The following is a 48,381-nucleotide window of genomic DNA, read 5'->3' on the forward strand; positions in this document are numbered from 1 at the left end:
TATTGAAAAGAGCGATAAGCTCATTTTGAATCTGACGAGATTAAAAATCTCATTGTGCTTTCAAAATCATACAGTCCGAAGACGTGTACCAATTTTTCCAGCGTCGATCTTGCAAGCAAGATCGTTACTCACTCGTTGTTCAGTTTTCAAAGATCAAACTTTTCTCGCTACCGAAACCGGTTCGTTTCAGCAACTCTTATATCATATCATGTCCGAACCAACTTTGCAAGCTCTTTTTCTAAGTTTCTTTCGAAGCTTATTTTCAATTGCTTGCCGCACCGTGTAAACTGTGTTTTCTTGGCCGGAATAAGAATATACCATGTATAACTACCACTTGTAAAGCATTATTTATTAAATTGAATGATTCACTCTTACCCAATGAATTATTCCCACAAAGAGTAGTACAGTCTATCAGCGCCCTCACTCTACAACCTCTGTAATTGTTCCTATTTATCATTAGATAATAAAGACAATTATTAATAGAAAGAAGCCCTCTCAGACCAAACGTCTGAAAGGGCCCATTTACATTCCTTTTATAGAAACAACTAAGGGTTATTATAAGAGTAAACCATTAGATACCTTACCTATACTCAGCTTACTTGCGCTCTACCTTATATCCCTTATCCTCAAGCAACTTCACGATCCCGTGATCCCCTAGATAGTGTGCTGCTCCAACCACGATAAAGTACTCTTCGCCTTTGCCGTTTTTCAGATAACCGTCGATCTTGTCGGCCATACCAATATTGCGGTCCACCAACATCGCTTTGTTGTACTCTTCATCATCGGAGAAGGTGTTTGTCAACTCCAGTAGTTGCTCGTCATTACCTGTTTTCCACATCTCAGCCATCTGATTCACCGAGTTGTCCAGTACATCGAAGTTATCGATTGTGGAACGCAGTGTTTTTTCCTGTAATTCTTTTGAAAAGTTTTCGAACATCCCTAGCTGAGACCGATAGGATTCAAGTTCAATGACGGGGATTTTACGCTCAATCGCTTTTTGTATAAAATACAAATCTACACCGGAGGCCGCTTCCAGTCCAGCTGATGACATCTTCAGACTTCCCAGTGTACTTTCCACCACCCAAGGCTTAAACGCGTCCAGCGCGTTAGGCTCTAACCCCTTTTTCTTCAAAATATCCCCAAGCTTGCTGTACGTCTCGCTCGAAATATGATCCTTCAGGGTTGTGCCGTCTTGGTATGAACCCAAGCTCAACACGAGCTTTTGTTGTTCTTCGTCTGCCGCTTTGCTGAGATCTATTTCAACACCAAGATAGTCCGCTTCAGCAAACGCTTCTTCAAACTCTGGACGCAGCGGATAAAAACTTTTGTCTGCCACATGCATCGACCCTACCAGATACACGGTATTCCCGTTGTTCTGTACTTCCCACATAAAGCCGCGTCCACCGTTTTGAGCGGTTTCAACCGTGCCGTCGCCTTTGGATACCAGCAACACGGTTCTTGTAGCCTTATCCCAGCGAACCTCATATCCTGCAGCATCACCAACAATACGAATCGGCGCGTAAGTGACACCGTTGATGCGAACAAGTTTGCTTTTCAGCGTTATGGTCTTGCCATTGACGATGGCTGTGATACTGTCATCGGTTGCACTCGCCAGTTTAGCATCAAGTGCATCCAGCGTTGTACGGAGTGGAACAAAAGTCGTTCCTTTTTCAACAATCGGTGCACCCGCAGTGTATGTAACAGCTTTATTGTCAACCTTAACAGCTGTGCCTTGCGGAGCAGCCATTGCCGGCACTGCCGATGCAAGCAAACCTGCGGAGATGGTAAGAGATAAGAGGACGCGTTTCCATTGCTTCATATTAATATGTATTCTCCTTCGCCGTATAAATTTTAAACCATGAGCTTGCGGATTAGAAAATCCAGCAACTTCCTATAATACGTCCAAAGATAAGCCTAGTTCCGGAAAATTTTCCAGATACTCATAGAATACAAAGAAGTATAAAAAGAACCCTGGCTAAAGCCAGGGCTACTGTAGGATTTTTTATGTACCTTTTCATGACGGATTCGCTTTTTGATAAGCATGCATTGCCGTTTGAAATTGATCTAGCGCCTCCTGATATTTAAGACGATCTTTGTCATTCGCTGCAAGTTGTTTTCGCATGATTAAATCATCCTGCAATCGTTGTACCAGGTCTTTAATCTGATCATTTGGATTCGATTTGGCTGGTTTGGGCAAAGCCACCGTTCCGGTCTGCACGGTCAGTTCTCCTTTGCTATCCACCTGACCGATTGAAACTTGGCTTAATGTCAGGTCTAGTTTACGCAGTTCTTTTTTGACCCAATCCTCACTCACTCCAGCAGACTTTAAAGTATCAGGCAAAATGTGGCCATCCATAATGATCGTTCGCGGTTCCTTTTCGGATGAAAGACGATACCCAAGCATATCTGCGGTGAGCGGTTGATATTCCTTTTTTAATAACACACTAATATCTCCGCTCTGTTCCATTACCGCGAATTCCACATCAGCCACCCGAAATACGTCCTTTTTACGAAGCTGTTCCAGAAATTCATCAATCGTCAGCCGTTCCTTCTTCAGATTTTTCTGAATTACAGCTCCATTTTCAACAAGAATCGTTGATTTTCCGTCTACAATATCCCTGAATTTTTTACTTTTCATCGTTAAATACTCCGCTCCTGCGGAGACAGAAACCCACACCAACACCGCAAGAAAACCCAAGTACCAGCTTGTGTCTGTATCCAAAGAGATGTAACCTACCAGGTTCCCCAAAGTGATACCGGTTATATATTCAAACAAGGAAAGTTCAGAGATCTGCCGCTTACCTAAAATTTTGGTGATGAGAAACAGCATGGTTACCGCAGCAAGCGTTCTAATAATAACCTCTAACCAATCTGGCACGTTGCATGCTCCTTTCCGAATGAAGTCATATTCCTCAGATGACATAACTTCATTATTAAAGGTTATAATTAACATGCGCGTCAGATTGTATGCATTGGAATGTTCAGTTTCTTGGCAAGCTAATAGACCATCTGCTTTTTTATCTAACTTGTCCAAGATGATATGAAATTTCTTTGGATGTCTCTAAAATTTTTGTCACTCATAACGCTCTTTTCTTCCTCTTTATAGAGTGCATTGGCTGTTCAGTTAGCACATGATTTGATTCCTATTTCACAAGTAGGCTGTATGATTGCTCGCTTTACTACTTATCCTTCTACGTCGAAACCAGAAGATGTTATGAAAATGGTTCATGATGACCAATACCGAAATTTCTTTTTCAGGATGTTCAGGCACGTGGTTACTATCCAAGCTACATGGAGCGCTACTTTGCCGAACGTAACATTGAAGTGATTTTTGAAAAAGAGGCTAAGGCAACCCTAAAAAATGGTGCAGTCGATTTTATAATTTTCAGCTACTACATGTCACTCATCTCCAGCTCAGACCCTGAACATCTGGAACAGACTTCTAGGAATCTGGTTTGGGGTTTGAAAAATCCACACCTCAAAGCGTCAGACTGGGGCTGGAAAATTGATGAACAGATGAAGGAGTCCATTAAAGATGGTGTTGATCTACTCGGCTATACAACCTGGAGTGCCATTGATGAGGAACTGGCTATTGTAAAAAAAGCAGTGCACATCTTCAGCAAACCAAAGAACTAAGGTTTCAATTTGTGGAAAACCATCGCTCCCAGTTTTCTTTGGAGAAGATGTGCAGCATCTTGCAAGTGTCACGGAGCGGATATTACAAGTGGCGGATGGATCGAACCAGCAAGCAGCAGCATCGGAGAGCCGAGGTCATGAAGCGTATCCGGTATCATTTCTACGACCACCAGAAGCGGTGTGGGAGCCCTAAAATTACGTATGCGCTCATCTGGAAGTGTATAGAATCTCTTCACGTACGGTCAGTATATACATGCGTCAAATGAATCTTCGTTCCGTGCATAGCCCCCGGTATCGTGTCCAGACGACGGATTCTAAACATAATCATCCCCTTGCACCGAATACGTTGAACCAGCAATTTCAAACGTCCACACCGAACACTGTATGGGTCACTGACATCACCTACATTCCCTGCCGAGGAGGCCGGTTATATCTCGCTAGTGTTTTGGATTTGTGTACGCGTGAAATTGTAGGCTGGCGCTTGTACAACCATATGGAAACGAGCCTGGTGCTGGATGCATTGAAAGATGCGTACCAGGCCAAACGCCCTTCTCCGGGATTGCTCCATCACTCGGATCGTGGCTCGCAGTACACGTCAAAAGAATACGTGGAGCAACTAAAAGCATATGGCATGCAATCCAGCATGAGCCGCCGAGGAAATTGTTACGATAACGCTTGTATCGAGTCCTGGCACAGCATTTTAAAGAAAGAACTCATTTACTGTAACCCTCGATTTAAGAATCCAGAAGAGGCTTATACCGCCATCTACCAGTACATTGAGTTCTATTACAACCGCAAGCGAATGCATGGCGCGCTAGGTTACCTTTCCCCTGCTCGTTTTGCGATGAAATTTACGGACAAATCCGTAGCGTAAGTGTCTACTTTCTTGACATAGGTCCAAGAGGTAAATTTAAACTTGGACTCCAAGAGTTACTTTAGATGGTTTTTTCCAAAATATCGCTATTACGAATCCAAAAGCGATTGTAATAGCCGCTAAATAAAATGGATATGCAATCTCAATATCAAATAAAATCCCACAAATAATTGGAGCTATGACATTGGCTAAGGAGGTAAAGAATGAATTCATCCCTCCTACAAACCCTTGGTCTGGTCCAGCTATACTTGCTAAATACGTGGTAACGGCTGGTCGAACCAGATCAAAGAAGATGAACGCCAACATGGTTGATATAAGTACGACGACATAGCTATTTAAAAACGGGAAGGCTGCCGCGTTAATTGCCGACAATAATAGCACATATCGGATAAGTTTAATTTCACCCAACCAACGTGTTAATCGTTCAAACAAAGTAATCTGAATAATTGCACCAACAATGGCACCACCAGTAATCGCAATTGCAATATCTTTTGGTGTAAAATTCAATTTCACATCGACAAATAATCCGTAAAAGGATTCAAAACTCATTAATCCGAAATTTGAGATGAAAATAACAATAAAAGCCATTAAAAACATTGGCACTAAATTTTTTTGTAAATTCCCCTTACTTTTCACCATCTTGGGTTCATATGTTTCTTGTCTTTTAGGCTCACGTAAAATAATCCATGAAAAAATCCCTGCTAAAATCCCCAACAATCCTGCGACATAAAACGGAGTCCGAATACCAAAATCCGCTAAAAACCCTCCAGCACCTGGTCCAATGATTAAACCCGTACTGATTGCTGCCGACATATATCCGTATGCTTTGGGCCTTGTTTCGTCTGTAGTGATATCAGCAATAAATGCAGATACCGCTGGCATAATGAATGCCGCACTAATCCCACCTAAGGCTCTTGAAATGTATAGTACAGTGACATTATCTCCGATGGCGAATAGTAGCTCTGATCCACCGAATATAAATAGACCGATTACAATCATTATTTTTCTACCAAAGTAATCTGTCGCTTTCCCTGTAAGGGGCGAAGCAATTAATTGGGTTAAAGCAAACATGGCTGTTAATAAACCAACCGTCTTTCCACCAACGTTTAATTCGACCATTAATTTCGGGAAAACAGGAATAACTAATCCAATTCCCATAAAAGCAATAAATAAGCTCCCTAATAAAATGGATAATACTAATTTTGAATTCCTATCCAAAACAATTCCTCCTTTAAAGTACCTATCAAACACTTTAAAGGTTATAGTTAATGTAAGGTCAAGGAGATTATTTTAAAATTTTAACTTTTAATTCAATATCAAAACGTGATGCATTATTCATTTTGAAATTTAACGGATAAAAATACTCATAGATATGAGAAGCAACGTTTAATTTATGTTTTTCTACATAGTTTCTCAATTTATTGTACATCTCCATAAACTCATCTGAATGAATTGCGAATGCAATTACCGCATATTCACCGGCTTCTAATGTAATCCGCTCTATATTACTTGGTAAATACTTATCCTCAATCTCAGTTATAACAGGTATAAAAATGCTGTCATATTTAATTTCTTCATAGTACTGATAGGATTCAAATGGAAGAATGCCTCCAAATATAGTTTGCTTATTGAATTGCTCATGGGATTGAACAATATTATTCAGCACTTGACTCCATACGCCTATTTCAGATGATTCTCTAATGGTTATTTTCAGTAAATTTTGCTTCTCAAATGTTTTGATGTATACCTCTTTACTTGCAGACTCTATATATTGTTGTGTGAAATTTTGCTTCATTATTTGCAAGTTCTTTTGAACTTCGTTAATTTGTCTGATTTTATCCTCAAGTACATCTTCTTGTTTGTTTAGAAATCGAAGTAATTCCTCCGGTGTATAGGTTTGAACTTCTTCTATTTGATTAAGAGGTACGCCTAAAAATTTAAATGCCTTGATTAAATTAGCGTCTAATATTTGACTTACACTATAGTATCGGTAGTTCGTTTTCGGATCGACTTTCACCGGTTTTAACACACCATTCTGATCGTAAAAATGGAGTGTTCGACTAGGAAGATCCGTTAACTTTGAAAACTCTCCGATGGTTAAATATTTTCGTAACATATATTACAAAACCCCTTTATCTTTGAGTATTAGTTCATTTTTATCAAAATAAAAGCCGCTATATCATAGCGACTTTTATTAGTATGGTAGTATAATAGGTGCTTTTGTAACCTACCAGATTAATTAGATGGCTAACATGTTGAGTAAATTAATGCATGTTACAATCTGTAGGGGTTGATTTTATATATTAGAACGTACTTATTCCCATGTAATTTTGTATTCATTAATCTTCTTATCCATATTGAACTCCATGTGTTTGTTCAGGAACAAAGCATTTAATTCTTCTGTCCTTTTTCTTCTGTCCTTTTCATAATAGTAAAACGCATCCCGGTAATCATGGTCTCTTAAATTTTTTGCTAAGACCATGGCATCTTCAAGGCTGTATGAAGCTCCTTGACCTACAAAAGGATTAGCTGTATGCACAGCATCCCCAACCAGAACAACGCGCCCTTTTGACCACGTAGGTAAATTCTTCACTTCGTGAATACTTCTTGCGAAAATCTGCTCTGTGTTCTCAACAATTTCAAACAGATTGTTCGTGACTTTCCAATCTTTCATCATTTTATTTAATAACTCTCTGATCGTTTGTGTGGAGGCTTTTTCAAAGTCTTTTGTTGGTAGTTTCTCAGGAGCTATTGAGAATGCTTGCCATAAGATATTCATCTTGTTTGTAGGATGCGCTTGCCCAAAGATAAAGGACAGATTCTCGTCGTAGTACAAATAACCACTTGATTCATCCCATTCGAAATCATCAACATACGATATCCCCTGCAGTCCCCACATACCGCTATAATCCAATTTAGCGTCAGATGCTACGGCTTCTCTCGTTTTAGAAAAAGTTCCATCTGCCCCGACAACAATATCACCTTTGACAGAGGTTCCATCTTCAAAAAATGCTTCAACTGATTTTGAACTTTGATTTACTGAAATCAACTTTTTATCATACTTTATTTCGATTCCTTGATGCTGAGCTTCCTCCAAGAGGACTTTAACAATGTTGGATCTCATGACATTGATCATTGGGGATTTATAGTGCTTTTCATTGTAATTATTTGTTATTGATTCGACTTCATTTTCACTATTTATTTGATAAATACTTTTGATAATTGTTGAATTTGCAATAACTTTGTCTTTACATCCGATCTCAGCTAAGACATTTACACCGTTTGGAGTAAGTAAAAAACCAGCCCCCTTTTCTAATTCAGCTGTTCTACCTTCATAAATGGTGCTTGCAATTCCTGCCTTTCTCAAGAATAAAGCTGTGGCTATCCCAGCTACACCACTTCCGATAATAATGACATGATTGTGATTCATTATTTCGCCTCCTTTATTTTTACAGACAGACCGTTCGGTCTAATCATAATACAAAAAAAATTAAACATCAATTTTATTTTTAATTTTGAAATAATTTTGTTAATTTACGCCCTTCAAGAAAATATCTATGGCTTTTTTGTTATAATTATTCTCTTTTACTTTAACATCATCACTATAATGTTTATAGTCATTACTTATAAATAACAAGGACATAAGAAAATATCCTAACAATTTTGGATCTTCATCTGGATTAATTTGTTTTACTGCCTGACATTCTTTAATAATATTAACAAAAAAATCAAGATATAACTTGTCTATTTCCTTGATTTTTTCCGTGATCTCATCTGATTTAAATGCACTACTGTAGAACTCTGCGGTTGTTTTATGATAATAAAGGTTCCCTCTAGACTTGGCTAAATAATCTGCAAGAACATATAAAATATGATCGGAATCAGCCTGTGTATTTTCAACTTCCTGTTTCCAATCTTCTAGCCAATGATTAGCATCCTCTTCAAGGATGAAAACAAAGAGATTTTCTTTATTTTTAAAATGATGATATAAATTACCCTTACTAGATTCCGAAGCTTCAATAATTTGGTTCATTGAAGTTTCAGAAAACCCTTTGGTGTGAAATAAATTCCTGGCTGCTGTTATGATTTTTTTCTTCTGTTCGCTCATCGTAATACTCCTTATGTTTATTAACAATTATTATAGTAGTATAATGCGAAGTTATTATCAAAAGTCCATTTAGAGTTGTGGTGTATCTTTCATTGTAATCTAATTCTTTTGATATGAATACCATGCAGCTGCTTGTTTATATAAAAGGGCTGAATTCAGTGTTCATTCTTCAAGTAGGAAACTGACTAGAAAACAATATATGCCCATACAACTAGGAAAAAGCAAAACCAAGACAGGTTACAATGCTACCTGCCTAAGGTTTTGCCTATGAATTATAATTTCTTGGTAACTCCTATAAGATTTGCACCATTGGTTCTAATCACTTCTTTGTACCAATAGAAGGACTTTTTCTTATACCTCTCCAGTGTTCCGGAGCCATCATCGTTACGATCTACATAGATGAAGCCATAACGTTTCTTCATCTCTGCTGTAGACGCACTTACGAGATCAATACAGCCCCAAGATGTATATCCCATTACTTCTACACCATCCTCGAGAGCTTCTCCAACCTGTACCAAGTGGTCATTCATGTATTGAATACGGTAATCATCTTTGACAGTCTTATTACCGTCTTCATCCGTAATCAGCTGATCGATCGCACCTAGACCATTCTCGACAATAAACAATGGTTTTTGATAACGATCCCAATATTTGTTGAGAGTTAAGCGCAAGCCTTGAGGGTCGATCTGCCAACCCCATTCACTCGCTTTCAAATATGGGTTCTCGATACCTGCAAACAGATTCCCTTGAGTCTCCTTACCCTTCTCTGGATCGCCGCTCTTACAAATACTTGAATAATAACTGAATGAGATAAAATCTACGGTATGTTTGAGAATTTCCTCATCCCCATCCTCAAACTTAATATTGATGTTTTTGGCTTTGAAATAACGATTCATGTATTTCGGATAATAGCCACGTGCATGAATATCCGCAAAAAGATCATTTTGCTGCTCTGCTTGCATCGCTGCAACAACATCGTCTGGATTTGGCGTGAGCGGATATGTTGGCATGCTCAGCACCATGCAGCCAATCTTCGCATCTGGCATAATCTCATGGCCCAGTTTAACCGCAAGGGCACTTGCAACAAGTTCATGATGGACAGCTTGATATAAGTCTTGGTCGGAAAGTTCTTCTTTTGGTGTATATATACCACCACTCATGAATGGTTCTTCCACAATAGAGTTGATCTCATTAAACGTCAGCCAGTACTTGACTTTACCTTTATAACGATGAAATAGTACCGTAACATAACGTTCGTAGAACTCAATCATTTTACGATTTACCCATCCATCATACGTTTTGGACAGATGCAACGGCGTCTCGTAGTGAGAAATCGTCACGAGCGGTTCAATACCGTATTTATGGCATTCGTCAAACAGATTATCATAAAATTGCAGACCTTTCTGGTTTGGCTCCAGTTCGTCTCCTTTGGGAAAAATACGAGACCAGGCAATGGATGTGCGGAACACTTTAAAGCCCATTTCAGCAAAAAGTTTAACATCCTCTTTATATCGGTTATAAAAGTCAATACCAATCAATTTCAGATTATCCTCGGTGGGACCTTCTGTTCTTGGTGTTGTAACCCCATTTGGCGTTACATCCTGTACTGACAAACCTTTGCCATCGACATTATAAGCTCCCTCAAGCTGGTTAGCTGCTACTGCACCGCCCCACAGGAAGTCCTTCGGAAATGGTGACGCCATATTCATCTATCCTCTCATCATTAATTAGTGTTACATACTTAAATCTTGACCATTTGACTTAATCACTTTTTTGTACCATTCAAAAGATTTTTTCTTCGAACGCTTCAGTGTTCCTTTTCCTTGATTATCTCGATCTACATAGATGAATCCGTATCTTTTTTTCATTTCACCTGTACTTGCACTTACAATATCAATTGGTCCCCAAACGGTGTAGCCAAGCAAGTCTACGCCATCGTACTCTACAGCATCTCGCATTGCACGCATATGCTCACTTAGATATGAAATTCTGTAATCGTCTTCTACATAACCACTCTCATCAGGAACATCTACAGCCCCTAGGCCGTTTTCAACAATGAATAAAGGTTTCTGATAACGGTCATAGATATTATTCATTGTAATTCGTAATCCTAACGGATCAATTTGCCAACCCCAATCACTAGATTTTAAATACGGGTTCGGCAAACTTGGAAATAGGTTTCCTCCTATTGTATCCGTGAGTGTCGGATCAGCACTGACTACGCTGGAGGAATAATACGAGAATCCTATGAAATCAACGGTGTGTTGTTTCAATAACTCTCGATCACCTTCTTTGAATGGTAGAACAATATTTTTTCGTTCCAGTTCTTTAAGGGTGTATGCCGGGTATTCACCCCTAACCTGAACATCAATGAAAAAATAGCTCTGGTTTTCAACCTGTTTTGCTTTCCATACATCTTTTGGATCACATGTTCTGGGATATGGGGCAATGCTAGCTAGCATACATCCCACCATATTTTCAGAGTCTACTTCATGGGCAATTTTTGTAGCTAACGCGCTGGCCACCAACTCATGATGACTGGCTGTAAATTTCACTAATTCCGCATCTTCGTGTTCTTCTATGAACAATCCGGATGATAAAAATGGAGCTTCCAAAACCATGTTAATTTCATTAAACGTAATCCAGTATTTCACTAAGCCCTTATAACGTTTAAAGATCACCCTACATAATCTTTCATAGAAATCAATCATTTTTCGGTTACGCCAAGAACCATATTCCTTAACAAGGTGCATGGGAACGTCAAAATGGGAAATGGTCACCAGAGGATTAATATTATACTTTTGACACTCTTTAAATACGTCTTCGTAAAATTGGAGTCCAGCTTCATTTGGCTCCAGCTCATCCCCATTAGGGAATATACGGCTCCAAGCAATAGACAACCGATATACGTTAAATCCCATTTCTGCAAACAATGCGATGTCTTCTTTGTAATAGTGATACATGTCGATTGCTGCTTTGCCAGGGTAAAAATAGTTCTCGTCAAAATCAAACATCTTCGTTTTACCCATAAGAACACTGTCACGGATATCACCTGTTGGACATAAATCAACATTTGCTATGCCTCTTCCGTCCACATTGTAAGCTCCTTCAGATTGGTTAGCCGAGATTGCTCCACCCCACAAAAATCCGTCTTTAAAAGCCATTTCTCTCATCTCCTGCTAAGATAAAATTGTTAAATCAAACCTGTAAGCAAAACATCCCCTGCATTTACTTGTTTTCCTTTAGTCTCAATAATCTCAAGATAACTATCTGTATTTGTAACGATCATTGGCGTTTCAACCGAATATCCTTCTCTCTCAATTTCCGCAATATTAAATTCAGCCAATTTCTGTCCTTGTTTAACAACGTCTCCTTCTTGTACGAAGGTCTCGAAATATTTACCTTTCAGACGAACCGTATTAAATCCGATATGAATAAGGACTTCCATTCCTTCATCTGACACTAATCCAAAAGCATGTTTTGTAGGAAACAATGTAACAATCTTCCCATCAAAAGGTGCAAATAGTTCCCCGGTTACAGGCTTAATCGCGATTCCTCTGCCCAGAAGTTCTTGCGAAAACGCCTCGTCCTGAACCTCTTTAATAGGAATGACTTCTCCGTTCATAGGACTTTGCATCGTATGTTTTTTCTCAGATTTCAACTCTGGTTTGGATTCTGCTATAGATGACACTTCTATCGTTTTGTCAGAGCTTGGCTTAGATTTATCATCTTTGAACAAGAAAAGTGTTAGTACAAACGAAGCTACCATAGCAAAAACAACACCAATAATACCAATCATGAGGTTCGTGATTCCTGGGTTATCGGGATCAAACATGGTCATAAATTCAAATATGCCCAGTCCTCCAAATGTAAACTCTCTAAAGTTATAGAAGCCGTAAAAACCGCCAGCAATACCTGAAACAATACAGCTCATGATAAACAATTTTTTTCGCGGTAAGGTAATACCATAAACAATAGGCTCTGTTATACCAAATAAAGCGGATACAGCTGCCGGTATGCCGAGTGCCTTTAAATTTTTATCCTTTGTTTTAAGGATGATGGCAAGAGTAATAGCCATTTGAGAAAACGTGGTGGCAAAAGCCATAGTTAATATGTTGTCAAAACCCAAGCTTGTGATGTTGTTAATATAGACGGGGATAATTCCCCAATGCAGGCCAAATACCATAAGAATCTGCCATAGGGATGCCAGTAGAAATCCAGCTACTAATGGGCTCGCATCTCGAACAGCAAATATTCCCTGTGCTATAAGCTCTGATCCGTAGTTTGCCAAAGGACCTATCAGTAAAAAACCTAAGGTTAAAGAAATAAAGACCGTGAGCATCGGTACAATAAAGAATTTGATTACACTTGGAATAATCTTGTCCAACACACGCTGCACTTTTGATGCAAAATATACGACGATGATGACTGGAAGTACAGTTGATGTATAGTTCATACCAATCAACGGAATACCAAACACATCCAAATAGACAGGAGAGCTTATAATTGAACCGCTAAATAATGTATACAGTGGTTCTTTTGTTGCTGCTAAGGTATTCAACTGAATAGCAGGGTAACACATGGCAAGTCCAATGAGAATTCCAGTAAAAGGCTGTACTTTAAATTTATTAGCAGATGTGTATCCTAAAAACACAGGAAGAAACATAAACAATGCATCTCCCATAGCATTGATGATCATGTATGCTCCGCTATCAGCTGTATAAAGCCCCATCGCGTTAAACAAAATATTAAATCCTTTTAACATACCTGCAGCACACAGAATTCCCAAAATCGGCTGAAATAAGTTGGACACGACATCAATAAAGGCATCAAAGGGTTTCTTCTTTTTGATCTCCTTATCTATTATTGGAGCAGTTGGTTTTTCGCCCACTTTAGTCAGTTGGGTAACTTCCGAATACACCTCGGAAACATGATTGCCGATTACAACCTGATACTGCCCACCAGAACGCATGACGGATACGATGCCATCCATTTGCTTCAATACTTCATCGTTGGGTAAGGAATCGTCCCTTAGTTGAAATCTCAACCGGGTCATGCAATGAGTGAGATCAAGAACATTTTCAGCCCCCCCCACTGTCTTTACAATCTCCTCGGCCAACTGTTGATATTTTCTCATTTTATTTTCCTCCAAATTTAGCTAAAAAGCTTAGTGAAGGGTTTGGCCAACTTAATGTCACCATCCTGCGTTGCAAGAATCCTCACCTCCTTTAATGAAAACTGCTATGAATTTGTTTTGTGCACAACACGTTGGATGTGAACCGTTAGATACAATTTCTCTTCGTTTGTTAAGTTATACTGGTAGTTATTCTTAATATAAGTTTCGATTTTTCCCACACACTGGTAAGAATTCGGGTGTTTCTCTTTGATCACATCTAATAGATCTGTATCACTCTCACTCTCATGCAAGTTTCCACTGATTAATCGCTGAGCAAAAAACTTCAAATGAGTGACAAATCTAAAAAATGCTACGGATTGTTCATCAAACTCCATTTGAAAAAAATATCTAACTATATCACTGATCTCTTGAATGATTTTGGTCACTCTGTAGATGTCTTGAGTTTCTTGGGGAGTCTCAGCGTTGACAATATGCAATGCAAGAAAACCCGCTTCATCTTCAGGAAATTGAATATCGAAAGATTCCTTGATAAATTGAAGCGCCTTCAAACCAATCTGAAATTCGTCTGCATAAAATCGTTTAATATCCCAAAGCAAAGCATTTCTAAGCGATATTCCTTCTTTATATCGACTTATCGTCGAAAAAATATGGTCACTGAGCGATATATATATACTCTCATTGAGTTTTTTACCTAACGTTAACTTGGCATAGTTTATAATTTGGTCCGCCACTTCAAAATAATCGATAGGAATTTCGGACAGAAGTTCCTGGAATTTCACGAAGGCATCTTTATTAGAAAGTGAATAGATTTTATCTATACTTTGCTGATCCAGACTATCGCCAACCTTCTTCTGGTAAGCGATCCCTTTGCCCATTACAATAATTTCTTGACCCATTTTGTCGTGAGTAACTGCCACATTATTGTTCAAAATTTTGAGGATATTCATCTCATTCCCCCCTATTTTCCAAATAAAAAAGACCTGTCTGCACATCAAAAATAAACGCAACTATGGCGTAAATTAATTTTGATGTGCAAGCAGGTCTAGCTTGTAATTAAACAATCACTATCCTTAACTTACACTTCCATTGTAATCGTGACCTTTTGTTTTAGCAAGAGTGTTTTTTATACTATTTTTTTCATTTTATCTACGTTTTATACGTCACTACCTTGTTCAGAATAATACGTCATTTACATATTGCATATATCATAAATCTGTATTAGGATTAAAAATCTAACTAACGTTAGTTAGATTTTTAAAATTTTATAAATAGAAGGAGAGTTACTATGGCTTGGCTTTATCTTATTATTGGAGGACTTTTAGAGGTCGGTTGGGCGTTAGGTCTGTCGTATTCGGATGGATTCACTAAAATAGGCGTGGTTATACCAACCTTAATACTGATGGCACTTAGTTTTTTTTGCTTCTCCAAAGCCTTAAGTGTTTTGCCTGTATCCACAGCTTATACAGTTTTCACAGGGTTCGGAGCATTTGGAACCGCAGCAGTTGGAATGCTGTTCCTTGGAGATGAAGTGAGTGTACTCAAAATTTTCTTTGTCATTACATTGATCACTTGCATTATGGGTTTAAAATTTATATCTAATAAGCCTGAAAGAGAGGAAGTTAATTAATATGAGTTGGTTTTTTTTGGTGATTGCAGGCTTGATGGAAGTGGGAGGAGTAATAAGCTTAAAATTCACAGAGGGCTTCTCAAAACTGAAGCCAACCATCCTCTTTATTATTTTTATGCTTTCCAGTTTCATCTTTCTATCCGTGTCTTTAAAAGAAGTGCCTCTTAGTATCGGTTACGGCATATGGACTGGTATTGGTGCTTCAGGAAGTGTGCTCTTAGGAATGTTTGTTTTCAAAGAGCCTAGAAACATGAGCAAGCTAATCATGGTTGGTGGTATAATTGTAAGTATTGTGGGCTTAAAACTAGTCTGAGGTGGAGAATTTTTTGAATAAAGGTAAAGTAACGAGAAATAAAATAATAACAAGTGCTCTTCATTTATTCGCAACAAAGGGTTATGAACAAACCTCTATGAGGGAAATTGCCATTGAAGTGGACATCAAAGCTCCTTCACTATACGCCTATTGTTCCAGTAAAGAAGAATTGTTTGGAATTGTATGTGACTATGTTACTAATGATTATTTGAATTTTGTACGTGATCAATCAGATGAAATTTCGAGTTTTTCCGTAGACAAGAAGTTATACACGCTAATGAGATCATTGAATGAATATGTCTACGAGAATGATCTTGGACACTTTATCAATAGATATTTTCTTTTCCCTCCAGATCCATTTAGGGGCACATTTGTTCAACTCTACAAACAGACTGAAGAGGAAATAAAAAAAATTATCGGAAAAGCTATAGACAGTGAACCAGAGAGATTTATATCTGCTAACACAGTTATAGCTTCATTTATGTGTGTCATAGATGGAATGATCTTTCAGATGTTAAACTTTTCTCGTGATGAGTATGAAAACAAATTAGAAGAAACTTGGAAAGTATTTTGGAGAGGAATCCAGAAATAATCTTCAATTAATCCATATGAACTAAGTATAATTTTGTGTAAAACATAAAAAGCATAACTGATACCATCAGTTACGCTTTTTATACTTTTAATGCTAACTTTCCTTTTCTAACTAAGGCTATGCTCATCATTTTTAAGATCCACTGAACTCTTTAACAGGGTTTCTACTCTTTCTAGGAATATGATAACATCTCCTACAAAGATTGAACCTGATTTGATTCTACGCAAAAACATTAATGTAAGCTCTTTTACTTCTTTTAAGGCAAGATCCTTTTTATTTCTCTTGGAAAACTTAATTATATAATGCAAATCAATATTTAATTTACTTATCTTCACAAAACGATCATTGCCGTTTGCTGTTTTCAAATCCCTCATCATACTTAAGATAATACCTATTGAACAATAAATCTCTGTGAGTTTCTTTGATCTTCTCCTATTCCACTCCTCTCTATAATTCTGTCCTATAGTATCGAATATAATAAAAGTTAAAAATGCTTCTTTAATTTTGGGCAAAAATCCTATGTACATATTATATTGATTTAATGTGTAATCCTGACCCATCATCTTACTTGCTAATCCCATAGGTTTATAAAAAATACTTGAGAAGATACCCGATGTGAAAACATCTAAGATTGAAAAAACATACAATATGCCTGCTAACCAATATAATTCTATTCTAAATCTAAAAAAGATGTACAAAATCAAAAATATTATTACCGCTGAAAAATAAAAACTACCATTTAATATCTCATTGCTTAAATTAGATATCGACCCCATGTACGCTATTAACTCTTCTACGGTTAAGTTATTGTCAGCTAGATACTCCATATACGCTTTGTTTTCATTAAGCTGCGATAGAAATATAGTCTTTTCTTTTAGAAGCTCGTGGAATATTGCTTGAGTGATATCTGGCAGTTCATTTCCTATCATCTTAAACGTCTTTGTGATAGTATTACCTATACTTGTTTTAGCATCAATCTCAGGTGAAAAAAAGACGTCTTCACTAAATTTATTCTCAGTAGCATACCTATAAAAAGCACTAGAATCTACTTGATTAATGGCTTGGAACAATAGCCACGTTATTCCTATACACAGTGGAAAGTACAGTACCAGCATACATAACATAATCCCGCTCTTTTTTAAAAACTGATCCCCTAGTTTCGAATTATTCATTAAATTCCCTCACTTTAAAGTTTGAAATGTTTCTGAAAGAACACAGATGGTGAGCTAGATCTCACTCATAAATGTTTACTTCTCTCACAGTCCAGTCTTTACAACAAAAACTTCAACCCCAGATGGACGAATATTCCTATTCTCACAAACACAAAAAACCCTCCTATATCCAGTGCTTGATTCCATTGTAACATGGACTCTTTTTCCACTGTCTACCATAAGGAGGGAATATTGAGTTAAAACAAATTAAAGGTCGAGAATTTAATGAATTATGCTAATCAACAAAAACGACATAATACTATAAAGCTAATTTCGCTCTGCATTTACGGAGGTTCTGTTGAAAAACCTTGATCTATCAAGGGAAAACGACATTTTAAATTAAAGTTACCGACAAAACACCATCAAGTTACCGACATTTTATTTTAAAGTTAACAGTTGTCGTTTGAATTATTAAATCTTGTACGCCTTCATCGCTTTGAACAGCTCTTTAAAGGTTGGACGTTTGCCGTACATCAGTACACCTGTGCGATAGATTTTAGCTGCAAGCCAGCCGAAGACCAGAATGGATACAGCCAGAATAGCTAGAGACGTTAGAATCTCCCAGGTTGGCGCAACGCCTGCCCCAATCCGTACCAGAATCGCCGTTGGTGACGTGAACGGAATGAAGCTTGCAACTTTGAGCAATAAAATATTCGGTGCAGAGATGCTGAAGATTGCAATATAGAATGATACCAGGGACAGCATCGTGATCGGCAGAACTGCCTGCCCCAGCTCTTCCGTACGGCTGACCATAGATCCTACAGCTGCGAACAGCACTGCATATAAGAAGTAGCCCAGAATATAGAAGATTAATCCATATACAATCACTGCAATATTAATGTCGTTCACACTCAAATTGAAATCACTTAGTACCGCGCGGTTGTGTGGCAGTAGAATATTACCCGCAATAACTGCCCCGAAGATTCCGATCTGTAACATACCTACCATGAAGATACCGATAATTTTACCAAACATTTGACTGAGCGGGGATACACTCGTGATCAGAATCTCCATGATGCGCGAGCTTTTCTCTGCTGTGATCTCGGAAGCGATCATATTACCTGTCATCATCGTAGATGTGAACAGCAAGATGATTAACAAGTACACCACGATATAATTAATCGGGCTCATTGATTTTTCCGAAGCAGCTCCAGACTCTCCATCATCCGTGCTTAGATTTTCTGCAGTCAGTTTCACAGGTGTTGTAATTAATGCCTTTTGTTCAGGCGTCAATACGTCCTTGACTACAACATCCAGCTTCACACTTTGCAGAGCAGATTCAATAGCCGTAATAATCTGAGGCGAGATGTCATCTGTGGAGTATAAAACAGGCGTTGGAAACTCCTGTCCTGTTACGGATTCAAGTTTCAAATAACCATCGATCAGACCTGCCTTCGCATCTTCTTTCAGTGCATTTTCATTCTTATCTCCACTCATGATGAAACGATATGCCTGATTGCCCTGAGCCGAGGAGAAGTCTTCCAGTTTCTGTGCCACATCCTGCTGTTCTGTTGTCAGAAGTCCGATGTTTACAGGATTCTTGCCAGAAGCTCCGCCGCCAATTGGTCCGCCATTAAATAAAGTAATGAAATATGGAACATTGAGTCCAATCGTAATTAAAAGTGCAAGTACAATGGTCGTGACCATAAACGACTTCGTTTTCACTTTGTTTTTGAACGTGAAACCTGTAATTGTGCCCATTTTATTCATTCGACTCACCTACCTCACGAATAAAGATTTGGTTAAGCGTTGGTTCCTTAATCTCAAAATGCTCCACGGTGGTCTGTGCCATCGCCGTTTTCAAAATCTCCTGAGCCGCCGTAACCTCGCTGACCTGGATCTGATATCCACGCTCGTTTTGTTCCACTCGTTTCACACCCGGCAGTTGCTCAAGTCCTTCTACCTGTCCAAGAGTACTGAGGTAAACCTGTTCACGCGGATAACGGCTCTTGATCTCTTTGATCTCACCTTGCACTACCGTATTAGAACGATGAAGTATCGTGATCTGACGACACAACTCCTCGACATGTTCCATCCGGTGTGTAGAGAACAGAATGGCTGTACCTTCGTCACGCAATTCTTTAACCGTTGATTTGAGCAGCTCTACGTTAACTGGATCCAATCCACTAAACGCTTCATCCAGAATGAGAATTTGCGGTCTATGTACCACCGCGGCTATAAAGCCCATTTTCTGCTGGTTTCCTTTGGATAATTCCTCAATCTTTTTATCATAATACTCTGGCACTTCGAACCGCTTCAGCCAGTACTTCAGACTCTCATCCGCATCTTTGGCGTTCATTCCACGAAGGCGTGCCAGATAATTAATCTGTTCGCTCACTTTTACCTTCGGATACAATCCGCGTTCTTCGGGCAAATATCCCATAATCTGTTGCAGCTCTGTATTATAAGGCTTGCCGTTGTACAGAATGTTACCGCCATCCGGGTGGATCAGACCCAGCACCATGCGCATCGTTGTGGTTTTACCGGCGCCGTTGGCTCCGAGCAATCCGTAAATCTCGCCCTCTTTTACATTAAGCGTAACTCCGTTGACAGCTGTTTTGTCTGCGTACTGTTTGACGACTTGCTTTAGTTCCAATCGGTTCATTCAGAATCGTCTCCCTTCGGTTATCTCCACTGTACGGGTGCATACCCGGCAATCCAATATTCCAGCACTTCTCCCAGTTCCAAATTGCGAATTTTGAGCACCCGGTGATCGGACAGCTCCAACCTCTCCTGCGCTTCACTCACCCGGGTTGTAATCACACGGATCAGACCATTCTCTTCCTGAAAAGATTCAACTACACCAGGAATATTCTCGGGCCGCAAATCTCCTTCATACCAGATCTCCTTCCACTGCTCAAGCACAAGGTCTTTCTCTGCCATACCCAGGACCTGCCCGCGGTGCATGAGTACGATGTAATCCGCCAGCCGCTTCACTTCATCTGCAATATGCGTGGCAATCAGAATGGTCGTGTCTCCACCTTCCATATAATCGCGGAACTGTTCGACCATTACCTTCCAGGCAAAAGGATCAAGACCGGACGAGGGTTCATCCAGAAGAAGGAGTTTAGGACGAGCAGCAAGTGCTGCGGCAATCTCGAACTTTCTTCGTTCTCCCTTGGACATCTTGGTCAGCTTCACATCACTCGGCACATCCATGTCTGTTATAAGCTGTTTGAACAGCTTCATATCCCACCTTGGGTACCAATGTGATCGAAAATCCGCTGCCTCCTGCGGCGTCATCCGATTCTCTTCAATGCCGCTATTATCTGCCACAAAGCCAATCTGTTGTCTCAGCTCAATCGGAAGTGTCCCCGAATGCTTCTCCTGTCCAAACCATATGATCTCACCACTATCCGGTAGTACAATTTGTTGGAGCATGTTAAGCAATGTGCTTTTGCCAGAGCCGTTATGCCCCAGAATGGCAACAACATATCCTTCCGGAATCGTGAGATCAATCGGCCCAATAACCCTGCGTTTACGCATCTTGGATACGCCATTTAATTGAACGGCTATGGGTTCCACCATACCTCCCCCTCCTTACTTTGAATAATTTGCTCTCAGGGCTTCCCGGAACAAAACTTCCATTTCTTCTTCTGTACACCCCACAGCTTTACCCGACTGCACCGCAGCTTGCATTGCTTCCTCCGCAGCCTTCAGCCTATAGTTCTCTCGTTCTCCTGCCTCAACCTGGGCCACAAATGTTCCTGTCCCCTGCTTCGTGCGAAGCAGACCTTCATTCTCCAGATCCTGATAGACCCGCCTAACCGTAATCACACTGCAATTCAGTGCGCCGGCAAATTCACGAATGGACGGCAAATGTGTCCCCTCCCCCAGTTGACCCGTTATAATTAACGACCTTAATTGATTTTCAATCTGGTGATACAAAGGTTCAGCGCTATTCTCGTTTATTTGAATGGGTATCCTCACATCTTGCACCTCGCCCTCCGGTACACTTCACTCACTTACCTGAACGTGCCGGTTTCATCCTTTATTCTTTTATCATTTTACTTTAGTTGCCTTCTAACTCAGATCTCTCAAAGCAAGCTTCTTCAGCGTCAATCGACTGAACACCCATAACGTTGCCAAACCTGAAATCACCGCTATCCACATGATCGGGGATACCAACCCCCACAATTTACTGTATTGAATAACGTACCAGAATCCATAATTGCCCGAGAGACGGATCAGCACAGATATCACAACGGCGATCGGTAAGAACATAAAGCTGAGCAGCAAATATTTTTTACCACTGAAGAGAAACTCTCCGTAAATATATAATCCCGTAATCAGAAGTCCATATCCTGTGCAGCTCAGCGCAAAGGCTAAATACTGATCCCATGTGAAACCTGCAGTGTGCAGTCTGACAGCATATAATGCTCCGTAGAAAAAGAGTCCATTGTAAGCGAAAGCGATCAAGGATTGCTGCAATCTCGCCCACATCACCGACTCATTCGAAATTGGAAGCCTTCGATAATAGGCGAGCATCTGTGTATAGGAATCTTCCTGTATGTAGCGGAAGGAACGTCTGGAAAAAAGAAATCCCTGAAACGGCAGCATAATTAAAAAGAACGCATCCACTACCGGGTTAATAAAATTACTTTGTTGCTGTCCTATCAACAGCACACCGCTCATACTACCTGTGTAGATCATAAATATGGCAGACCATAACCACTGCAACTTATCCTTTCTATATTCGTTACGGGTTAGCCACCACGCTTGCTTCCATGCATCCATATCTATGCCTGCCTTTCAACTGTCTTGCTTCATCTGGTTTACTGTGCTCTTGTTTTATTCACTGTATCTACTGTGTATATCAATATACACAGTATACAGACCTATCGCTTGTCCCGTCAACCCCTTTTTTTCCTGTTTCAGGAAAGCAGGATAGGAAAAGAATCCATTCTGCGATAAAATAAACACAGCGATTTTAGTGGAGAGGAATGATCACCCTATGGGATGGCTTATAGAGCCCATACTTGTTTTTGGATTTATCCTTGCGATGATCTGGCTCATCATTCGAAGTGAGCCAGATCGGGTTAAGAGCAAAAGTGATAGCAAAAGGCATTCCAGAAAGTCCAAACAGCATCATCATTCATCTGGCTCGGCTACGTCTTCTTCTATGATGACCTCTGACATTTCGACGGACTCGCATACCAGGCACACTCACGACCACCGACTCCATCATGATCACAAACATCACGATTCAGATTCTTCTTCGGGGGCTCATCATCATTCGAGCAGCGATTACGGAAGCAGTGACAGCGGTGGGGATAGTGGCGGAGGTGGAGACTAATAGCCTCTGCCCTATCTCAAAAAGAGCTGTACCCCACACTGTGAATCAATCACAGAAGGGCACAGCTCTTTTTCTTTCTCTTTTTCTTTTCCGGTCACCTGATAGCAGAAGAGGCTCTTGTCTTACACGAGGTTGTAGCCTGTTGGCAAGCTGCGATTTCTACGGATGGCGCGAATCTCAGCCAAAGTGAGACGCTGATTGGTGGAGATCAACGACTCTACATCTTCGCCGCGGATCAAGTCATCCAAATCTCTCAGATTGGTGTTCCCGCGATAGACACGGAAGCCTCCCTGGAAGTTTGGCCGTGTAAACACCACAAGTGTTGCATTCGAACTCGTTGAAAAGAAGCGCAGGCTCTCAACCCCGTCCAAAATATTGTCCAGGTTGCGAAGTCCTGTGTTGCCACGATAAATGCGGCTTCTTCCTCTGTAGTTCTCGTCGGAATACACGGTAAGACGTGGATACGTTTGGCTGATGCTGACTGTTTTTTTCATTGTGTTTCCCCCCTCTCAAACTCATTCTATGAATGAATAAGAGAGATGGCATGGACTAATCATCTGCGAGATTCATCCATTTAAACGCCGAGGATAACTTCCCATACCGGACTTGTGTGCCCCCCCGGATAGAGCAGATATAACAACACATATACCACCGTACCTGTCAGTGCGGAGCCAAACCAGATGATAGAGGTGAATTTCCCCCAACGGCGATGTTTTCCAAAATTCTTTTTGAAGCCAAGCACTAGTGTCGAGATACCAAATACGGCGGCAACGGTAGCCAGAATAATATGAAAGATCAAAAAGATGCGGTAAAAGATCTCCATATCCGGGTCTCCGCCCCAAGCCGTATTACCTACAAATACAGTGCGGGACATGTAGATTACAAAAAAGATTAGAGCTGCGATCGCTCCCGCTACCATAGCAGACTGGTGTGCCTCACGTTTGCCACGAATAATTAAAGCCCAGCCAATCGCCACAAGTACCGCACTAAGCACAATGAAAGAAGTACTGATTGTAGGTAGCCAAAAATACATATCCATCGTGTGTTCCCCCTTTTGTCGTCACATTAAACTCACGATTTGGCGGCCGGATTGAGCGGCCCCTGCTCGTTACCACCGCCAGCAGGCGAGAGATCATCATCCTCTTCCTGTCTCTCTTTCCGATACCACTGAGCAAACACATAAGCCAGCATGGAGACAAATATACCCTCCTGGATAAACTTCATGAGAATCCCACCGACCTGCTGATCCTCCTTCGTAGAAGACAGGATATTAAAGAACGCCGGCCCTCCGAATGAACGAAGAATCGCCGAAGAGTCGCCAGATACGCAATACCTCATCGCTTCAGCCCATATAGCGGGGTTGCTATACGTCTGATACAGCGGTTCGGAAGCAAAAATAATTAATCCACATGCAGGCGTTAACAGCACCATGTTCAAAAAGATAAATCCAACCTTTGACAAGCCTGATGCTTGTCTACCCTCTGGCAGAGGGTTAAGTAACGTCCACCACATCAGCATGGATGTGATAAAAAGTACGATATAATACAACCGGTGAACGGTAAAATTCAACATGACATAATCATGCACAACGGGCAGATGATACAAGGAAAACAGTCCGTTGAACAGCACCGCCGCTACAATGGGATGCGCAAGGAAGGAAAGCTGGCGGGTAGGCAACCAGCGCACAACACCGCGCCATACCCAAGTCGGCAAACCTTTCATCATCAATGGCGGAGCAACAAGGTAGGATAATGCCATGCTCACCATATGGAAGCTGAACATCACATGACCCAGTAGATTGAAAGGACCCGCTTGTGCCAGATATAGAGCTAATAGACCTGCGAGAAACAAGACCTTCTGTCCGGCTGTTGCTGGCTCTGCGCCCTGTACTCTCTCGCTGAACGGACCCACTAATACAAGATAGGCTGCCGCAATAATCAAAAATAAAGCAAGAATAAGCGGACTCCATAAGTCGTCAAAACTGAAATATTGCAACCCGAGCATACGGGAAACCTCCCCGTGACCTGTTTTGGTGAACATTTATTTCACTTACCACGATGTTACACTTTCTTCATGACCGCATCCTGAAACGATCCAGAGATGTGAACCTCCATCATTCACTCGCATAAAAGGGGAAAAGACGGCAGCAATACGCTGCCGCCATCTCTCTTACCACCAGACCCAGAAAAGGGCCATAATAATACATGTAAAGGCTACGAAAAATCCAAAGGCCATAAATAGTATCGGCATCAAGTGGCCTTTGTCCTTCAAGTGCATCCAGTAACCAAGCTGCACAAATACCTGCAAAATGGCCATGACAACCATAATAATAATGGTGAAGGTTGTGTTAACCCCTCCGGCTGCGGCAGCCGCAAAGGCAATCAACGTGAGTATAATGGAGAAAATAAACACGACGACATGCTTCGAAGGCCCTTCCGCACGGTGACGGTGCTTCACCGGCTGTTGATCACTTTGATCCTGAGCGGACATGTGTTACCCCACCTTTCCGAGCAGGTACACGACCGTAAAGATGAACACCCACACAACGTCGATGAAGTGCCAGTACATGGCGGAAACATAGACTTTCGGTGCGGTTACGACCGTTAATCCTTTTTTGAACAGTTGCCCGATAATGATTCCGATCCATACAATACCGAACGCTACGTGGGCTCCGTGGAACCCGACCAGCGTGTAGAATGCCGAACTGAAGGCACTCGTGGTCATGCCAAATTCTTTATGTTTCACGTACTCGTAGAACTCGTAAATCTCCAGACCAAGGAATCCCAGACCTAGAACAACCGTGATCCCCAGCCACAGAGCCAGTGCATTTCGTTTCCCCTTGTGCATCGCCTGGATGGCGAATACACTCGTCAAGCTGCTGACCAAGAGGATGAACGTTGCTGCTGCCACAAGCGGCAGATGGAACAGTTCATTCGCTGTAGGTCCATCATTGGTCTGCCCGCGGAGTGCGAGGAAGGTCGCGAAGAGTGTACCGAACAGTACCGTCTCACCGCCAAGGAACAACCAGAAGCCAATAAGCTTGTTGCGTCCTTCCAGCGTTGCCTTCTCTGGTTCATGCGGCAGTTTGCCGTTTACCGGCTCGGCATGTGAGGTTGTCATGTTCTCGCCCCCTTCTCGTCCTGATCCTCGGGTTCAATGTGCCAGCCGTGATCGTCATATAATGAGCGCAATGCCATCGCGCCAAATGTAATAAGAAGACCGATAATAAGCACAATATAATTATTGAAAATGAGATTCATGAATTCCAATTCGAATTTGTCTTTGCTGAACATCAGTCCAAGTCCGGCGATAAAAATACCTACCGACATAACAAACGGCAACGGTGTAGCGGATGGCATATGAATGGAACCTACCGGCTCCGCAGGAGTCATCTCCTTGTTGCCTGCCATCTTCTCTTTCCAATATGCATCAATACCACGTACCAGCGGCGTTTGTTTGAAGTTGTACTCTGGCGGCGGCGATGGAATCGTCCACTCCAATGTACGACCGTCTTCCCACGGATCGTTTGGTGCATCAATTGGTTTCTTCGTGGTGATGACGATGTTCACCAGGAAGATAATGACCCCAACGCCCATCAGGAACGCGCCGATGGAGCTGACCAGGTTAAGCAGGTCAAAATCCTGATTCGGCAAGTATGTAACAATCCGGCGCTGCATCCCCATCAGACCGAGGAAATGCTGTACGAAGAAGGTTAGCTGGAATCCGATCATGAATGTCCAGAATGTCCATTTTCCAAGTGATTCACTCAGAATACGGCCAAACATCTTCGGCCACCAATAATGAAGTCCCGCAAATAATCCAAGTACCAGTCCGCCCACGATAACATAGTGGAAGTGAGCTACGACAAAGTAAGTGTCATGGAACTGGAAGTCCGCCGGGGCAGAAGCGAGCATGACACCGGTAACCCCACCCATAACGAAGGTTGGTACAAATCCGACAGCAAAGAGATTTGCCGCCGTAAAGCGAATCTGTCCGCCCCACATCGTAAAGAGCCAGTTGAAGATTTTGATTCCGGTTGGTACGGCAATCAGCATCGTTGAGATCGAGAATAACGCGTTTGCTACGTTACCAAGACCCGTCGTAAACATGTGATGCGCCCATACCATGAAGCCCAGGAAGGCAATCAGAATGGTTGCAAATACCATGGAGCTATATCCAAACAACCGCTTACGCGAGAAGGTCGGAATAACCTCCGAGATAATGCCGAATGCCGGCAAGATCAGGATGTAAACTTCCGGGTGTCCGAAAATCCAGAAGATATGCTGCCAGAGCACGGGGTTACCGCCGCCTGCAACATTGAAGAAATTCGCATCGAGAATGCGGTCAAACGTCAATAACACAAGGCCTACCGTGATGGCAGGAAAAGCAAACAAAATAATTGCTGATGTAATAAACGTGGTCCAGGTAAACATCGGCATCCGCATATAAGACATCCCTGGCGCACGCATGGTGATAATGGTAGCCAGGAAGTTAATGCCCCCGATGAGTGTACCCAGACCGGCGATCTGAAGACCGATCGTATAGAAGTCCACACCGTGTGTTTCGCTATACTGCGAACCGGAGAGAGGTGTATACGCTGTCCAGCCTGCATCCGGCGCGCCTCCCATAATCCAGCTCAGATTGAGCAATAAACCACCGAACAAAAATGTCCAGAATCCCAGGGCGTTAACAAACGGGAATGCTACGTCACGTGCCCCGATCTGCAAAGGGACCACCGCATTCATAATGGCAAAAATAATCGGCATGACGCCAAGGAAAATCATCGTAGTTCCATGCATCGTAATCAATTCATTAAACACTTGCGCCGATACAAAATCGTTCATCGGCTTCATCAGTTGAATCCGGATCAAAATGGCTTCGATACCGCCAATGCCGAAGAAAAGTCCGCCTGCAATCAAGTAAAGAACGGCGATTTTTTTGTGATCGACGGTGGTGATCCAGTCCATCAAGCCCTTGTACCGCTTGACGCTATGCGCATGAGCCAAGGTTGTGTACCCCCTTCTTCATCCTTGCTGTTCTATTCGTAGTCCAATTTGTAATTGGCCAAATATTCGGCAATTCCGTCGATTTCTTCATCCGTCAGTCCCAGACTCTTCGGACTCGGCATCGTATTGCCCGGCTTCACAGCTTGTGGATCATGAAGCCACTCTTTCATGTTATCCAGTACCGGTTTACCTTCTTCCTGACCTTCACGTTGATTCAGCAAAATGCCTGCAACGGATTCCTTGCCGCCAATACCTGTAAGGTTCGGTGCAACAGGTCCGCCCTGATCGCCAACAGCGTGACAAGACAGGCAGTTCGTTTTGAATTTCTCAGCAAGCTGTGTGTCTTCAGGAAGAACAGCTGGCGCTTTCATCGCGTTAACCCAGCGGTCAAAGGACTCCTGGCTAACAGCCTTAACTTTGAATTCCATAAAAGCATGAGATCTACCGCATAACTCGGCACATTTACCACGGTAAACGCCTTCATTTGGAGCAGAAAAGCTGAATTTGTTCAATGTTCCATCCGGGTTTGTGTCCATTTTGCCCGCAAGTGACGGCACCCAGAAGGAATGAAGCACGTCCGCGGTTTTCAATTCGAATGCAATTTTCTTTCCGGTCGGGATGATGAGGTCTTGAGCGGTGGTTATGTCATACTGAGGATAAGTGAATTCCCACCAATACTGATGTGAGGTTACCTGGACCTTAACTGCGTTTTTGTCGTTCGTCAGATCTTCACCATGGGCAAAAATCGTCTGCACTGTTGGTACAGCCAAAATAATGACCAGCAGAAGTGGAATGGCTGTCCATATTACTTCCAGTTTGAAGTTTCCTTCAACCTGCTCAGGCATTTCGGTCTGCCCTGCTCGTCTGCGAAACTTGATCAGGACATAGGCAGCAATCGCAAATACAATGATGAGCACCACGATCATAATCGCAATAGACAGCTTCATCAGATCTAATTGGTCTTGCGCCACAGGACCCTGAGGTTTCATTGCCGACAAGTCTTCCCGCCCGCATGCGGATAGCAGCAAAGAGAACACTGCCAGCAAGGGAAGGATTCGCTTTGCAACCTGCCACTGTTTCATCATTGATCTACCCCACTTTTTTACGTTTTCGTAGATTACGGTTGTCGTTCGGTACAAAGGCAGCACATGTACATTTCAGCACGATAAACATAATCCTCTTCATCATATAGAATGCTTACAAAAATAACGCTTCCAGTACTCCCGTCATTTCCTGCCCAGGGCATGTCTGCGCATTCTTCCAATTCATTCTATATGCTTCAATCACTTATTAAATATAAGTTGAGGGTATGATTTTGTCAATCTTTGGACACATGTTCACAAATTGTTCACTTTATGTATAAAACCGCATCACAACTTGATTTGCAAACGATTTCAATTATAAGTATTACGATTCGTCTCTGAAAAATTTTGCCAAATTTCGGTGATAAACTCAATTTTCTTAGCGATTTTTATCACAATCAAAACATGCGTTATTATGCAAAAGAACCCCCTCTAATATTAGGGAATCATTACCATATGTACTGGAAATGAACGAATCTGCCCTCTACATTGGATAACCTCATTGGCTTGGAGCAGATTCGCCATTTATTCATATCATTCCAGAAGTTAATTCCCGGATTAAAAATTCACGCTTCCTTCTTTTTAATTCTGATTACACTCGCTGTTTTCAAGTTCCATCCGTTAGAATCAACGGCCCATCCTTGGTAATGGCTACAGTATGTTCATACTGTACTCCCCAGCTTTCATCCAGCGTTCGAACTGTCCAGCCATCCTCATCCCACACCACAGCCCCAGAGCTACCCTTCGTGAATATGGGTTCAATGGTTATGACCATGCCTTCGGTAAGCATCATTCCTGTTTTTCGTTTTCCATAAGGCAGTACATTCGGTGGCTCGTGGATATATTGCCCTATGCCATGGCCGATAAGCGGTTTGACGATCCCGTATCGGTACAATCGTGCCGTTCGTTCAATGGCGCTCCCAATGTCTCCAAGGGTATTCCCAGGAACGGCCTGCGCGATCGCTTTATAAAGTGCTTTTTCCGTGCGTTTCATAAGCCGGCGAATGGATCTGCTTGGTTCATCTATAGCATATGTCCAGGCCGAGTCAGCAAGCCAGCCTTCTTTGTTCACTACCATATCAATCGTCACGACATCTCCACTTGCAAGTGCCTGGCTTCCAGGAAACCCGTGACACACCACTTCGTTGACGGAAGCACATATAGCGTAAGGATAGCCTTTATACCCTTTCTGCTCGGGTGTGGCTCCATGATCCGCAAGAAAGGCCTCCACGCGCTCGTTAATCTCCGCTGTTGTGGTGCCTGGAACCATGTACTGCTCAATATGTTGATGGCATTCTTTTAATATCCGTCCCGCTTCCCGCATGTAGCCAATCTCTTCTCTGGTTTTCAATATAGGGTCCACATGCCTTCATCCTTCCTGCTGTAGGTATATTTCCATATATATGCGAGAAATTCAGAACAAAGCCCCTAAAGTACACCAAAATCCAGGATAATATAGATACATGCTAATTGACTCCACAAACGCAAAAAAAACCGTCTGCCGGAGCCAAGGCCCGAGAGACGGTTCTATTCATATTGGAACAGTATAATCAGAAGTTGGTGTTGTTTCAGGATACGGAAGAATCCATCTTGACAAGCTCATGCTCAACGACAGAAGTCAATTCTTCCTCATATCCACCCGTAATCCGGTATTTTCTCACATACTCCTTCACGAATTTTTTTGGATCTTTAGGACGGAAAATCCGAGTCATTTCCCTCAAACTTTCTTTGACCTCATTGTGACCTTTCGTTGCCATTGTAATTCCCTCCCAAAACGTTGAAAGTGAATGCTCCGTTTAGAGAACGCCGAATAAGTCTTAAATGCCATTCATGAAGTTGTGTGCGCGGCTTAAAGCAAGCTTTAGGTCGGGAACCTCGCCGAATAGCAAGTACCTGACACTATAAATACCCGATATGATTCAGGTTGAATCATAATCTTATTGTATCATATTCGGAACCTCGTTACGACTTGACGATTTTTCCTAATATATATAACGGTTTTACTGCCCAAAAAGTTTAATTCCGAATCATATTTTATAAAATGTTTATTCTATACGGATTAATCTATCCAGCATAACCATCAACTATTCGGGGGATATTATCTTGGATCACCAAATTAGTTAACTATATGGAACTAAAAGGAGGACCTGTTATGGAACGCAAAGAACAGGACATGTTACCCCTTTCGCATGAAAAGGTTGAGGTCGACGGCGTTTATATCAATGAAGCCGGGCAGGAAGAGCATCTTCACCGGGGGCAAGAGTTCCCCGCCGATCTCGTACTCGGCAAGACCGAATGGAAGCTGACAGAGTATGCCTTTGATAATCACCACGATGGAAAAACAGATGAACGTCTGGTGCCCAAGGAAGATGATCAAAATAAAAAAGGGAAAATAAACAGTCCTCGAAGACAGATTCAAACTTAATCCATTCATCGGTTCAGTTCTGTCCACCTCCTACATAGCCTATATAAAAAGGACAAAGGAGGCTGGGCCGAATGTCTCCCATGAAATCGTCCAGCGGTCTGGATGAAAATATAGCCGGCATGCTGTGTTATTTATTCACGTTTGTAGGCGGCATCATCTTTCTAGCTGTGGAGAAGCGCAGTCGATTTGTGTTGTTCCACGCTCTTCAATCCGTGACGGTTTTCGGACTGATCATGGTTGGTCATGTGTTGTCGACCTTTCTTCCACTGTTTGGCCCACTTGTAGCTTCACTGTTATCTCTGCTTGGTGTAATCGTATGGCTCCTGACCGTCGTTACAAGTCTGCAAGGAAAATGGCTTAAGCTGCCTTGGGTTGGTGATTTTGCCGAGAAGCAGATGCGGCATCTTTAATATCGTATCGTGCAATACCAAGAAAACACCGAAACAATGGTTTGTGCTGAACCCATTGTTTCGGTGTTTCCTGTGCGTAAATTATGTTAACTGTCCAAAATAAAGGTTAACTTGCACTTCATCGCATTGATATTTTATAACATGAATAATACAAGAAATAAATCATTCATATCCTGAGTCAACATGCTTTATGCCGTAAATCATTCATGTAGTACAGTTTACATAATATAGCATTTGAACCCATATGCACGCACTCCCATAAACGACAAAAACGCTCCTCCGTGCTCACACTAAAGCAACCTGCCTTAGCTTTATTGATCTACTACTTTCGCAACTAGTCTTACATTACTCCTTACCTCATCTTACGCGGTCTTGCTGTTCTCCTGAGCCATCTCATCTGTATGCTGCGCAGCCAACTGGGCAGCAGTTTCTTTACTCCCGAGGCCATTAAACAACAAATTCATAAAGATTGCCGTAAAGCTGCCTGCAATAATGCCATTGCCCAGCATAATCTGAGCCCAGTCCGGCGCACCTGCGAACAACTGCGGTACCACCGTTACCCCCAGCCCCATACCAATAGAACACGCAATGATGAATAGGTTCTCATGACGGTTAAGGTCCACCTGAGTGCCAATGATGCGAATACCTGATGAAATTACCATACCGAACAGGGCCACCATGGCACCGCCAAGCACGGATCCAGGCACAAGCTGAGCCAGTGCGGCAATTTTCGGTACAAAGCCAATAACAATCAGCAAACCGCCTGCAACAACGATGACATCCCGCGTCTTCACACGTGTCATCTGTACAAGTCCTACATTTTGCGAATACGTTGTATATGGGAAGGAATTAAAAATCCCCCCAAGCACAATAGCCAGCCCCTCTGCACGATATCCACGCGCCAAATCTTTGGAAGTCAGATCCTTGTCCAACATTTTGCCCAGAGCCATAAACACGCCCGTAGATTCAGCCACACTGACAATCGCGACGAGAATCATCGTCAGAATAGGAACAATCTCAAAGGTAGGCCTTCCGAAATAAAATGGTTGAACCATATGGAACCAGCTTGCATCAAGAACAGGAGCAAACTTCACCTCTCCCATCAATCCAGCAACCACCGTACCAACGAATAGACCAATCAATACTGAAATGGAGCGTACAAAACCTGTAGTGAAACGTGTCATTAATATGATGAACATGAATACACCGAAACCTAGCAACAAATGTACACCGCTGCCAAAGTCCTCTGCATTCTGGCCGCCACCCAAATCGGTGAATGCCACCGGAATTAGTGTCAGACCAATAATAGTAACGACCGAACCTGTCACGACGGGTGGAAAGAGCCGAATCAGCTTGCCGAACAAGCCTGAGAAAATGAGCACGAACAAACCGGAAGCAATAATAGCACCATATATAGCAGATACTCCACTGCTCTGTCCGATCATGATCATAGGGGATACCGCTTGGAATGCACAGCCCAGCATAACCGGCAGTCCAACGCCAAAGTATTTATTACCCCAGACTTGAAGCAGTGTGGCTACACCGCAAGCAAGCAGGTCAATTGCAATCAAATAGGTAAGTTGTTCTTGGGTAAATCCAAGTGCGCTACTAACAATAAGCGGTACAATGACAGCTCCAGCGTACATCGCAAGTACGTGCTGCAAGCCGAGTGAGAAGGTTTTGGCCGGATGCCGGTGACGTTGAAAGATACGTTCGCGTGCCATACTAGTTCGTGCCCTCCTCATCTGCAAAGGTTACTTGTCCATTGGACAGTGCTCCAATACGAACTAAAGATTCCACGCGGTATCCTGCCTCTTTCAAAAGGCTTCCTCCCGGCTGGAATGCTTTTTCAATCACGATCCCGATTCCAACGACTTCCGCGCCAACCTGTTCTACAATGCGAGCCAGGCCAAATGCCGCTTCACCATTCGCCAGAAAATCATCAATGATTAACACACGGTCACCGGGGTTCATAAATTTTTTGGCAACAGTAATTTCATTCGTCTCCTGCTTGGTAAAGGAATACACTTTCTCCACCAAAATATCTTCGGTGAGGGTAAGAGACTTCTGCTTACGGGCGAAGATCAGCGGAACATTAAGTTCCAGTGCTGTCATAATGCCCGGCGCAATACCGGATGATTCGATCGTCAGCACACGTGTAATATTCTCCCCTTCAAACCGGCGGATGAACTCTTTGCCAACTTCCTTCATCAACACCGGGTCCATCTGGTGGTTCAGGAATGAGTCTACTTTCAGTACTTGTTCGGACAGGACAATGCCTTCCTGTATTACTTTGTCTTTTAACAATTGCATCGTTTTTCTTCCTCCCAAATGCCCTTTACCGCCTTGCTCAGTCTGCTCCACAATATCTCTATCCCCATGTAAAAAAACAAAAAGCCCGCCTGTTCACACCTGCGGCATTAACCGGAGACGGGAAAGACGGACTTGTTCCTGTATGGACAAGCCGCTTGAACACTACGTACGCCAAGGGGCGAGGCTCAGGAAGCATACCTATATATTTAGGCAGACCTGACCATAACCCCCAACAGGGCGCAAAAGCATCCTTCCCGTAGTCCAATCATTCCGGTGATCGGGTAGAGACATGCAGGCCTATTCCTGCACATATACGAGTAACGGCATATTCAATTTATTTTGGCTTCACGATTCGTATCCCTGTATAATTGCGAACCTGAATGTACAAAGTGTAATCTTACTGACAATGTTAGAAGTATACCGAATTGGCGGCTTGAAATAAAGAGGTATTTTCATGGAATTTGCGGAAACGATGTTTCTTTTGCATAATGGGGGATGATTGATTTTCATTTTTTATGTACAATATGAGAACAAAAGCGTGTCCTGACGGGACTCACCTTGGAGGAAACGCTGTAAATCTAGTCGTTAAAGGAGATTGTTACATGAAAGGCATACTGAAAGAATTTAAGGAGTTTGCTGTTCGCGGCAACGTCATTGATCTGGCGGTCGGTGTAATTATCGGGGCTGCTTTTGGGAAAATCGTTACGTCCCTTGTGAATGATATCATCATGCCCCCGGTTGGAAAACTGCTCGGCGGAATTGACTTCAGCCAAAAAATCATCAACCTTGACCCTGACGTAAAGACAGCTGGCGGACAAGACATCACGACACTGGCTCAGGCCAACGAAGCTGGCGCCACTGTCATTGCTTACGGTCAATTTATCAATGTGTTGATTGATTTTATTATCGTGGCATTCTGTATCTTTATGCTGGTTAAAGGCATTAACTATCTGAAACGCAAAGAGCACACCAAGCCTGAGCCGAAAAAAACAACCAAAGCTTGCAAGTACTGTCTGTCCGAAATTCCGGCTGCAGCTACCCGTTGTTCCCACTGCACATCCCAGCTCGAGGCAGAAGGTAGCAACGCTCCGGCATAAGGGTCTGATCTATTATTGTGTAGAGCAAATTAAATAAAGCAAAAACGCAGGTTTGATTCTTGATACAGCGATGTACATCTAAGCCAATGTACGCTTATGTAATCATTATTGTCTGCATGTAAAGCATACTCATCGTTGCCGGATGAAACTGATTATAACTTTGCATTGCATACGCATATAAAGTACATCAAACCTGCATATGTCCTGGTTCCACCTATTGGTGGGACCTTTTTTTATTCATCGTGAGTGCAGAATTGCTGGTCATGCGTTCCTTATTTAGAAACGTTTTGGCAGCAAGTGTTCCAGAATCGATTTGAGATCTTTGTCTTCTTTGTAGACCTCTTCTCCGGTATCCAGTTCAGTGACCCGAATGTATTCATAATTGGCGCTGGCATCCGTCGGTTTAAATAACAACTGCGCTTCGTCCTCCAGACGCACATGAAATCCCATTTCTTTAAACATCGTCGTAAGCTGACTCGTGGCCGGCTCCTGACCTTGCCCTACAAAGATAAGTCCCCTAAGGGCTTTACGCTCCTGAGGTTGCGGATAAATCACCTGAAAGTGTACAATGCATTCCATACAATCGTTCCCCTTTCGTTAAAAAGAACCTTTGTGAAATTTTGAACTTTAAATTTTGCTATATAAGGAGATACGTTTCATGACCCCAGAACGTTTCGATATTTATGACGACCAGCAACAATGGATCGGTACAGCACCTCGAAATGAGGTTCATGCCAAAGGATATTGGCATCGTTCCTTCCATTGCTGGATCGTGCGTGACGAAGACAACAAGCGCATGGTTCTGTTTCAGCGGCGGCGGGATATCAAAGATACTTTCCCCGGATATTACGACATCACAGCTGCTGGTCACCTTACAGCCGGTGAACAGCTACAGGATGCGCATCGTGAACTTGAAGAAGAGCTCGGTGTGCATACGTCATTCGATACGCTGACTTATTTGTTTACGGCTACGCAGCAGCTACAGGGTGAAGTGCGCGGTATTCCGTTTCTGGATCGGGAATTCAGCGCTGTCTATGGTCTGTGCCTGAACCAACCTCTGGAGTCCTATGTTCTCCAGGCTAGTGAAGTGGACAGTCTCTATGAGGCACCGCTGGATGACTTGCTTGCCCTGTTCCGCCAAGAGAAGGATTCCGTTCAGGCATCCGGTGTGCGTGCGCAACAACAGACATTTATGCAAGACGGTAAAGCGATATCTACACCGTCAGAGGATGACACGCCTTTATCCACATCCCCACGAACTGGTAAATCACTGTCTGAGTTCGTCCAAGAAATCACAACGACAGCAGCTGATCTTCCGTCCAATCACGGCGATTATAAGCATTCAGCAAATACCTCACGCCTTGTGAGGGAAATACATCTGGCGGATTTTGTGCCGCATGGCACCACCTATTATATCGACGCACTCGAAGCACTGAAACGAGTACACGGGGTCTAACTTCATTTTCTCAAAAATAGCATCACTTCATACCTTTAACGAATATCTGAACCAATACCATAGGTATTCCAGTCACACTACCCTTTAGGTATTCCAGTCACATTACCCTTTAGGTATTCCAGTAACATTCCTTTACTATTAACCGGATGGCAAACCAATGCTGTAACAAGCGTCACTGCATTTTGCTTCTGAATTGTATCGTGGTACCCATGAGCCACCTAAACGTTACGCGATACGTTGAAGATGTTGCTACGGCATATCAGGGAAATATCCAAATACGCATGCTCTAACAGGCAACAAAGCAGTAGACAACAAAAGTTAGCCTACTCTATGTAAATTTCATGATGGATACTGAGTAACCTAAAGTGAGTGTGCGCGAGCTTGGGCTCAGAAAATTCTAACGATCACAGGGAACGTTATTTGCCCCATTTCGGGGTCTCCTGAAATCTAACGATCACCAGAGACGTTATTTAGACGAAAATGGCTTCATTTGCGCTAAAAAGATGGTTTGGGGACGAAATAGCGTTCCTGAGGATCGTTAGAATCTGAAAGAGGTAGATATCGCCAAAATAAGGCTTGTGGTGATCGTTAGCACTCAAACTATCCCGTTTCACTGACTTCCAAAGCTTTCCTTTTCAAAAGATGGAGAATAACCATACTAAGATGGTCAATGCTTTTATTAACCACAAAAGGACGAGACGTGAATTCATCATTCACATCTCGCCCTTTATCATTTTGTTTTTGTGGTCACTACTTTAGTTTTCATGGTTACTTTTAATTTCATATTCCACCTGTTACTACTCCTGATCTGGTGTAGGAGTAGACCAGTACGTCGCTGCAATGTCCGCGTACCGACGTCCGTAGCGACCTTCCAACTCCTCACCCATATCCTGTTCCAGTTCATACAGCACCAGTTCTTGTGCAAAATGATTCAGTAGCAACCCGGTCATCACCGGATGCGCTGTGACCACGGCCTGCGTCGGGCATGACTCCCCACGCATGCCCAGCATACACCAGCGGCGATCTACAACGAGCGAGAACTTACGCCCGGTATCCATGCCATGTGACGCCAACCCTGGCAAAGGAAGCGGCTGATCTACCATGCCTTCCCCACCTTCACAGGACCACAATAAGCGCACACCCCGAGCCTCAGCCTGCTGCAAATCCTCTCGAAGCAGTTCGGCTTCCTCTCGCCACACATCCACCACAATCTCATGCTGTGCTGTGGCAAGTTCACGACTCAGATTCTCCAGAACATTTTTGTCGCCTTCCACATTGTAAAATACAGGCTTCTCCGGTTCGCTCTTCGGCATACTTCGCTCGACGTAATCCAGAGAGGTGTGCATCTGATCCGAGATCATGCGTGTCATCTCTTCCGGTTTCAGCATGCTATACTTCGCGGGTTCTCCCGGACTGCACCGGAGAAATCCTCTTGATTCCAGTCGTTGCAAGGTTGCATATACATTGGAACGGGACACGCCCAGCCGTTTGGCCACCTCATATCCAGAGGCTGATCCCTGACGGGCTAATTCCACCATAATTTTAGATTCCATCTCGGTGAACCCGAGATGACGTAAATGATGCAGCAGTTGGTCCATATTTCTGTCCCCCCATGCTGTCAGCAACCAGCACTGCCTGACGGCAGCACGTCTACTGCATCAAATCTGCTCGGCTCCGCAACGTGGGCACCACTTCGAGCCTTTTGGCAATTCGGATGCACAAATCTGACACTTCACCATTTCACGTGGCACTTCCGTCTGCACATCTACGGTGCTCACAATCGGATTGTTTTCTTTCCAATAACGAATGCGCTCATCCAGCTCCTGCTGACGCTCGCGTTCCCGCAGCATCTCCTCTTCTCTGCGGCGTTCCCACTCTGCATCGAACGCTTCCTTCTCTTCCAGCGTAAACTCGGTGCTGTTATATCCCGGTTCTGTATCCAGATCCGCAATCGATGGGATAACCGTATGATACGGCTCGGTCTCTTCATGTTCTTCCACAACCGGTGTATCAAAAATCGATTGCTCCGCAACCGGGTTTTGTGCAGCTGCCGTCTCATGTTTCGCTGTTTTGGCAAGTCCTGCGGTTCCGGCCGCTCCCGATGCAGCTGCACCCGGTTTGGATTCGCCCAATTTGCGTCCACACTTCGGACAGAAGTTGGCATCCAGTGATGCGACGTGTCCACACTCACACAGGCGTTCGTTTTTCAACTCGGCAATCTTGCTGCGCAGAGCATCGATCTCATCCTGCAGCTCGTCACACAGATTAGACAGATCCACCATTTCTTTTTCAGCAAGCGTCATATCCTGTGCACGATAACCTTCATAGAAGATGCGGCCCATATCGGTAAAATGGACTTCTTGTTCCTGTTGCAAGCCCACAATCTGATTGTTCAATTTGCCAATCTCAACGGCATGCTGGGCACGCTCTGTTGCTTTGTTTGCTCCGTTTTTAATGCGCTGAAGCAGTTTCATCACAATTCCTCCTCTGTCCCGTCAAAACAATATCATGATCATTCTTCATTAGTTAGCAGGTCAGCAATTCGCAACAAGCGAGATGCCCTAGATATATAACTTATACGATATGAAGCCAAAAAGTTGCGAAAAATCGCGCTGCCACCCCATTTTATGCGGATATTGGATCAAAACAGGGGCTTTCGTCAAGACCATACGTTCGGTATAATGGAACTTTGACTCCATATGAATGGAATTCTCACTTTATGCCAATGAAACCATAGTCCCATATCTCATAGAACCATAACATATGGAACACGCAGCATTCGCAACTCACTCTATCTTACCAATTTACAATGCGATTGTGAAAAGGGCAAATTCTTTACTCTTGAACGGGATTATACAATCCCTGAATGTATACAGAGGTGGATGAAATATGTTAAGTCCGAACTCAACGTTTTACCCCCGTCCGCTCGGGGTGACCCCCGCGTCCTCCTTGCCTCAATCCCCTTCGGCACCGCTGGAAACCAGCCGGCAGCTTGTGGGAGATGATCAGCAGGACGCCTATTATTTCCGTTCGCTTGAAGAAGCCGGCATCAAACTTAACGGCCCGCAAATCTCGGCTGTCCGTCATGGTAAAGGGCCTATTCTCACCCTCGCCGGTGCTGGCTGTGGCAAAACAACTGTACTGGCTGCAAGAGCAGGCTACCTGATGGAAGTCAGCGGTGTACATGCAGGCAGCATTCTGCTCGTGACGTTTACCAACAAGGCCGCTGCCGAGATGAAAGACCGGATTGCTGCCCTGCCCGGCATCAGACCCGCTGCAGCAAGAGCTGTACAGGCCCGCACCTTTCACTCGTTTGCACTGACTTTGCTGCGCCATTACGGGGTGCAGGAAGACATTTTTGGTGAATCCCGTGCCCAGCATACGGTGCTGAAAATGCTTCTTCGCCAGAATGGCATGAGCGAGGCGTTTCAGCCGGAAAGTCTGCTGGCGATGCTGTCCGCCTGGAAAATGCAAGGTTCAGACACGGCAGACTTGCCGGAGAAAACGCAGGATGAGCGCGATGCCAAGCGGGTACTGCTCGGATACGAAACCTGGAAACAGGATCGCGGCAAAATGGACTTTGATGATATCCTGCTGCGCGCGGCTACGCTGCTTCGTGATCCGGCGGTGTTAAAGCCGCTGCAGCGGCGTTTTCAATACATTATGGTCGACGAATTTCAGGATACGAACCGGCTGCAATACGAGATTGTACAGATGCTCGCTGCGGCTCACCGCAATCTGATGGTTGTTGGAGACGATGACCAGACGATCTATACGTTTAACGGCGCACGCCAGGAATCGATTTTGGAATTCGATAAAGTATACCCGGGTGCACGCATCGTGACGCTGGACATTAATTATCGCAGTGATGCACGTATTCTGGGACTCGGCAGTGAGCTGGTCGCCCGTAATAAACGCAGACGTGACAAACGGCTGCGTGCGGCAGGGCAACGCGGGGATGCCCCCCGGTTCGCTACCCCATCTAACGCCGAGGAGGAAGCTGCCTGGGTCGTGAATCAGATCTGCCAGCAGGTGGAGGAAGGGCAGTATCCTTATCGGGATATCGCTATTCTGCACCGGACAGCCAGTAGCAGCCGGGCGGTATTTGAGCAATTGGTACTGAAGGATGTGCCCTTTGTACAGCACGGGGCCGCTCCGGTGTTCTATGATCAATCCCTGATCAAACCGTTGATGGACCATATGCGGCTGTCTCTGAACCCGCGAACAATGGAGGCTCTCCCAAGTGCACTCGGTCCGCTGTATGTGTCCCGTGATGCAGGACTGGAGTATATCCAGCGCTGTGAGCAGGAACAGGCCAAGAAATATCCGCTGATTCATCTGAGCAAATGGGACAAGCTGAAGCCTTTTCAACAGGAGCAGGTCAAGGAACGCATCAAGCTGATCAAATCTCTGCACAAGCTGAAGCCGATCATCGCGATTCAGGAGATGCGCCGCCAGTTCTACGATAAGTATATGGAGAGCGGCGACCCGACTATTTTTACCCATTATAAGGAAACGATGCTGGAAACACTGGATGAATTCGAAGCGGCTGTCAAAAAGTTCGAGACCGTGGAGGAATTCGTGCAATTCGCAGACGAGTTGTCCCGCAGACACCGCGAGATGGAATCACTGCGCCGGGCGCAGGATAGTGATGCGGTACAGCTCATGACCATTCACCGGGCCAAAGGGCTGGAGTTCCCATGTGTGTACTGGATCGGAGCCAGTGAAGGCATTGTGCCGCATAGCACCGCTCTGCGTCAGGATATTCCGGAAGATCAAAAAGCAGCACTCACCGTGCAACAGACGGATGCTGAATTGGATATGGCTTTGGAGGAAGAACGCAGACTTGCTTATGTGGCCATTACACGTGCCAAACAGCATCTATATGTGACATCACCCGCGAGCCATCACGGCAAACCTGCGGACGTGTCACGCTTCCTGCTGGAAGCCTTCGGCATGGAGGTTCCGGACAAACGTAAAGCACGGGAAGAGAGCCGTACTGGTGGCACATCGTCTTATGGAAATGTTGGACACGCAAGCTACAACAGGAACAACAACGGAAATAGTCAGATCAATGCGAAAGGTAATGTTAACGGTAATGGGCAACATCGAAGCAACAACGGAAACCGGAAAATTTCCGGAAATTCTGGAGACAACCGTAAACATGAAGATGGTAAGAGTGGCACAGATCAACGGACTTCGTCTTATGTTAAGCATGATCGGCAACGAAGTGCGATAAACCACAAGGATCATCGGGAAATGGAGATGCTGGATGAACGGGATGAGGATCGCCTTAGCGAACGACGGGGCAGTGGAATTATTCGAGATCATACAGCTTTTAGTACACCAGGTCTTCATCCAAAAGTTGGCGCTACAACCGCCACTTCGAGTACTTCCCGACATGCTGATTCTGCTCGATCAGGTGCAAGTAAAGCCGAACGGACAGAAACGGTGGCCATCTGGAAATGTAGTTCGGTTACATGCAAAGCATGGTTAAGGCAGAAACCGGCTGTACCTTCCGGCAAAGCCTCGAAAAAGTCCTCCTCGGGAGCTCCCGCCTGTCCACTATGTTCAGGAATGATGGTTGCGGGCACCCGGCAGGTTCCATTGACGAATCGATTTGGAAAATAGAGAGGTCTCTTCTTCGTTTCAGGGCGCTTGCTGCTGTTTATTAACAGTAGAAGCGTCTTTTTTCCAATTCAACTGTAAAATGGTCTTTTTTTTCAATACTGAAATGGGGGTTGGATTATGCAGGACGGTAAACAACATCTGTATGTGTCGGTAACTCATAACCTTATTGAACGAACGAGAAACGAATCTACTCCGTTCGAAGTCCTTGTGGATGACGGGCAATTGGCAACATTGCAAGATCTGATGAAAGTGCTTGAGGATGGGGACGACTACTCGTTGTAGCGGGCCCCCGTACCTTACAAATCAGCAGACCACGACGATGGAAATGAACGATTTACGGACGGAGTGACGATGCTGTACACCTTCCTCTACGATCATGGTACAACGGAGACCAGACAGTCTATAGAGGACATGAATGTGCTTCCCAAGTTGCAGAATACGGACTACGATGACCCGGGATATGAAAACTCACCAATGAATAAATGATGATGGATTAGCTTAATTTGTGTACGGCCCTTGGCATGAGCCATCTAAGATGAAATTTAACCATTCTACAACCAAAGCAATAACCCTCCTTCTGCTCCATTTAGAAGGAGGGTTATTCTGTCAGCGGAATTTTCAGCGAGATTAGTCATGGTTTAACTTTCAGTAATTATTACTTAGTTCGTTATATTCTATTTCTCAACGTCAAAGTCTAGTCCAATCGGACTTCCTGCCCTTTTTCGGCAGACTCGTAGATGGCGCACAGCATACGCGTAGAGGTCACCCCATCCGCAATCGGGCTGATGGGCGGCATACCGTTCAGGCAGCATTCTACAAAGTGATCGATCTGATTCTGGAATGCACCGTGAATGTCCAGACCGGAATGATCTGTCTGGGGTTCGATGTTCATGATGGTGTCATGTTTCTCGGAGACAATCAGCGTTTTGGGCTCCAGTTCAAATCCGCCGCGCTCACCGTACAGTTTAACAAAGGATTCATCCTCACGGGCATGTAGGGTAAAGCTCACATCTACCGCCAAGGAAGCACCATTTTCAAAACGAATCAGGGCATTTGCCATATCTTCCACATTATTGATCGCAGCACTGTAATCTGCCGCTTTGTAAAAGGAGAGATGTTCCACATTCGCACGATTGCCGAGTTTGCGATACGTATTCCCGCTGACGGATACAGGCTTCGGTCTTCCCATCAGATACCAGCACTGATCGATGATATGTACACCCAGGTCAATCAACGGGCCACCTCCGGAACGAGCTTTGTCCGCAAACCAGCCACCCGGATTACCGAGACGCCGCAAAATCGACGCTTTCGCATAATACAGTTCACCAAATTCGCCTGCATCTATAAATCTGCGTAGCATCTGCATGTTGTTATCGTACCGCCGTACGAAACCCACAACAAAGGTACGTCCGCTTTTTTTCACCGCTTCCTCAATTCGCAGTGCATCTTCCACGTTGGTAGCCACCGGCTTTTCCAACAGTACATGTTTGCCTGCCTCCAGTGCAGCAATCGCAAATTCCGCATGCGTATTATTCCATGTACAGATACTGACCGCATCGACATGCGGGTCTTCCAGCATCTCACGATAGTTGGTATATACGGACTGAGCGTCATACTTCTGTGCCGCCGCTTTGGCCCGCTCCTCATTCAGATCACAGATGGCATAGATGACGGCATCCTCATTTTTGGCATAACACCTCATATGAAGATCCGAGATGGAACCTGTGCCGATCATACCGATATGCAGCATTTGCTTGGTGCTCATCTTCGTCCTCCCTCCCTTTTCCAAAAACTTCGTTAACGTCTAGTCTGCCCGCAGCATGCCTTCGTAAATACCCGGTGTTGAATTTTCAATCTCCACCGCGCCCAGCGTTCGTTTGTAGAAGTCCATCGGCCCCGCCGATCCGATAATCGCGTAACCGTACCCATCGGCTCTCATCGCATGCATACAAGCCAGCAACAACGCAGTCCCCACACCCTTTCCACGGGCATCCGTGCTTACTCCAGTGGGCCCAAAGAAATTACGGCACGTCGCTTCGTAACAGGCAAAGCCAATCATTTTTCCATACTCCAGCGCAATGTAACAGGTCACAGGCTGACGCGCAAAAGCGACATCACATTCATCTACCCAATGCTGGTTAAAATGGGTTCTCACCCAGTTCAACACCTGCTGTTTCTCCGGAGCAATGGCTCTGCGAATCACAATGGATGCTGCCTTCAGCTTCTCCAGTCCGCCGTGCTGCTCCGGCAGACGATAAAGCGCGACCAACATATCACTCATCCGTTCGTTTCCTCCTCATCTGGCACGGAATGATCCGTGCATACTTTGAAATTAACCTAATCCTACTGCTGATAACCTGCTTTTTACGCGATAACTCAAATTAGAACTAATCGCACTGCTTACAGTGTTTATATCTCAACTGCAACACTGAGACAGGTTATCCCGTCAGTAAAGATGAGATGCGGTGATCTGTATAAAAGTTTACCGCGACACAACGCAGATGAGAAGGGATGATTACTAATGAAAAACAACATGAAAAAAGTAAGCACAATTATGGCTCTTTCTATGGCACTAAGCGGTGGAGCAGCTTATGCTGCGTCACTAGATAACACCGTTCAGCCTATGCAGGAAACCGTTACTTCTGCCCCGAGCAGTACTACAGGAGTTGTACATGTATCCGTCAATGGTGCAGCGGTTGCTAACGGATATTGGACTCAAGACGATAAGACAGCCATGATCCCGCTTCGAGCGCTAACCGAAGCTCTGGGAATCGAATTGAAATGGCATAAGGAAGACAAGTCCGCAGAGCTGACTCGCGGTGCCTTGTGGACTCAGGTTTTTGCGGATAAAGATCGTTACTCCGTCAACAAAATGCTGCTCACCCTCGGTACAGCTCCTCAAATTAAGGATGGAACACTTTATGTGCCTGCTGTTTTTGCGGAAAAAGTCCTACATGCCCAAGTAAGCACAACTGGAAATCAAGTAGAGATTAAAAGTGAGGAGGATGTCAAAACGGTTACAGAACGTGGCGTGATTACTCGCATTTCAAATCAGGATCAATATCAGTCCATTCAGATTGGCGGTGCAGGGCTGGATGGCATCGTATTGAACCTGAGCAAGGATACGCATCTCATTTCTGCAGAGGGAAAAGAGATTAAACTGGCTGATTTATCGATCGGCATGGTTGTCGAAGCTGAACATTCCTTAATGATGACCAAAAGTCTCCCTCCACAAACACCAACGTATAAAGTAACCGTGCTGGATACGGCGGCTGAAACAGCAGCGCAACCAGAGGAAACTTTGGGAACAGCAGGCACGATCGAAAATGTAAACATGAAGGACGGCACGGTATCCCAGATTGAGGTTAAAGGTATACGCCTGGCTGAGACTGCACCAGATCATGTCGTTTTAAATATCGATAAAGCTACTTCACTCGTAAACCAGGAAGGCGAAGCCGTGAAAGCAGAACAACTCACCAAAGGCGCAAAAGTAATCGGGTTCTATAGCCCAATGATGACTCGCAGCCTGCCTCCGATCGGTACAGCCTGGAAGGTAGTTGTCGAGCTTCCGACAGTTCAGCCCAAAGCTGAGTAAAGGCGGTAGGAAGTTAGATTTAGCCTATAGGTGTAATTAAAGTTAGAGTAAATGGGGAATTACGCAAGAAGGCAGAAACGCTAAAAACCTTTCCCTCCTGTCTTCTGACAGGGCGTGGAAAGGTTTTTGCACAAATGAGTAAGTATCAAAACTTCTAAGGTAAGTATTCTAAGCTAAGTATCTGTTTTCTTTTTTACTGGGTAGAAGAAGTGTGATCAAGCCTCATCCGAAGATTCTATAATTGCTTCAGCCTCAATCTCAACCATTAGCAAAGGATCAATAAGCGCACTGACTTCGACCATCGTAGCTACAGGTTGAATCTGTCCGAAAAATTCACCATGTGCTTTGCCAACCTCTTCCCACTTCGAAATATCCGTGACAAACATACGTGTTCTAACCACATCGGTCAAATCCGCACCAAGCTCTTTCAGTGCTTTTTCGATCGTCTCCAAAATGAATTTGGTCTGCACATACGGGTCACCCGCACCGACAACGACGCCATCCTGCATAGCTGTTGTCCCAGCAACCTCTACCCGGTTACCCACACGAATTGCACGGCAATACCCCACCAGCGGTTCCCAAGGGGAGCCCGTAAATACCTGCTGTCTGCTCATTTTCCTAACCTCGCTTTATGTCGTTTGGTAATTGGATTAAAGATGAATTATATCAGTCCGTCTTCATCTCAATCAACGGTATAAAGCTTAATTTCAATTTAATTATTCAATGCAAAGACCCCTGAACAAATCACTTTCACCTTGAGTAAGGTTGAGTGTTCAGGGGACTTAAAAAAAGTACCAGTTACAGTTTAATATTAGACTCGTCAAAGTAATCTTCCAGCGTCAAACCACTCTTCACAACATCTGGTGCAATATCTGCGCCAACATAGCGGATGTGCCAAGGCTCATACACGTAACCCGTCTTGCCTTCTTGACCTTTCGGATAACGAATAATAAAGCCATATTCTGCAGCATGTTCATCCAGCCATTTGCCTTCTTTGGACGAACCGAATACCTCCTCCAGCACATTGCCCACGCTTGGACTGGATACGTCTATGGCAAGCCCGGTCTGGTGTTCACTCCGGCCTGGAACGGCACTTACACGGGAAGCATACTCTTCCCCTTTGGTTTTCACATTATTGTTGTAGATAGATACCTGACGCTTGTAAGACCGGTATCCAGACACGGCACGAAGCTCAATCCCGTCTGTTTTGGCACCAGCAAACAGTTTCTCCAGCGCTTCCGCAGCTTCTTTGCGCATATGCCGCTTCTCATGTGGCCCCTCGAAGGAGAACGGCACGTCAGGCTCGACCAGATCACTCGGCTCATAGCCTTCCGGCAGACTGCGCTGTTTGTTGACAATGACTGTCATTGCCTCCGCATTAGTCACGACCGATTGGGGATCAATCGTTGTCTGCAGAGCGCTGATGCTGCGTTTCTCCATGAGCGGATCTTCCGTTGTGGCACCACCACTTCCATTGTCTGCAGAACCCTGTCCTTCTCCTGTAGATGCAGTGTCTGAGCCGTTATCTGTTCCTTCATCGCTACCCGAATTCGTTGTGTTATCTCCTTCAGCATTACCCTTGCCATCTGAGCCTGATTCATCGGTCAAATGCACGGTTGTGCCATCGGCTCCCTGCTCCGTATTCGGTGTTCCGTTTGCGTTCTGATTATCGTTCGAGCCGGAACCGTTCTGGCATGCAGCCAGCAAGGCTCCACATATCATAAGTGAGGACAGCAGAACTACGATTCGGCGCTGTCTTCCTGTTCCTGATTTCATCATAAAACTCCTATCACCTTAGTAGAATGAATATCTTTTTTTACGTTTTCTCATGGTTACGCTAGGGCGTGTCTGAAAACGCTGAAGTAAGCAGATTTTGCCGAATTTTCGTTCCAAGCCAGGAAGTTTCCCGCAGGCGTGCCGGGGCACGTCAAGGGGAAGTGACGTAGCAGGGGCAAAAAAGGTTTAAAAGATGCACTTCAGTAGGTTTCAAGACACGCCCTAATGTTCCCTGCGACAGTATACCTTAAATGCACGATAAGCTCCACCTGTAAAGAGTTCCTTCTCCAAGTCTCTACGCAGAAATATACCCTATATACAGCTTGTAGCCTTGATTTCTGTACATTTAATACAACATCCCAAACTTAGATAGCTTCAGATGGAAACTGGAAAAGAAAGCTAAACCCCACAAAAAAAGCAGGGGCGATCTGGTGATCTCCCCCCGCTGTGTTATGCATCATTTGGTTGCCGGGCTGTCCTTGTGCTTCTGGACAGCCTGCCACATCCGCGCCGCCACGCGCTCGCGGATCAGATCCAGACCGGCTGCTGCAGGCACTCCCGGCAGCAGCGCGGTCAGCTCGGGCAGCGCAGGCGGTTTGCCCGGCTGCGCGAGCCGCACCTCCACGGCGCCGAAGCCAGGCCCCGGCTGGTGCATGGCGCCGTCCGCGGCGGCCTCGGCGATCCATTCGCCGACGGCCGCGCCGCCTTCGCCAGCCCGCGCCTGCGGGCGGCCCGCCGTTTCCGCTGCGCGGCCCGGGCCGCTGGGATCATGGGCAAGTTCCTCTGCCCATGATCC

49 protein-coding genes, 1 pseudogene and 1 riboswitch are annotated in these 48,381 nt (G+C 44.0%); of the genes and pseudogenes, 14 read left to right on the forward strand and 36 right to left on the reverse strand.

Translation table 11 applies throughout. The annotated features are described in order from the left end of the window. Positions 1-595: 595 nt before the first annotated feature. Both EC604_RS28125 and EC604_RS28130 read right to left on the reverse strand, forming a co-directional pair. Positions 596-1,819, reverse strand: a complete 1,224-nt coding sequence (locus EC604_RS28125) for a TraB/GumN family protein (protein ID WP_123067269.1) — start codon at positions 1,817-1,819, stop codon at positions 596-598. A 195-nt stretch (positions 1,820-2,014) separates the two neighbouring features. Further along, positions 2,015-2,878, reverse strand: coding sequence for a DUF421 domain-containing protein (locus EC604_RS28130; RefSeq protein ID WP_123067307.1), 864 nt, complete (start codon positions 2,876-2,878; stop codon positions 2,015-2,017). A 359-nt stretch (positions 2,879-3,237) separates the two neighbouring features. Between EC604_RS28130 and EC604_RS28135 the strand changes: the two genes are divergently transcribed. Then, complete coding sequence (locus tag EC604_RS28135) at positions 3,238-3,636, forward strand: family 1 glycosylhydrolase (RefSeq protein WP_275670060.1); 399 nt, start codon at positions 3,238-3,240, stop codon at positions 3,634-3,636. Positions 3,637-3,704: 68 nt separating this feature from the next. Here the strand turns inward: EC604_RS28135 and EC604_RS30065 are convergent, their stop codons facing one another. Further along, positions 3,705-3,872: a hypothetical protein gene (locus tag EC604_RS30065; protein WP_161557075.1), complete on the reverse strand. Its 168-nt coding sequence runs from the start codon at positions 3,870-3,872 to the stop codon at positions 3,705-3,707. A gap of 26 nt (positions 3,873-3,898) precedes the next feature. On the opposite strand from EC604_RS30065, the gene EC604_RS28140 reads away from it, so the two are divergent. Further along, a complete protein-coding gene (locus tag EC604_RS28140; protein WP_240037272.1) occupies positions 3,899-4,510 on the forward strand; it encodes an IS3 family transposase in 612 nt (203 codons plus the stop codon). A gap of 36 nt (positions 4,511-4,546) precedes the next feature. Here the strand turns inward: EC604_RS28140 and EC604_RS28145 are convergent, their stop codons facing one another. From EC604_RS28145 to licT, 8 genes are all read right to left on the reverse strand, one after another. Further along, a complete protein-coding gene (locus tag EC604_RS28145) occupies positions 4,547-5,728 on the reverse strand; it encodes an MFS transporter (protein WP_123067272.1) in 1,182 nt (393 codons plus the stop codon). A 67-nt stretch (positions 5,729-5,795) separates the two neighbouring features. Beyond that, positions 5,796-6,626 carry a MerR family transcriptional regulator gene (locus EC604_RS28150; protein WP_123067273.1) on the reverse strand — a complete coding sequence of 277 codons (831 nt, stop codon included), beginning with the start codon at positions 6,624-6,626 and terminating at the stop codon, positions 5,796-5,798. 198 nt (positions 6,627-6,824) lie between these two features. Continuing rightward, positions 6,825-7,940 (reverse strand): FAD-dependent oxidoreductase, encoded by a 1,116-nt coding sequence (locus EC604_RS28155; RefSeq protein ID WP_123067274.1) that lies wholly within the window; start codon positions 7,938-7,940, stop codon positions 6,825-6,827. Between the two features lie 99 nt (positions 7,941-8,039). Then, the gene (locus tag EC604_RS28160; protein ID WP_123067275.1) at positions 8,040-8,618 is read right to left on the reverse strand and encodes a TetR/AcrR family transcriptional regulator; all 579 of its coding nucleotides are present in this window, start codon (positions 8,616-8,618) and stop codon (positions 8,040-8,042) included. 272 nt (positions 8,619-8,890) lie between these two features. Next, positions 8,891-10,321 carry a glycoside hydrolase family 1 protein gene (locus EC604_RS28165; protein WP_123067276.1) on the reverse strand — a complete coding sequence of 477 codons (1,431 nt, stop codon included), beginning with the start codon at positions 10,319-10,321 and terminating at the stop codon, positions 8,891-8,893. 30 nt (positions 10,322-10,351) lie between these two features. After that, positions 10,352-11,782: a 6-phospho-beta-glucosidase gene (locus tag EC604_RS28170; RefSeq protein WP_123067277.1), complete on the reverse strand. Its 1,431-nt coding sequence runs from the start codon at positions 11,780-11,782 to the stop codon at positions 10,352-10,354. 29 nt (positions 11,783-11,811) lie between these two features. Further along, positions 11,812-13,755: a beta-glucoside-specific PTS transporter subunit IIABC gene (locus tag EC604_RS28175; protein ID WP_123067278.1), complete on the reverse strand. Its 1,944-nt coding sequence runs from the start codon at positions 13,753-13,755 to the stop codon at positions 11,812-11,814. Between the two features lie 104 nt (positions 13,756-13,859). Continuing rightward, the gene (gene licT / locus EC604_RS28180) at positions 13,860-14,702 is read right to left on the reverse strand and encodes a BglG family transcription antiterminator LicT (protein WP_123067279.1); all 843 of its coding nucleotides are present in this window, start codon (positions 14,700-14,702) and stop codon (positions 13,860-13,862) included. A gap of 338 nt (positions 14,703-15,040) precedes the next feature. Here licT and EC604_RS28185 point away from each other — a divergent pair, with 338 nt between their 5' ends. Genes EC604_RS28185 through EC604_RS28195 form a run of 3 tightly spaced genes read left to right on the forward strand, consistent with a single transcriptional unit; the run spans position 15,041 to position 16,287 of the window. Beyond that, complete coding sequence (locus EC604_RS28185) at positions 15,041-15,382, forward strand: DMT family transporter (RefSeq protein WP_123067280.1); 342 nt, start codon at positions 15,041-15,043, stop codon at positions 15,380-15,382. A gap of 1 nt (position 15,383) precedes the next feature. Beyond that, complete coding sequence (locus EC604_RS28190) at positions 15,384-15,695, forward strand: DMT family transporter (RefSeq protein WP_123067281.1); 312 nt, start codon at positions 15,384-15,386, stop codon at positions 15,693-15,695. A 13-nt stretch (positions 15,696-15,708) separates the two neighbouring features. After that, positions 15,709-16,287, forward strand: coding sequence for a TetR/AcrR family transcriptional regulator (locus EC604_RS28195; protein WP_161557076.1), 579 nt, complete (start codon positions 15,709-15,711; stop codon positions 16,285-16,287). A 107-nt stretch (positions 16,288-16,394) separates the two neighbouring features. Here the strand turns inward: EC604_RS28195 and EC604_RS28200 are convergent, their stop codons facing one another. The 6 genes from EC604_RS28200 to EC604_RS28225 form a co-directional block, all read right to left on the reverse strand. Beyond that, entirely contained in the window at positions 16,395-17,459 is a 1,065-nt protein-coding gene (locus EC604_RS28200) for a hypothetical protein (RefSeq protein ID WP_123067283.1), read from the reverse strand. A gap of 450 nt (positions 17,460-17,909) precedes the next feature. Then, positions 17,910-19,208 carry an ABC transporter permease gene (locus tag EC604_RS28205; protein WP_123067284.1) on the reverse strand — a complete coding sequence of 433 codons (1,299 nt, stop codon included), beginning with the start codon at positions 19,206-19,208 and terminating at the stop codon, positions 17,910-17,912. Further along, complete coding sequence (locus tag EC604_RS28210; RefSeq protein WP_123067285.1) at positions 19,201-20,103, reverse strand: ABC transporter ATP-binding protein; 903 nt, start codon at positions 20,101-20,103, stop codon at positions 19,201-19,203. The genes EC604_RS28205 and EC604_RS28210 overlap by 8 nt, the downstream gene beginning before the upstream one ends. A gap of 20 nt (positions 20,104-20,123) precedes the next feature. After that, positions 20,124-21,026: an ATP-binding cassette domain-containing protein gene (locus tag EC604_RS28215; RefSeq protein WP_192895172.1), complete on the reverse strand. Its 903-nt coding sequence runs from the start codon at positions 21,024-21,026 to the stop codon at positions 20,124-20,126. Positions 21,027-21,038: 12 nt separating this feature from the next. Beyond that, positions 21,039-21,428: a GntR family transcriptional regulator gene (locus EC604_RS28220; protein ID WP_123067309.1), complete on the reverse strand. Its 390-nt coding sequence runs from the start codon at positions 21,426-21,428 to the stop codon at positions 21,039-21,041. Between the two features lie 93 nt (positions 21,429-21,521). Next, complete coding sequence (locus tag EC604_RS28225; protein ID WP_123067286.1) at positions 21,522-22,235, reverse strand: hypothetical protein; 714 nt, start codon at positions 22,233-22,235, stop codon at positions 21,522-21,524. A gap of 217 nt (positions 22,236-22,452) precedes the next feature. Here EC604_RS28225 and EC604_RS29785 point away from each other — a divergent pair, with 217 nt between their 5' ends. Beyond that, positions 22,453-22,794: a hypothetical protein gene (locus EC604_RS29785; protein WP_151458132.1), complete on the forward strand. Its 342-nt coding sequence runs from the start codon at positions 22,453-22,455 to the stop codon at positions 22,792-22,794. A gap of 122 nt (positions 22,795-22,916) precedes the next feature. Here the strand turns inward: EC604_RS29785 and EC604_RS28230 are convergent, their stop codons facing one another. The 9 genes from EC604_RS28230 to EC604_RS28270 form a co-directional block, all read right to left on the reverse strand. Next, complete coding sequence (locus tag EC604_RS28230; RefSeq protein ID WP_123067287.1) at positions 22,917-23,288, reverse strand: hypothetical protein; 372 nt, start codon at positions 23,286-23,288, stop codon at positions 22,917-22,919. A gap of 80 nt (positions 23,289-23,368) precedes the next feature. After that, positions 23,369-23,833: a DUF420 domain-containing protein gene (locus EC604_RS28235; protein ID WP_123067288.1), complete on the reverse strand. Its 465-nt coding sequence runs from the start codon at positions 23,831-23,833 to the stop codon at positions 23,369-23,371. Positions 23,834-23,865: 32 nt separating this feature from the next. Further along, entirely contained in the window at positions 23,866-24,798 is a 933-nt protein-coding gene (gene ctaG, locus EC604_RS28240) for a cytochrome c oxidase assembly factor CtaG (protein WP_123067289.1), read from the reverse strand. A 165-nt stretch (positions 24,799-24,963) separates the two neighbouring features. Continuing rightward, the gene (locus EC604_RS28245) at positions 24,964-25,284 is read right to left on the reverse strand and encodes a cytochrome C oxidase subunit IV family protein (RefSeq protein WP_090918552.1); all 321 of its coding nucleotides are present in this window, start codon (positions 25,282-25,284) and stop codon (positions 24,964-24,966) included. A gap of 3 nt (positions 25,285-25,287) precedes the next feature. Then, positions 25,288-25,914 (reverse strand): cytochrome (ubi)quinol oxidase subunit III, encoded by a 627-nt coding sequence (locus EC604_RS28250; protein WP_123067290.1) that lies wholly within the window; start codon positions 25,912-25,914, stop codon positions 25,288-25,290. Beyond that, positions 25,911-27,761 carry a cytochrome c oxidase subunit I gene (gene ctaD / locus EC604_RS28255; RefSeq protein WP_429351939.1) on the reverse strand — a complete coding sequence of 617 codons (1,851 nt, stop codon included), beginning with the start codon at positions 27,759-27,761 and terminating at the stop codon, positions 25,911-25,913. The genes EC604_RS28250 and ctaD overlap by 4 nt, the downstream gene beginning before the upstream one ends. A gap of 71 nt (positions 27,762-27,832) precedes the next feature. After that, a complete protein-coding gene (gene coxB, locus EC604_RS28260) occupies positions 27,833-28,885 on the reverse strand; it encodes a cytochrome c oxidase subunit II (RefSeq protein WP_123067292.1) in 1,053 nt (350 codons plus the stop codon). Positions 28,886-29,489: 604 nt separating this feature from the next. Further along, positions 29,490-30,245 carry a type I methionyl aminopeptidase gene (map, locus tag EC604_RS28265; protein ID WP_123067293.1) on the reverse strand — a complete coding sequence of 252 codons (756 nt, stop codon included), beginning with the start codon at positions 30,243-30,245 and terminating at the stop codon, positions 29,490-29,492. 205 nt (positions 30,246-30,450) lie between these two features. Then, complete coding sequence (locus EC604_RS28270; protein ID WP_017690840.1) at positions 30,451-30,639, reverse strand: hypothetical protein; 189 nt, start codon at positions 30,637-30,639, stop codon at positions 30,451-30,453. A gap of 395 nt (positions 30,640-31,034) precedes the next feature. Between EC604_RS28270 and EC604_RS28275 the strand changes: the two genes are divergently transcribed. Then, the gene (locus tag EC604_RS28275; protein WP_123067294.1) at positions 31,035-31,307 is read left to right on the forward strand and encodes a transposase; all 273 of its coding nucleotides are present in this window, start codon (positions 31,035-31,037) and stop codon (positions 31,305-31,307) included. Positions 31,308-31,378: 71 nt separating this feature from the next. Further along, positions 31,379-31,717 carry a DUF4870 domain-containing protein gene (locus EC604_RS28280; protein ID WP_123067295.1) on the forward strand — a complete coding sequence of 113 codons (339 nt, stop codon included), beginning with the start codon at positions 31,379-31,381 and terminating at the stop codon, positions 31,715-31,717. 362 nt (positions 31,718-32,079) lie between these two features. Here EC604_RS28280 and EC604_RS28285 read toward each other — a convergent pair whose 3' ends face one another. Further along, on the reverse strand, positions 32,080-33,441 hold the full coding sequence (locus EC604_RS28285) for a nucleobase:cation symporter-2 family protein (protein ID WP_123067296.1): 1,362 nt from the start codon (positions 33,439-33,441) through the stop codon (positions 32,080-32,082). Between the two features lies 1 nt (position 33,442). Continuing rightward, the gene (locus EC604_RS28290) at positions 33,443-34,030 is read right to left on the reverse strand and encodes a xanthine phosphoribosyltransferase (RefSeq protein WP_123067297.1); all 588 of its coding nucleotides are present in this window, start codon (positions 34,028-34,030) and stop codon (positions 33,443-33,445) included. A 237-nt stretch (positions 34,031-34,267) separates the two neighbouring features. Continuing rightward, positions 34,268-34,367: riboswitch (purine riboswitch) on the reverse strand. A 265-nt stretch (positions 34,368-34,632) separates the two neighbouring features. Here EC604_RS28290 and mscL point away from each other — a divergent pair. Further along, the gene (gene mscL, locus EC604_RS28295) at positions 34,633-35,127 is read left to right on the forward strand and encodes a large conductance mechanosensitive channel protein MscL (RefSeq protein ID WP_123067298.1); all 495 of its coding nucleotides are present in this window, start codon (positions 34,633-34,635) and stop codon (positions 35,125-35,127) included. Positions 35,128-35,403: 276 nt separating this feature from the next. On the opposite strand, the gene EC604_RS28300 is transcribed toward mscL, so the two are convergent. Continuing rightward, a complete protein-coding gene (locus tag EC604_RS28300; RefSeq protein WP_123067299.1) occupies positions 35,404-35,706 on the reverse strand; it encodes a hypothetical protein in 303 nt (100 codons plus the stop codon). A 79-nt stretch (positions 35,707-35,785) separates the two neighbouring features. On the opposite strand from EC604_RS28300, the gene EC604_RS30700 reads away from it, so the two are divergent. Beyond that, complete coding sequence (locus tag EC604_RS30700) at positions 35,786-36,583, forward strand: NUDIX hydrolase (RefSeq protein WP_240037274.1); 798 nt, start codon at positions 35,786-35,788, stop codon at positions 36,581-36,583. A gap of 797 nt (positions 36,584-37,380) precedes the next feature. Here the strand turns inward: EC604_RS30700 and EC604_RS28310 are convergent. Together EC604_RS28310 and EC604_RS28315 are read right to left on the reverse strand one after the other, a co-directional pair. Next, positions 37,381-38,181: a TrmB family transcriptional regulator gene (locus EC604_RS28310; protein ID WP_123067300.1), complete on the reverse strand. Its 801-nt coding sequence runs from the start codon at positions 38,179-38,181 to the stop codon at positions 37,381-37,383. A gap of 60 nt (positions 38,182-38,241) precedes the next feature. Continuing rightward, positions 38,242-39,057, reverse strand: coding sequence for a zinc ribbon domain-containing protein (locus EC604_RS28315; protein ID WP_123067301.1), 816 nt, complete (start codon positions 39,055-39,057; stop codon positions 38,242-38,244). Between the two features lie 415 nt (positions 39,058-39,472). Between EC604_RS28315 and EC604_RS28320 the strand changes: the two genes are divergently transcribed. The 3 genes from EC604_RS28320 (at position 39,473) to EC604_RS30885 (ending at position 42,700) form a co-directional block, all read left to right on the forward strand. Further along, positions 39,473-42,214: a UvrD-helicase domain-containing protein gene (locus EC604_RS28320; protein WP_240037275.1), complete on the forward strand. Its 2,742-nt coding sequence runs from the start codon at positions 39,473-39,475 to the stop codon at positions 42,212-42,214. A 117-nt stretch (positions 42,215-42,331) separates the two neighbouring features. After that, on the forward strand, positions 42,332-42,496 hold the full coding sequence (locus EC604_RS30070) for a hypothetical protein (RefSeq protein WP_161557077.1): 165 nt from the start codon (positions 42,332-42,334) through the stop codon (positions 42,494-42,496). 69 nt (positions 42,497-42,565) lie between these two features. Beyond that, on the forward strand, positions 42,566-42,700 hold the full coding sequence (locus EC604_RS30885; RefSeq protein WP_275670059.1) for a hypothetical protein: 135 nt from the start codon (positions 42,566-42,568) through the stop codon (positions 42,698-42,700). A 208-nt stretch (positions 42,701-42,908) separates the two neighbouring features. Here the strand turns inward: EC604_RS30885 and EC604_RS28325 are convergent, their stop codons facing one another. Next, positions 42,909-43,979, reverse strand: a complete 1,071-nt coding sequence (locus EC604_RS28325; protein WP_123067302.1) for a Gfo/Idh/MocA family protein — start codon at positions 43,977-43,979, stop codon at positions 42,909-42,911. 39 nt (positions 43,980-44,018) lie between these two features. Beyond that, a complete protein-coding gene (locus EC604_RS28330; protein WP_123067303.1) occupies positions 44,019-44,495 on the reverse strand; it encodes a GNAT family N-acetyltransferase in 477 nt (158 codons plus the stop codon). A 252-nt stretch (positions 44,496-44,747) separates the two neighbouring features. Between EC604_RS28330 and EC604_RS28335 the strand changes: the two genes are divergently transcribed. Next, positions 44,748-45,809, forward strand: coding sequence for a copper amine oxidase N-terminal domain-containing protein (locus tag EC604_RS28335; protein WP_161557078.1), 1,062 nt, complete (start codon positions 44,748-44,750; stop codon positions 45,807-45,809). A 215-nt stretch (positions 45,810-46,024) separates the two neighbouring features. On the opposite strand, the gene EC604_RS28340 is transcribed toward EC604_RS28335, so the two are convergent. From EC604_RS28340 to EC604_RS28350, 3 genes and pseudogenes are all read right to left on the reverse strand, one after another. After that, positions 46,025-46,423, reverse strand: a complete 399-nt coding sequence (locus EC604_RS28340) for a RidA family protein (protein ID WP_123067305.1) — start codon at positions 46,421-46,423, stop codon at positions 46,025-46,027. Between the two features lie 184 nt (positions 46,424-46,607). Next, positions 46,608-47,585, reverse strand: a complete 978-nt coding sequence (locus EC604_RS28345) for a M15 family metallopeptidase (RefSeq protein ID WP_123067306.1) — start codon at positions 47,583-47,585, stop codon at positions 46,608-46,610. 457 nt (positions 47,586-48,042) lie between these two features. Further along, a pseudogene (locus EC604_RS28350) lies at positions 48,043-48,381 on the reverse strand (phosphoribosylglycinamide synthetase); the annotation flags it as partial.

The organism is Paenibacillus amylolyticus (assembly GCF_003719335.1).
Classification (GTDB): Bacteria; Bacillota; Bacilli; order Paenibacillales; family Paenibacillaceae; genus Paenibacillus; species Paenibacillus amylolyticus_D.

Excerpts from the sequence above, each read along its gene's own strand:
- EC604_RS28125 (WP_123067269.1), bottom strand. The coding sequence starts at position 1,819 with ATGAAGCAATGGAAACGCGTCCTCTTATCTCTTACCATCTCCGCAGGT.
- EC604_RS28140 (WP_240037272.1), top strand. The coding sequence starts at position 3,899 with ATGAATCTTCGTTCCGTGCATAGCCCCCGGTATCGTGTCCAGACGACG.
- EC604_RS28150 (WP_123067273.1), bottom strand. The coding sequence starts at position 6,626 with ATGTTACGAAAATATTTAACCATCGGAGAGTTTTCAAAGTTAACGGAT.
- EC604_RS28155 (WP_123067274.1), bottom strand. The coding sequence starts at position 7,940 with ATGAATCACAATCATGTCATTATTATCGGAAGTGGTGTAGCTGGGATA.
- EC604_RS28160 (WP_123067275.1), bottom strand. The coding sequence starts at position 8,618 with ATGAGCGAACAGAAGAAAAAAATCATAACAGCAGCCAGGAATTTATTT.
- EC604_RS28165 (WP_123067276.1), bottom strand. The coding sequence starts at position 10,321 with ATGGCGTCACCATTTCCGAAGGACTTCCTGTGGGGCGGTGCAGTAGCA.
- EC604_RS28170 (WP_123067277.1), bottom strand. The coding sequence starts at position 11,782 with ATGGCTTTTAAAGACGGATTTTTGTGGGGTGGAGCAATCTCGGCTAAC.
- EC604_RS28175 (WP_123067278.1), bottom strand. The coding sequence starts at position 13,755 with ATGAGAAAATATCAACAGTTGGCCGAGGAGATTGTAAAGACAGTGGGG.
- licT (WP_123067279.1), bottom strand. The coding sequence starts at position 14,702 with ATGAATATCCTCAAAATTTTGAACAATAATGTGGCAGTTACTCACGAC.
- EC604_RS28185 (WP_123067280.1), top strand. The coding sequence starts at position 15,041 with ATGGCTTGGCTTTATCTTATTATTGGAGGACTTTTAGAGGTCGGTTGG.
- EC604_RS28190 (WP_123067281.1), top strand. The coding sequence starts at position 15,384 with ATGAGTTGGTTTTTTTTGGTGATTGCAGGCTTGATGGAAGTGGGAGGA.
- EC604_RS28200 (WP_123067283.1), bottom strand. The coding sequence starts at position 17,459 with ATGAATAATTCGAAACTAGGGGATCAGTTTTTAAAAAAGAGCGGGATT.
- EC604_RS28205 (WP_123067284.1), bottom strand. The coding sequence starts at position 19,208 with ATGAATAAAATGGGCACAATTACAGGTTTCACGTTCAAAAACAAAGTG.
- EC604_RS28210 (WP_123067285.1), bottom strand. The coding sequence starts at position 20,103 with ATGAACCGATTGGAACTAAAGCAAGTCGTCAAACAGTACGCAGACAAA.
- EC604_RS28215 (WP_192895172.1), bottom strand. The coding sequence starts at position 21,026 with ATGGTGGAACCCATAGCCGTTCAATTAAATGGCGTATCCAAGATGCGT.
- EC604_RS28225 (WP_123067286.1), bottom strand. The coding sequence starts at position 22,235 with ATGGATGCATGGAAGCAAGCGTGGTGGCTAACCCGTAACGAATATAGA.
- EC604_RS29785 (WP_151458132.1), top strand. The coding sequence starts at position 22,453 with ATGGGATGGCTTATAGAGCCCATACTTGTTTTTGGATTTATCCTTGCG.
- EC604_RS28230 (WP_123067287.1), bottom strand. The coding sequence starts at position 23,288 with ATGAAAAAAACAGTCAGCATCAGCCAAACGTATCCACGTCTTACCGTG.
- EC604_RS28235 (WP_123067288.1), bottom strand. The coding sequence starts at position 23,833 with ATGGATATGTATTTTTGGCTACCTACAATCAGTACTTCTTTCATTGTG.
- ctaG (WP_123067289.1), bottom strand. The coding sequence starts at position 24,798 with ATGCTCGGGTTGCAATATTTCAGTTTTGACGACTTATGGAGTCCGCTT.
- EC604_RS28245 (WP_090918552.1), bottom strand. The coding sequence starts at position 25,284 with ATGTCCGCTCAGGATCAAAGTGATCAACAGCCGGTGAAGCACCGTCAC.
- EC604_RS28250 (WP_123067290.1), bottom strand. The coding sequence starts at position 25,914 with ATGACAACCTCACATGCCGAGCCGGTAAACGGCAAACTGCCGCATGAA.
- ctaD (WP_429351939.1), bottom strand. The coding sequence starts at position 27,761 with ATGGACTGGATCACCACCGTCGATCACAAAAAAATCGCCGTTCTTTAC.
- coxB (WP_123067292.1), bottom strand. The coding sequence starts at position 28,885 with ATGATGAAACAGTGGCAGGTTGCAAAGCGAATCCTTCCCTTGCTGGCA.
- EC604_RS28270 (WP_017690840.1), bottom strand. The coding sequence starts at position 30,639 with ATGGCAACGAAAGGTCACAATGAGGTCAAAGAAAGTTTGAGGGAAATG.
- EC604_RS28275 (WP_123067294.1), top strand. The coding sequence starts at position 31,035 with ATGGAACGCAAAGAACAGGACATGTTACCCCTTTCGCATGAAAAGGTT.
- EC604_RS28280 (WP_123067295.1), top strand. The coding sequence starts at position 31,379 with ATGTCTCCCATGAAATCGTCCAGCGGTCTGGATGAAAATATAGCCGGC.
- EC604_RS28285 (WP_123067296.1), bottom strand. The coding sequence starts at position 33,441 with ATGGCACGCGAACGTATCTTTCAACGTCACCGGCATCCGGCCAAAACC.
- EC604_RS28290 (WP_123067297.1), bottom strand. The coding sequence starts at position 34,030 with ATGCAATTGTTAAAAGACAAAGTAATACAGGAAGGCATTGTCCTGTCC.
- mscL (WP_123067298.1), top strand. The coding sequence starts at position 34,633 with ATGAAAGGCATACTGAAAGAATTTAAGGAGTTTGCTGTTCGCGGCAAC.
- EC604_RS28300 (WP_123067299.1), bottom strand. The coding sequence starts at position 35,706 with ATGGAATGCATTGTACACTTTCAGGTGATTTATCCGCAACCTCAGGAG.
- EC604_RS30700 (WP_240037274.1), top strand. The coding sequence starts at position 35,786 with ATGACCCCAGAACGTTTCGATATTTATGACGACCAGCAACAATGGATC.
- EC604_RS28310 (WP_123067300.1), bottom strand. The coding sequence starts at position 38,181 with ATGGACCAACTGCTGCATCATTTACGTCATCTCGGGTTCACCGAGATG.
- EC604_RS28315 (WP_123067301.1), bottom strand. The coding sequence starts at position 39,057 with ATGAAACTGCTTCAGCGCATTAAAAACGGAGCAAACAAAGCAACAGAG.
- EC604_RS28320 (WP_240037275.1), top strand. The coding sequence starts at position 39,473 with ATGTTAAGTCCGAACTCAACGTTTTACCCCCGTCCGCTCGGGGTGACC.
- EC604_RS30070 (WP_161557077.1), top strand. The coding sequence starts at position 42,332 with ATGCAGGACGGTAAACAACATCTGTATGTGTCGGTAACTCATAACCTT.
- EC604_RS30885 (WP_275670059.1), top strand. The coding sequence starts at position 42,566 with ATGCTGTACACCTTCCTCTACGATCATGGTACAACGGAGACCAGACAG.
- EC604_RS28325 (WP_123067302.1), bottom strand. The coding sequence starts at position 43,979 with ATGAGCACCAAGCAAATGCTGCATATCGGTATGATCGGCACAGGTTCC.
- EC604_RS28330 (WP_123067303.1), bottom strand. The coding sequence starts at position 44,495 with ATGAGTGATATGTTGGTCGCGCTTTATCGTCTGCCGGAGCAGCACGGC.
- EC604_RS28335 (WP_161557078.1), top strand. The coding sequence starts at position 44,748 with ATGAAAAAAGTAAGCACAATTATGGCTCTTTCTATGGCACTAAGCGGT.
- EC604_RS28340 (WP_123067305.1), bottom strand. The coding sequence starts at position 46,423 with ATGAGCAGACAGCAGGTATTTACGGGCTCCCCTTGGGAACCGCTGGTG.
- EC604_RS28345 (WP_123067306.1), bottom strand. The coding sequence starts at position 47,585 with ATGAAATCAGGAACAGGAAGACAGCGCCGAATCGTAGTTCTGCTGTCC.